This window comes from Bacillus sp. SRB_331 (assembly GCF_003264175.1).
GTDB classification, from domain to species: Bacteria; Bacillota; Bacilli; order Bacillales; family Bacillaceae_G; genus Bacillus_A; species Bacillus_A mycoides.
The window spans coordinates 1-57671 of record NZ_NADV01000006.1 but is presented as its reverse complement, the minus strand read 5'-3'; the positions used below and the strand labels follow the sequence as shown (position 1 = coordinate 57671).

Annotated in this window: 30 protein-coding genes and 4 pseudogenes (1 of these 34 running past the window's edge); 8 read left to right on the top strand and 26 right to left on the bottom strand. The window is 35.5% G+C overall.

The genetic code is table 11. The annotated features are described in order from the left end of the window. On the top strand, window positions 1–408 hold the 3' end of the coding sequence (locus B5P42_RS03695; protein ID WP_113733679.1) for a helix-turn-helix domain-containing protein. Its footprint begins 594 nt before the window's first position; 408 of the gene's 1002 nt are visible here — the last part of the coding sequence; its start codon lies off the left edge, out of view; the stop codon is at window positions 406–408. 80 nt (window positions 409–488) lie between these two features. On the opposite strand, the gene B5P42_RS03690 is transcribed toward B5P42_RS03695, so the two are convergent. Beyond that, on the bottom strand, window positions 489–1151 hold the full coding sequence (locus B5P42_RS03690; RefSeq protein ID WP_370445685.1) for an IS6 family transposase: 663 nt from the start codon (window positions 1149–1151) through the stop codon (window positions 489–491). Between B5P42_RS03690 and B5P42_RS32500 the strand changes: the two are divergent. Both B5P42_RS32500 and B5P42_RS03680 read left to right on the top strand, forming a co-directional pair. Continuing rightward, window positions 1105–1299 (top strand): annotated as a pseudogene (locus B5P42_RS32500) (hypothetical protein); the annotation flags it as partial. The gene B5P42_RS03690 and the pseudogene B5P42_RS32500 sit on opposite strands and share 47 nt — an antisense overlap. A gap of 267 nt (window positions 1300–1566) precedes the next feature. After that, on the top strand, window positions 1567–2064 hold the full coding sequence (locus B5P42_RS03680) for a DUF2690 domain-containing protein (protein ID WP_113733678.1): 498 nt from the start codon (window positions 1567–1569) through the stop codon (window positions 2062–2064). A 634-nt stretch (window positions 2065–2698) separates the two neighbouring features. On the opposite strand, the gene B5P42_RS03675 is transcribed toward B5P42_RS03680, so the two are convergent. Beyond that, complete coding sequence (locus B5P42_RS03675) at window positions 2699–3271, bottom strand: DJ-1/PfpI family protein (RefSeq protein WP_113733677.1); 573 nt, start codon at window positions 3269–3271, stop codon at window positions 2699–2701. 266 nt (window positions 3272–3537) lie between these two features. Between B5P42_RS03675 and B5P42_RS03670 the strand changes: the two genes are divergently transcribed. Further along, entirely contained in the window at window positions 3538–4458 is a 921-nt protein-coding gene (locus B5P42_RS03670) for a CPBP family intramembrane glutamic endopeptidase (RefSeq protein ID WP_113733676.1), read from the top strand. Window positions 4459–6188: 1730 nt separating this feature from the next. Next, window positions 6189–6518, top strand: coding sequence for an Lrp/AsnC family transcriptional regulator (locus tag B5P42_RS03665; protein ID WP_113733675.1), 330 nt, complete (start codon window positions 6189–6191; stop codon window positions 6516–6518). Window positions 6519–7324: 806 nt separating this feature from the next. On the opposite strand, the gene B5P42_RS03660 is transcribed toward B5P42_RS03665, so the two are convergent. The 9 genes from B5P42_RS03660 to B5P42_RS03620 all read right to left on the bottom strand — a co-directional run bounded on the left by B5P42_RS03660 (window position 7325) and on the right by B5P42_RS03620 (window position 17645). Next, complete coding sequence (locus B5P42_RS03660) at window positions 7325–8542, bottom strand: MFS transporter (RefSeq protein WP_002191540.1); 1218 nt, start codon at window positions 8540–8542, stop codon at window positions 7325–7327. A 144-nt stretch (window positions 8543–8686) separates the two neighbouring features. Beyond that, entirely contained in the window at window positions 8687–9142 is a 456-nt protein-coding gene (locus B5P42_RS03655; RefSeq protein ID WP_113733674.1) for a GNAT family N-acetyltransferase, read from the bottom strand. 14 nt (window positions 9143–9156) lie between these two features. After that, window positions 9157–10185 carry an NAD(P)/FAD-dependent oxidoreductase gene (locus tag B5P42_RS03650; protein ID WP_113733673.1) on the bottom strand — a complete coding sequence of 343 codons (1029 nt, stop codon included), beginning with the start codon at window positions 10183–10185 and terminating at the stop codon, window positions 9157–9159. 10 nt (window positions 10186–10195) lie between these two features. Beyond that, window positions 10196–11104, bottom strand: coding sequence for a branched-chain amino acid ABC transporter substrate-binding protein (locus tag B5P42_RS03645; RefSeq protein WP_085313157.1), 909 nt, complete (start codon window positions 11102–11104; stop codon window positions 10196–10198). A 66-nt stretch (window positions 11105–11170) separates the two neighbouring features. Next, entirely contained in the window at window positions 11171–13186 is a 2016-nt protein-coding gene (locus B5P42_RS03640) for a class I tRNA ligase family protein (protein WP_113733672.1), read from the bottom strand. Between the two features lie 16 nt (window positions 13187–13202). Beyond that, on the bottom strand, window positions 13203–14492 hold the full coding sequence (locus B5P42_RS03635; RefSeq protein ID WP_113733671.1) for a lysine N(6)-hydroxylase/L-ornithine N(5)-oxygenase family protein: 1290 nt from the start codon (window positions 14490–14492) through the stop codon (window positions 13203–13205). 83 nt (window positions 14493–14575) lie between these two features. Further along, window positions 14576–15484 carry an arginase gene (rocF, locus tag B5P42_RS03630; RefSeq protein WP_113733670.1) on the bottom strand — a complete coding sequence of 303 codons (909 nt, stop codon included), beginning with the start codon at window positions 15482–15484 and terminating at the stop codon, window positions 14576–14578. Between the two features lie 142 nt (window positions 15485–15626). Continuing rightward, complete coding sequence (locus tag B5P42_RS03625; protein ID WP_113733669.1) at window positions 15627–16901, bottom strand: ATP-grasp domain-containing protein; 1275 nt, start codon at window positions 16899–16901, stop codon at window positions 15627–15629. 396 nt (window positions 16902–17297) lie between these two features. Next, window positions 17298–17645, bottom strand: a complete 348-nt coding sequence (locus B5P42_RS03620) for a cupin domain-containing protein (RefSeq protein WP_097836468.1) — start codon at window positions 17643–17645, stop codon at window positions 17298–17300. A gap of 804 nt (window positions 17646–18449) precedes the next feature. Here B5P42_RS03620 and B5P42_RS03615 point away from each other — a divergent pair. After that, complete coding sequence (locus B5P42_RS03615; RefSeq protein WP_098155382.1) at window positions 18450–19034, top strand: SCO family protein; 585 nt, start codon at window positions 18450–18452, stop codon at window positions 19032–19034. Window positions 19035–19861: 827 nt separating this feature from the next. Here B5P42_RS03615 and B5P42_RS03605 read toward each other — a convergent pair. From B5P42_RS03605 to B5P42_RS33230, 9 genes and pseudogenes are all read right to left on the bottom strand, one after another. Next, window positions 19862–21646, bottom strand: a pseudogene (locus B5P42_RS03605) (M6 family metalloprotease domain-containing protein); the annotation flags it as partial. 78 nt (window positions 21647–21724) lie between these two features. Further along, a pseudogene (locus tag B5P42_RS32255) lies at window positions 21725–21867 on the bottom strand (SDR family NAD(P)-dependent oxidoreductase); the annotation flags it as partial. A gap of 533 nt (window positions 21868–22400) precedes the next feature. Further along, window positions 22401–23123 carry a thioesterase II family protein gene (locus B5P42_RS03595; protein ID WP_113733668.1) on the bottom strand — a complete coding sequence of 241 codons (723 nt, stop codon included), beginning with the start codon at window positions 23121–23123 and terminating at the stop codon, window positions 22401–22403. 16 nt (window positions 23124–23139) lie between these two features. Then, window positions 23140–23814: a 4'-phosphopantetheinyl transferase family protein gene (locus B5P42_RS03590; RefSeq protein WP_113733667.1), complete on the bottom strand. Its 675-nt coding sequence runs from the start codon at window positions 23812–23814 to the stop codon at window positions 23140–23142. A 422-nt stretch (window positions 23815–24236) separates the two neighbouring features. Continuing rightward, a complete protein-coding gene (locus B5P42_RS03585) occupies window positions 24237–39146 on the bottom strand; it encodes a non-ribosomal peptide synthetase (RefSeq protein ID WP_113733666.1) in 14910 nt (4969 codons plus the stop codon). Continuing rightward, entirely contained in the window at window positions 39143–45613 is a 6471-nt protein-coding gene (locus tag B5P42_RS03580; RefSeq protein WP_113733665.1) for a non-ribosomal peptide synthetase, read from the bottom strand. The genes B5P42_RS03585 and B5P42_RS03580 overlap by 4 nt, the downstream gene beginning before the upstream one ends. Before the next feature lie 2 nt (window positions 45614–45615). Then, on the bottom strand, window positions 45616–50172 hold the full coding sequence (locus B5P42_RS03575; RefSeq protein ID WP_113733664.1) for a non-ribosomal peptide synthetase: 4557 nt from the start codon (window positions 50170–50172) through the stop codon (window positions 45616–45618). A 14-nt stretch (window positions 50173–50186) separates the two neighbouring features. Then, on the bottom strand, window positions 50187–51449 hold the full coding sequence (locus B5P42_RS03570) for an MFS transporter (RefSeq protein ID WP_113733663.1): 1263 nt from the start codon (window positions 51447–51449) through the stop codon (window positions 50187–50189). Window positions 51450–51471: 22 nt separating this feature from the next. Then, entirely contained in the window at window positions 51472–51603 is a 132-nt protein-coding gene (locus tag B5P42_RS33230) for a DnaB-like helicase N-terminal domain-containing protein (protein WP_369008131.1), read from the bottom strand. A 550-nt stretch (window positions 51604–52153) separates the two neighbouring features. On the opposite strand from B5P42_RS33230, the gene B5P42_RS03560 reads away from it, so the two are divergent. After that, window positions 52154–53323 carry a serine hydrolase domain-containing protein gene (locus B5P42_RS03560; RefSeq protein WP_113733661.1) on the top strand — a complete coding sequence of 390 codons (1170 nt, stop codon included), beginning with the start codon at window positions 52154–52156 and terminating at the stop codon, window positions 53321–53323. Window positions 53324–53707: 384 nt separating this feature from the next. Here the strand turns inward: B5P42_RS03560 and B5P42_RS03555 are convergent, their stop codons facing one another. Together B5P42_RS03555 and B5P42_RS32495 are read right to left on the bottom strand one after the other, a co-directional pair. Then, window positions 53708–54394 (bottom strand): IS6 family transposase, encoded by a 687-nt coding sequence (locus B5P42_RS03555; protein WP_113733660.1) that lies wholly within the window; start codon window positions 54392–54394, stop codon window positions 53708–53710. A gap of 481 nt (window positions 54395–54875) precedes the next feature. Further along, window positions 54876–55145: a hypothetical protein gene (locus B5P42_RS32495; protein WP_258397404.1), complete on the bottom strand. Its 270-nt coding sequence runs from the start codon at window positions 55143–55145 to the stop codon at window positions 54876–54878. 419 nt (window positions 55146–55564) lie between these two features. On the opposite strand from B5P42_RS32495, the gene B5P42_RS03545 reads away from it, so the two are divergent. After that, complete coding sequence (locus B5P42_RS03545; RefSeq protein WP_001087720.1) at window positions 55565–55840, top strand: hypothetical protein; 276 nt, start codon at window positions 55565–55567, stop codon at window positions 55838–55840. Window positions 55841–55907: 67 nt separating this feature from the next. Here the strand turns inward: B5P42_RS03545 and B5P42_RS03540 are convergent, their stop codons facing one another. From B5P42_RS03540 to B5P42_RS03520, 4 genes and pseudogenes are all read right to left on the bottom strand, one after another. Continuing rightward, on the bottom strand, window positions 55908–56141 hold the full coding sequence (locus B5P42_RS03540; RefSeq protein ID WP_002068860.1) for a YuzF family protein: 234 nt from the start codon (window positions 56139–56141) through the stop codon (window positions 55908–55910). Window positions 56142–56379: 238 nt separating this feature from the next. Then, complete coding sequence (locus tag B5P42_RS03535; RefSeq protein ID WP_002144216.1) at window positions 56380–56613, bottom strand: hypothetical protein; 234 nt, start codon at window positions 56611–56613, stop codon at window positions 56380–56382. A 294-nt stretch (window positions 56614–56907) separates the two neighbouring features. Then, window positions 56908–57054 (bottom strand): BC1881 family protein, encoded by a 147-nt coding sequence (locus tag B5P42_RS03530; RefSeq protein ID WP_000738547.1) that lies wholly within the window; start codon window positions 57052–57054, stop codon window positions 56908–56910. Between the two features lie 546 nt (window positions 57055–57600). Beyond that, window positions 57601–57671: pseudogene (locus B5P42_RS03520) on the bottom strand (CarD family transcriptional regulator); the annotation flags it as partial.

Genomic DNA, 57671 nt, shown 5'->3' with positions numbered 1-57671 from the left:
ATTACGAAACGAGGGTATTTATCATTTTCATTTAAAAAACCTCAGCTATTTAATTCCATCACTTATAATCTAATAAATTTATTTTATAAAGAGCTAGGTGTCACAAATATGCGATTAAGTATTTCATCTGATTCTATCAAATTAGAAATTAAACCTTTTGTATTACAAGTTAATCCATTACAGTTTCAAGAGGAGATTAAATACTTACATTCTCAAATGAAATCCGGCACGATACTTCCACACGTAGAAGGTATTTACTTTAAAAGTAATGTAGAGACATTAACATTTCATGCAGATTATGAATTCAAGCAAAAAGTAGTGAAAATGGCAATGGATGCAGGTATGGGACAGGAAGAATTCTTATTGCAAGCTGTAAAATCTTATATAAATAATTTAGAACAGCAATAAATTTATTGTGGATTTGAAATAGAGGGTTCTGTTGCGAAGTTTCTTAACAGAGAAAAAGTTGGTATGATTGCAGATGGGTTTTATTCAATCGTTAGTAATTGTTGTAATTCATTATACGTCGAAAAAACGAAGTTTGGTTGTTGCAAACTTCGTTTTCGTTTATATAGAGCATGAACGGTTTCAATAGCTTTCAAGATACGTGAAGCATGACGAAGGCTTTGAAATCCTGTGGATTTGGCAAAACGCCCTTTTACATGTCTATGGTCTTGTTCAATGAGATTGTTCAAATGTTTGACTGTACAATGAGTTGTACGTCTATAAAAACCTTGTTCTTTTAATTTGTTAAACGCGCAGAGTAGCGCTGGGGCTTTGTCCGTTGTAAGAACCGTTGGTTCTCCAAAAGCCTTCACCAATCTTTTCATAAAGGCATATGCTGCCTGATGATCTCTTGTTTTTCGAAGTTGAATATCCAATGTATATCCATCCTTATCGATCGCACGATATAAATAACGCCATTTTCCTTTCATTTTTATATAAGTTTCATCTAATTTCCACGATGATTGTACCTTTTTGTTTTTCTTTTTCCAGATTTGATAGATCAAATTTCCATATTCATGGACCCAACGCATAATAGTTGTTGGATGAACCGATATGCCACGCTCTCTCAAAAGTTCAGATACATCGCGATAGCTTAAAGAAAATAATCCCCTTTTAATTGAAGATTTAATCAAGGTAACCACAATCCTTAAAGAAGAACTATATAATAAAAAATTTAAGATATATTTAAACAATAAGAATGGAACAAGATATACAGCCTGGTTATCATCAGAAGAAATTAAAAAAGCTATTAACATCGAAGATCTTGTAAAAGAGAGATATCCTGCGAATTAAATTTAAAGTGCTTTTTCTGTTTGTTACAGTAACAAGCAAATCACTAAAAATATCCAATAACTCATTAGCTGTAGAGAAAAAAATGAGAAAAAGAGTCCTCTTCATATAGGACTCTTTTTCTATATCAAACTTATATAAGTGTATACACATACACATCTTACATGCATTGTTGTTTCTACTTATTATTTCTCAATACACATAATGGCACAAAAATAATATAGTTAGAAATGTAATTAATTCAGAACATTAAGAAAGGTGTGTGCCGTTATGAAAAGTAAATTGCTATCTTCTCTCTTTGTTTTTTCTTTTATGGTTTCTTCATTTTTCATGTTTACAGGAGAATCAAAAGCGGCGTTTAATCCTGATACGTATTATACAGGTAAGAGCCCGTATACTGCGGTGTATGGCGGTTCAGGAACGTGTGCAGATAGTGGTGTTCAAAAAGGATATAAGCAAATCACTAATTTAGGGTATGTTGAGCTGAAATTTAGTACTGTATGTAAAACTGCATGGGCTAAGCTTACTAGATATTCTAAAGCACCTTTTAACGATTCAGGTTTTGCAGCAATTTATCGTAGTGATGGTGTTTGGTTTAATAGTTATGCAAGCGGCGGAGTAGGTTCAATTGATTCTGGCCAAACTGTAACTTATACACCAATGGTTTATGATTTAACTGCAGGTTATGGATATACAGCGAAAGCTGCAGGTTGGCTTCGAACAGTTTCTGGAGGACCGTACTCGTTTGGTGAGACTGAATCTTATTAATGACAAGAAGCATAAAAAAATAACAAATTTGTTTTTTCCCTACACATTGTGTGGGGATTTTTATTAATGAAAGGCAATTTTTGTAACCTTTGCTGTTTTTAATATATAAAGTGTAACTGCCATTTGATTTATAATTTATAAGGAATTTCCCACAAATATGTCAGTGATGATTATATGAACTTCTTTATTATCTCTTTTGTGATATTGATAATAGCAGGATGATCATTGGTTATTTGTTGTTTACAAAAAATCTAAATACGAATGTTCTTTGGCGTGATCGCTTTTTTTAGCACTCATATGATATTTCAATGGACTCCTCTTTTTCCCGTTCGTTGCTCCAAATGGATTGGTTACTTTATACCTTAAGAAGTAAAAGGAAAAACCCCTTAAAGAGGTAGCACCATATGCCCATAAACTTAAAAAATTGGCAGTTCCCAAAAATAGCGGAGTTCTATAATTAACTGTAAAAGAGTAAAATTATCATTTTGAGGCGATTCCAAATCCTTAGCTTGATAGCAATGTGACGCTAGCCCTACTTAATAGAATTACCTAGATCCACTGAAAAAGAAATTGACCAAAAACGTAATTTTATAATTAATTAAGTCAGTTCAACTATTTCTGACTTGATTTGAAATTAAAAATATAGACCTTTGCCCACTGGCTGAACAGTTTCTAGTACAGTCTCAACCATTTCTTCATTAATTAGAGTCCTAATAATCCAAGCTGATAGATCTTGTGCAGCAAAACAACCTGCGGCAGTCGAGATATTTCCTTCATTTACGAAACTTTGCTCAATAACGTCTACATCATATTCTTTAAGTCGTTCCACTGCGGATGGATATGTAGTTGCTTTTTTGCCAGTTAACAATTTTTTAGCTCCTAGTAGTAGTGAACCAGAACACATAGAGCCTATTAATTGCCTATGAGGATCTACATGAATGCTATTAAGATATTCTTGATTTTGATATAAATCCTGTACACCCTTACCACTTGCAAATATTACAGCGTCAGCGGAAGGAATATCATTTATGCTTCCTGTCATGGGAATGCGTAAACCAGACGAGGATATATGAGTTTTTTCCGTTCCTAATAGTTGGACATTCCAATCAGAAATACCGCCAACTAAACGTACACGATTTAATAAATCCCATGGTAAAAAAACATCTATATCAGTAAAGTTATCAAAACAGACTATTGCAATTTTCATTCTCTAGCCTCCATTATTAAAACATTAAAAACATTTTAATTATAACAATTTCAAGTGCGGGTATCGACATTTAAATTGTTTAATAATTAGATATCACTCAATTTAGAAAAAGAAATGAATAAAATGGTTATATAAATCCCTACTTTTCTTTGTAACGTATCGCTCCTTTCTTACAAAATCCTTAACTTTATTACATCAAAAAGGTTCATTATGAGATCATGTAGAATTAGCACATATCGTAGGATATTAAAATTGAAGAGGTGATTATGCTGAAGGATTTAACAAAATCGCAAAACTCATCGACAGGTTTGAGAAGGTATTTGAAATCCTATCCGTTAACTTCATTTTTTGTAATGGCATATGTATTCTCGTGGGTTGTATTAATTCCATTTATCTTGTCGCAATGGGGTATTTTCCCGAAAACAAAAGTGTTTGACCTTTTCTTTTATGCCAATGCATTTGTAGGTCCTATGTTAGCAGCGTATATTATGTTTCAAACTCTTGAAGGCAAAGAGTCATGGAAAAAAGTTAGAAAAAGCATCCTCTCTATTAAAGTTGGTTTGAAGTGGTACTTGTTTACTCTCATCGTTATCCCTGCTGTAATGTATCTGGGGATGGTGATAGTAAATGGAGGGATACCTACTTTTCATAGCTTAAATACTGAATTTTTTGTAACCTATCTCATCTCTTTTGTAGTTATTTTCTTTCTCGGTGGACCTTTCCCTGAGGAAATCGGTTGGCGTGGTTTTGCTCTGCCTCGTTTACAAACAAAATTTGGACCACTAAAAGCTACACTCCTCCTTAGTGTTTTATGGGCATTTTGGCATCTTCCACATTTCTTAACGGCTGCCCAAAGAGGTGGACCAAGTTCTGACCTTTCTATCCTATATGTTCATTTACCAATTTTTATTTTGATGTGTTTACCAATCTCAATCATTCTTACTTGGGTCTATAATTGTCATCACGGCAACTTATTTATTGTCATGCTAGTTCATACGAGTGTAAATACGTTTAGCTTGGTACAAACTCATTCCATCAACCCTGTTCTAAAGAATACAGATTTATTTGTAGTGATAGGATTGGGCCTTGTTGCTTTGCTTATTCTTATTTTCACACGAGGCAACCTTGGATATAGACAAACCGCTACTGAAGTAGCGTTCAATAAGAATGAAAATATAAGTAAATAGAAACGAAAAGGATAAATTCAATTAAATAAAAAAACAGGGTTTCCCTATATAAATTGTAATTAGATAATATATGTAATGGTGATAGTATTATTTGTTACAGGAAGCAAGTGCTCTTTTATTTACGATAAAATGGAATTATTATTATTTATTTCTCAATATTTAATATATTGAATTAAATTATCTTTATTGGTATTATAATGGTGACAGTTTGTTTCTAATGCTTTAGTTTAAGGACCTGTTTTAATACATCAGGTCCTTCTTAATTTTCTCACTAATAAGATAATGTTTTTTAACTTCTTATTTTTTAACTAGATAGCATATTTTATTGTATAAAGACTTTCCACCCATAGAAATCTACCTTTTTTAAGAGTATGCTTATATGCTTGTTCTTCCCACTTGCTATGAAATAATGGTTTTGTTTCATTTTTTTATACACCTAAATTTCCATAAACATCCCCATTTATTTCAAACTCATTCAAGTCTTTAATAAGCTAGCAAATCCCTCAGTCTTAAATACCCAACATGGATATAACCAATCATAGTACCTTCAATTATTTATGTATTTTCACTTTCTACTTGAATACTACCCGAATCAACTCTTTATAGATCCAATTTATTTTTTGCATAGGTTTGCATACCAAATGAACTCTATCTGGTTTCAATTTTTAAAATTATGCTATACGATTGTGAAACATAGAAAAATTTTACACAACACCTAAGATATCAAGGCTATCTCTTTCTCATTTCTTTAGAATTTCTGTCCGTTTTTCTATAGGAAATTAAACAGCTGTGTAAATAGCCTTATTAATTCTTTATTTTCTTTTATCAGAGATACACTTGATTAAGATACACACTAGCTAAATGTTTTAATACTTGAAAATGGATATTGGAGAATTTGAAATAACTGGGGTTTTATAAACTTTTTTTAAAAGTAATAAATGATTATAATAATCATTTTGACTAGTAATCTAAATTATAAATAAAAAGAGANNTCTCTTTTTATTTATAATTTAGGGTTTTCATATCCACCGATATGAATAGAAGTAAATTAATGGATGAATAATTTACTAATAGAATTATAACATAATAAGCAAAAGCTATTATATGCAATATTACATATAAAAATTCAATTTTCAAACACCCGCATTTTATAAAATATTTAAATTAAATATCTTAAATACGAATTATTGGTATTTGGGATATTATAAACTAACATAACAATTCACTTAGTTGCTTTTTGATAATTAAACAGATAATAAAAAAGCAACTCGGATTGGGGTTCGAGTTGCTTTTTTAAATAATGCTTATATATGTATTATAACATTTCGCATAATAAATCCAATATTAATAGACCTAATCTTCGTATTTCTCAATATTTTTAGTTTTATATTACTGCTCTTTAGCGTTGGGAAAACTATTGTATTTACCAAAAATCCATTAAAATTTCTTCAATAATATGCCTCTTAATGAATGATAGAATGTTATACTATTTCATAAGTATAATTGCTTTTACAATTTGTTGAAAATATATACTCAATAACTTTTGATCATCCGATGCTCTTTTCATAATATAAATTCCTCCTTTAAAAGTTTTTTATCACACAATATTTTATATCTATATCTGAATACCTTTATAATACTAAACCCTAATTCAACTTTCCATTTCATCTGTAATGGAAAAAGATTATATTTTTTCTATTCGAAACTAATTTGAAAGGATTTTTTATCAAATGAAAAATACCGTTATTCAAACTAAATCCGCTCACATGATTGGAACGGAAAATAGCGTTAAGGAAACAAATACAAATTCTTTACAAGCAATATTAGAAATAAAAGTTAAAGAAGGACAATATCAGGAATTTATGGATTGTATTCAACTTGAAACAAATATTGAATTTTGTTATAGAGTTACAGGAAAGACTGACTTTATTGCTAAAATAATAATAGCTGATTTGAAAGAATTAGAAGAATTTGTTAATAATTATAGTTCTGTAGCTCAAATAGTGTCTAATCTTATAATTTTCAAAACAAATACTAATTATGATTTAGCAGAGAATTAAAGTTATAAGCGACTTTTCATAATAATAAATACCACAACTAAAAACTACACTCCTAACAATTGGGGTGTAGTTTTTTGATAATATAAATTAAGTTTAAGTCACCACTCTAAAACATAATATAAATACATTACTCCAAAAAATGCATAGCAATATTTAAATATAATGGAGTGATAACAATTTTTGGAAAAATGAACAAGAACAAGTTTCGACAATTTAATTTTGTTTCCCACAACGGCACTGTTTTATTTTTTTGAAAAAGCGTGTATAAGCTTCGGCAAGGTTGCCAAAACGGGTACAGCCAATCGTTTTTTGATCAAGGGTTGCTTGTATTTAATTTGGATATATACGAAATTTATATTCTTTATTAATCATCATTCATTTCACCCTTCTTTAAATATGCCCCCCTAAAGCGAGCGGACGCTCTATATGTAGTGAAATAATAAACTAGCTAGTAACACTTTATGTATGTCAAACAATTTAAATGGCTTCCTACCATCCCTTGTTCGAAGCCAATTCATCTTCCACCTACTTACCCTTGTGGAAGGAATCTTCTTAGCAAAAACAATATTTATAACGACGTAAAATGAGCTAATACTCTCATGTTTATATAAAGAATTATCGCGGATATTGTTTCATTTGAATTGGAAACAGGAAAATATATTGACTATTTTAATTATAATTACAGCCGAATTAAAAGAAATGAGTACTGTATAATACAGTACTCATTTCTACATAGTTATTTATACATTGTTTCTACATTATAAAATTCACTTCATTAGCTGTTCTTTTCATTTAATACGCTGCTATTAAAATGATTTTGGAGCAACTTCTTGTTGTAAAACTTCTATTTTTTTTCTATGATTTAGTTCGTTTAGATAAATTACCATCATAGTAGCAGCAACAATCGTACCTATTACTCCAAACAGATGGCCTGCATTCATAATCCCAATCCATTGAATAGGTAATGCTAACGTTAAAGGTAAAGCAGCTTTGGTAAACTGGAATGCTAGTGTAGATCGACTAGACCAAATAACCGTTTCTTCTTTTGTTTTAATAAAGTCAAACATCACAGTTCTTTGGTTGATACGTGAACGATTAAAAACAAAACCAAGCATAAATGAAACGGCAATTGCTAAATACCAGGAATGCACTAATCCTAAAGTAATATCAAAAACAGCAATTAATATAAAAATTGACCTTGGAATAAATTTTTCAAATTTCCCAACAAGTGTAGCTAATAAAGCCCCTAAACCTGCTGCAGCACTAACAAATCCATACTGCATAGGATCCCAACGATATACATCGTGAAATAAAATTGGTACTAAAAAATTAAATGAAGCAAGTTGTATTGTTAAAACAGCAATACCAGTAATTGTAATCCACAATATTTTTGAATTATCTATTGGATTTATTTTTTCAATATGATTTGATACAGGTTTTTTATTTTGCTGAACCTCTTTACTTTTTAATAGAGGCATCAGAAGAGGTAAAAATACCCCAATACCTAATGAGAATGCTAAACCATAAAGTACATTATTAAATCCACCTACATTCATCATAAATCCTGCTATTGCGTTCCCACCAAATGCTCCAATTTGTATTGCAGTTTGTAACATATTTGAAGCCTTTCCTGCTGGAATTTCTCCTGATAATACCATTTGAGACATATATGTTTCCAAACTTTGCGTAGATAAAAATAAAATAATAGAAAAAACACCTGCAAAAATATATAAAGTAAAAACATTAATGTGCTCACTATTTAAAAGACTTATTATAATCAGAATAATGCCGATGCAACGGACACCAGAGAAAATTAACAATGGACTTTTTGTTAACCACATCTTAAGACTTTTCGAATATTTTTGCATAAAGAATGGTAACAAACTCATTAATGTTAATATAATTCCTAAATGAGTAACTGATCCCCCTTTATCCAAAATTGTCCAGGTTAGAGTTACTGTTAACATACCTTCCCCACAAAGAGTCAGCGCCAATAGTACTATAAATATAAATTGAATTGGCATTATACATTCCTTCTTTCTTATATCGGTTGTTTGACCTTAAATTTGTTTTAACTTGTTTAAAGAAAGGGATTTGGAAAATACATAACAAAATTGCACATTGAAAATATTCTGTTATATCCGCCCTAAATACTATTAGATTGTTATTTAAATACTGTAAACAATCCAATCACTCTTATTTGCCTTTTGTTTTTTATAGAAGTTTTGAGCAACCATATTATCATTTGCGGTAACCCATTCCATATATGCATAATTATTGTCTTGGACGTACTTTTTACAAGTATTAAATAACATATCCCCAACACCCAATTTTCTATAATCAGGGATAACAAATAAATCATTCAAGATCATTGCTCTTCCCATACTTAACGTACTGAAAGTGGTATATAAAGTAGCAAATCCTATTGGCTCTTTATTAACCGTACAAACGTAGAATAATCCCAAATCTCTATTTTTTATTATAGTATTAACTAATTCATCTAAAGAACTGTTTTCATGCACCGGTTTTTCATAGAATTCCATATACATTCTAATTAAATTGATAACAGTCTCTCTATCATCATAAGTCGCTTCAAAAACTTCAATATTCTCGAGATTGTTCATAGTCTTTTCTCCCCCTATACTCCAGTAATCATTTTTGCTATTCTCTTACCAATACCAGGAGCCAACTTTACTCCACCACCACTCCAGCCAGTTGCAACGATTAAACCTTCTGCTTGTGGAAATTGTTCTATAATTCCTCGATTATCTGCTGTATATGCATCAAAGCTTCTTCTTCCACCTATAAATAAGTTTTTATTTAGATATGGCAATCTACTTTTTGAATTTTGAAGCATTTTTTGTAAGTCATTTGGGTCAATTGACATTTTTTTGTCCGGGTCAATATCATACTTATCTACTGGATATCCTACTAGAGAAGTACCTAGACTATCAGGTCTGCCATATAATCCAGTACTATCATCTATAAAAATTGGATGGTCTTTTTGCCCTATTCCATCAAAGAAATGAATTTGAATAATTTTACTTCTTACTGGAATTTTAATACCTATAGTATCTAATATATTTCCACTCCAGGCTCCAGCTGCCACAACAATATGTTTACAATATATAGTCCCATAGGAGGTTTTAACTCCTACAACACAGTTATTATCCATTAAAATTTCTTTCACTTCGATTCCTTCACAAGCTAATGCACCTTTAGTTTTAGATGTTTCAATCCATGTATTCGTGGCTAACGATGGGCTAATGTACCCTGCTTGTTCCTCGTAAGCCACACAGGTGTTTTTAGGCAAATTTATAAATTCAAATTCTTTCTTTAATACTTCAGATGAAAGGATAGTAATTTTATGTCCAGAATTTTTAAGTTCTCCAATTTGCTTTTCCATTTTTATATGTTGTGTTTCACTTTCAACATATAACATTCCAGTCTGCTTAAATTTAACCTTTTCACTAATACTAAAAAAATCATTTATTCCTTCTTTCGCTATTTCAGTTAGATAGGGATCATTATGATAGACCCTTATAAAACCTCCTGATTGGCCTGTTGATCCACTACTAAAGTAATTTTTCTCTAATAAAATTGTATTTGTAATATTTTGCTTGGTTAAATAATACTGTATAGCTGCACCAATAATGCCGCCCCCAATAATAACTACATCAGCTGAATGTTTTATGATAATTCACCTCAACAAAAGATTTATCAATAACTTGTGCAATTATCCATGAAGCTCCTAAACGATCTCCATTGTTTGAAAATTTAATTGTAGAATTACCTCTCGCTAATTCATTAATTAAATTTTCTACATTAGATTCAATACAATCTAATAGATACGAAGCTGCAAGAAATGATGTTTCTACATAATCTTCTTTTGCCTTTATGGTAAAAGCATCATTGGAATAATCTTTAGCTAATTCTATAAATTCATCTACATAAGAATCATCTGAAGCTATAAAAATCCCTTTATACCCTCTCATCCTTAGTTCCTTTAGGTAAGTTGCAGAGTTAAAATGTGTCCCAGCAAAGAATATTGCATCGCTATACTTATTATTTTCACTATTAAAATCTTCAATTCTAGTAACTTCTTTAAATAAAGAATTTGCATTTTGATACAGCAAATCTGCTAGGCTTTTTCCGTAAAATGTTTCATCAGAAACCGCCGCAATCGTTTGAATATCTTTAGTTTTCAAAAAATTAATAACAGTTTCAGCTTGTACCAAATCATTAGAACAAAACCTAAATACTAATTCTTCGTTATTAAGCGTAACGTCTAAATTAGTTGATGCAGGAACTAAGAATGGGATTTTCGCCTTGGAATAAAACGGTATTGCTTTTAAAGCACATGCACTATTAAAGTGTCCAATTACAGCAACAACGCCTGATTCAATCATTTTTTTAGAGATATCTTTGATGGTATTTGGATCTCCTTTATCATCTTGATAAATCCATTCGATGTTACCAGCATAATTTAGCTTCGCACGATTTACACCCTCAATTAACATTTGACCGTATACAGACCTAGGACCTGAAAAAGGGCCTACTACTCCAATTTTTAGTTTCTCTTTCATAATTTGAGCTCCCTATATATTTTTTATTAGGAAATATAAGGAGGTAAGTACTACCTCCTTATATTATCAAATATTCTGAAGATAAAAACTGTTGTTTGTTTTTGAAAAATAATTCTTTTGAAGATTTACTTTCTGACCGGCAGGCAAAAAGTTTACTTCTTCATCCAACTGCATGTCAATATTAAATCCCAAATCCCCCCATAGCATTTTACCAAATGTAGGCATGATTGGGCTAGAAAATAATGCTAAAATTTTTGCAGTATATAATTCTAGTGCAATAGCAGTATTTCTTCTTTGTTGATTATTCTTTAATACCGTTAAAAACTCTTCTCCTGCCGAGAATTTTTTAACAATTCTAACTAATTCATTTAATAATCTAACTACCTTTTGGGGTGAAAATGTATTTGGTTCATATGCATTCATAATTTCATTCATAATTCGATTTACATGTTGATAATACATTAAATAGTTACCTGATAATGTCTCTAATTCTGGAGCAGCATTTGAAAACTCTGCTTCTAACTTGCATTTTAAATCATGTAACCAAGATTCCCATTCTTGGTTTAAGTTCGTATCTACAATATGATTAAATTCTTCCATAGTGAAGTTTGTTTCAACTGTTTCCGGCCTACTATAAGATAAATAATACCTTACAACATCATGTGAAGCATTTTCTAATAATTCTTTGCCCCATACAGCATGTCCCCTGCTTGTTGAAAACTTAAGACCCTCTAGTTGATAAAATTCATTCGTTATCATTGTTTTAGGAAGAGTTATATCTTCACTATATGCTAGCCAAATAGCTGGGAAAAGCACTGAATGGAAATAACCATTATCATATCCAAAGAAATTAATGATAGTTGTATCTTGATTATTCCAAAAATCTCTTAACGTATACGAAAGATTTTTATCCTGAATTAATTCGTTTGTTGCAGATAAATATCCAGGTGCCATTTCAAACCATACATATATAGTTTGATTTTCATATCCTTCTACCGGAACTGGAATTCCCCAATCAGATACATGTGAAATAGGAATATCAGGCAAATCCTCATCTAGCATTCTCTCACATAATGCCGTTAAATGTGGCCCTATTTTTAATTCTTTGTAGTACTGTTTTAATTGTGTTTTATAATTACTTAATGGGAAAAATAGTTGTTTAATTTTAGATTTCCCTGGTTCGCTGCCACAACATTTACAGGTTGGGTTTAATAAATCAATACACAAATTAGGTCTACCACATTTTTCACAAGCGTTGCCATCTGATAATTCATCACAATGTGGACAATTACCTCTCACATAAGCTTCATAAAGGTGCTTATCGCATTGCTTACAGAATAGAATGTCGACTTCTTTTTCTACTAATTTACCTTCATTCCAAAGTTTTTCAAAAAACTCTTTGACAAACTCAATATGGAATGTTGAAAAATGAGGTTTTACAAAAATATCCGGATTAATTTCTGCTAGTCTTAATGTTTTTTCAATTTCATTAGCAAAATGATCTGCCGTTTCTCTAGGAGATTTTTCTAATTGTCCCGCCTTAAACGGCACATAGCTTTGATGATCATCTGCCCCACTCATATAAAAGACTTCATTTCCTTTAAGTTTTAAATATCTAGTTAAAATGTCAGCTCCTGTATATGGACCAGATAGGTGCCCCACATGTAAATCACCATTAGGTGTTGGTGGTGTGGCCGTTATTAAATATTTCTTTTTACCTGAATCTAACTTCTTGCTATTTTTTTTACTAAAAGCATTTTCCCACCATATGGTGAAGAATATCAAATTTTCATCTGATGTATTTTTCAAACTATGTTCTTCAAATGGTGGAATAAAGATGGCGTCCCCTTGCGTAACAGGTTCTTCTTTTTTGCCCACTTTAACTATTCCTTCACCCTTAAAGATAATAAAAGTTTCAACTTCATGATGTCCATGAATTTTAGAAATTTCTCCAGGTTCTATGATTCCCCACATTGCACCAAATGGTGAATCATACAATTTATTAGAATGCGGAAATAATCGTTGACACATAATATCATATTCATTTGTGAAAATCTGTGGATTTATCTTTTCAATATGCATCTTTAGACCCCCTATATTATGAAACCACGTTTTTAGTTTTTTCTTCTGTTAATGAATTATTTTCTTGTACAGTTTTTAAAATTTCATTTGATCGAATAGATAAATTAGATAATAAAGTGTCACTCAGTCCATGAGTGCTTTCATTTACACCCTGCAAATAAATACCAGGTTTAAATTTATCCGTTGTTTCTAAACGATAATTTCGGGAAACTTCAATATTATCTGAAATGTACGAGTTAAGATTTTTTAATAAAGGATGGTTCTTTTTACTTTCGTACCCAGTAGCAAGAATTACAGCATCAGCTTCAATAACAATTTCTGTATGTTTAACTATGTCTCTGTAATAAACAACAGCTTTATCAGACAGTGTTTTTATCTCAGTTAATTCTAAAAATGGCTTTATTCTAAAACGATCTTCTCCATGGAATTTTTGGTTATATAAAGCTTTATTAATTTGACTAATTAAACTTCCATCCGCAGCTGCATAATTTGTATCACTGTGGTGTTTTAATAAAGCATCTCGATTTTTTTCTGGTAAAGAATAAATAAAATCAATCATATTAGCATCAAATATACGATTAACAAGCTTACTTTCATTTACAGCTTTATATGAGAAAGGTCTCATTGTTGCAGTGATATCTGATTTCGGATAATTATTGATTAGATGGAAAAATAATTCAGCTGAACTTTGTCCTGATCCTACAACTAAAAACTTATGAGCATCATCTTGTTTGAAATTATTAATTTTATTCTTAAATTGACTAGAATGAAATACTCTACTATTATTCATTTCAATATTTACTGGAGTTCTTGGTGTTCCACCCGTAGCCAAAACAATATTTTTAGTAATATAGCTCTCTAATTGATTAGTTTCTGTATTTTGCACAATAACTTCTAATAATTCAACAGAATTTTCAGACATAACAGGGTCTACTGAAACTACCGATCTACTATAATAAACGTGTTCTTCTAATTGAGAGGCAACCCAAGACATATAATCATTGTATTCAAGTCTTGACGGATAAAACTCTGAGAGATTAATAAAATCGCTTAGTCTCTCATTTTCATGTAAATAATTTAAAAATGAGAATTTACTTTTAGGATTTTTTAGAGTTACAAGGTCTTTCAAAAATGAAATTTGAATATTTGTATTATCTAAAAGCATTCCAGGATGCCATTGATAGTGCGTTTTTTCTTCCAGAAAGATTCTTTCCATTGAACTATTTTCTTCTTCTATAGCAGTTGCTAAAGCTAGGTTAGCTGGCCCAAATCCAATTCCAATAACGTCATAGATTTTATTATTCATTTGACTCGTCCTTTTCGTTTTTTTAAAATTCTCGTATATAATTTTAGTTTTTTATATTTTTAAAATTAATTTCAGAAAACATTTTATTTAGACATAGTAACCTTCTTACTTAAAAGTCCAGTAATAAGTTCAATTGTTGTGTTGACAGTAATATTATCTTTATCTAATATAGGGTTTATTTCCGTGAACTCTGCCGCTATTAGGTTTGTATTATTTTTTAACATATCAATTGCCTCTTTTGTATCATCTAAACTTAAACCATGTGGAACAGCTAATCCTCCTCCAGGAGCAAATTCAGGATCTAAAGCATCTAAATCAAATGTTAGATGAACTGCATCTGTATTATTATTGAGAATCTTAATCGCCTTTTCCATAATGTTTTTTATTCCATGCTTTCTCACATCGTCTGCTGTAAAAATTGTTACTCCTAAATTTTTGAGAAACTCTTCTTCCCCCGGGTCTAAATCACGAATTCCTATTTGTACGATATTCTTTGGATCAATTTTAGTTTCTTTCTCTAGAAAATCTTTAAATTTTTCGTTACCGTATCCTAAGAGAATTGCTAAAGACATCCCATGAATATTACCAGAAATCGATGTTTCAAATGTATTTGCATCCCCATGAGCATCAAACCAGATTACTCCCAATCGTGGTATTTTTCTAAGAATTCCAGTAACAGTACCAATTGCAATACTATGATCTCCGCCTAAAACTAATGGGAACTGCCCTTTTTCTAATTCGTTCTCAACTGTTGAAGCAATATTTTCACATATATTAATGACTTCATTTGTAAAGTCTTGTTTGATAATCCCATAATTTTCATTATTGGTTGAAGGAAGAGAAATATCTCCTAAATCAACAAAATCAATTCCGATTTCAGTTAATTGTTTGGATATACCACCATATCTTACAACAAATGGTCCAAGGTCAACCCCTCCTATACTAGCTCCGAAGTAGGTAGGTGCTCCCAAAATTGATACCCTTTTATTCATATTGTTTCCACTCCATTTCTATAATTATACAAATCGGATTACTCGGTTATAAGGTGATACTATTAAATAATCTATCGATAAATCTAGGGGTTATATTCCTCATTTAAAACAAGGAATATAACAACCAGATTTAGCCAAGTTTTTATGCATGAACTGGAATTTCTAATTCTATATCTAATTGATTATCTAATTCTCTAGCTCTTTCGCGCAATTTTTCTACATCAGATTTATCTTTATATGGTGCTCTTAATGAAAGTAAGCCCGTTATATCAAATCCTTTTGGAGCATGATATACTTCAGATCCTACTTTAGCTACAGGATAGTAAGCCTTATATTCTGGCTGTTCAGCAACAATTCCCAATTCATTTTTCTTTATTATTCCAGATCTATATACAAATTTAATACAAGTACAAGATTTTGGTGTTGTAGATCTATTTAAGAAGAATTCCACAATATCCCCTTTACAATCTAATAAACCAAGAATATTAACGGCTACTAAATCAATACCATGTACATCACGTATATTACGATAAACATGCCCGCCACTGATTCTAGTACTAAATTCTACAACTTTAAAATTCCCTTGCGTATCTCGGCGTAGTTCTACATTAAATAAACTGTTTTCAATAGCTAATTTTCCACATATTTCTTTAGCAATATTAACAACTATGTCTTCATCTACACCAACATACGGTAAAGTGTATTCATCTTCCTCGAAATATGGACCCATCATTTTATTTTTATTGTGAATTCCACCAAGGTAAAATTCACCATTTAAGACGACTCCATCAACTGTAATTTCTTCCCCAGTCAGAAATTCTTCAACTAATGCCACACATTGTTGTGTTTGGTTAAAATAGAATCCTTTATTTGTTTTAGAAAGATTAATAATTTTTTCTAATGAATTATTCAATTCTTCTAAACTGTTAACTAAATATACAGATTCACTACTAGCGGCCATAGTAGGCTTAATGATTACAGGGAAAGGAATATTTTCTATTTCTTTCTCTGCATCCTCTATAGAATTAATTTTTGCAAATTTAGGACTAGCAATAGAATTCTTTAACATAAACTCTCTCTGCTTTGATTTATCTCGAGATGTCGTAGCAGCTTCAACAGATAACGCCTTATTTTCAAAGTGTTCATTAATTTTAGCAGTTAAGACAATATCAGTTTCTTGCCAAGTCACAAAAAAACTAATTCCTATATCTTTTCCTTTTGTAAAAATATAATTTTCAGCATCTATTTCAGAAGCCTCTTCAAGTACAATTACTTCTTTAAAGCGCGCATCCTTTGTTTTACTTGGTACACTCGTAAACAAGTAAAGTTCATCAGATATTCTTCCAGCAGTTTCAATATGATCACCATGAATGCTATAACCTTTTCTCATGATGATTCCAATTTTTTTATTTTTCATATGTAATCTCCTTTTCTTCTCTGTATATTTTGATAACACGTTGTAATCGTATACTAAAACTTTTGATTGTTCAATAGATTAGAAATATTTAGAAATATTTTTCCGCAAATATATTTTTATGTAAAAAAATACCAAAAACTATCAAGTTGAAAGGCATGCAACTAGATATTTTTACTTGAAAAAACAAACAAGAATTCATAAAAAACGCCGTAAAGTTTACCTTTTTTAAACATAAATTTACTAATTTTAACATTTTTGTTTTTTTCTATTGATTACTATTTATTGAAAAAGTTTATTTTTCTTTAATGGAATAATATACCTGCCTATAATTAGTTGTTGTCTAATTTAAACAAACTTGATAAAAAGACTTTCATTTTCACCTTTATTATTATGCAATTATCGTTGTAATTTAAAATCTTTTTCGCAAGAGTATTCAGCAGGTGCAAAGAAAACAAGTACCGTGAGATCTTCTTCAATAGTATGAAATCTATGTTCCATGTTAGCCTTTACATAAATAATAGAACCAGATTCAACAAAAATATTTTCACTCTCTACTTCAAGTTGTGCTCTGCCATTGATAATATAATATACTTCATCTTCTGTATGTGGTTGTTGCATATCTAAAGATCCTGCTTTCAATTCATAAATTCCCATACTTAAATCCGTTTCATGCAAAAATTCGTAATAATTTTTGTCTATATTTCTTTTTTCTCTTAAAATCTGTGTAAGTTGATAATTTTTCATTTGCTATCCTCCTAATGTTATAAAATTCTAGAATCAATTAACTAAGTTAACTTAATAAAAGGAATATATCAGGTATAATCTAAATTCCTTTACATGTGTATAAAGAATTAATTAAAGATATATAAACTGCCAGCATAACAAAAAGAGATAGAAATAGTCCTATCTCTTTTCTACATAAGGGCCATGCTTACAGATTATCCTTTCATTTCAAATTTAATTTTAATAGGGGAAATCTTAATATTCAATCTCTAAAATATTTTCTCAATATGTATAATTTAATCTTTAATTTATACTATAGTTAACTCTATTTTTAACACATTAGCCAAATATATGGTGTTTTTTCACTCTTATGAAGGATATTAATTCAAGGATCATACAGAGATGAATTTATTACCAGTATTATCAATATGTTCTTGAATGAACTATCTATTTTTCCTTACATAAAATACTTCTTATCAGATATCGCGCTTTGTATAACAAAGTACTAGATAATATCTTCTTGTTTTACTTTACCTTTAACCTTTTATTATGATCCGTAAAATAAAGAAGCTATGTATGTAATAATGACATACCTAACAATCTTAATTATAAGCAGTCTTGTGAACTATAAACATCAAAGAGGAAGCTATATGCATAGTAGTATTATTATAAATACCCTGGAACAAGGGGATTCATTCGGTTTTGTTAAGATTAATTCGATGGCTATTAAAAATAAAAATTAACCAAAGTAAATACTACCGATTGTTGGGTAGTTCATATAACCATTCCGTAAAATCTATAAAAAATGAAAGGAGATAAATACATATGAAAAAAATGAATTTCATTAGATCACTTATACTTATAATCACAGTTATAGCTCTAGGAGCATGCAAAGATGCAAAACTCAACAATTCACTAGATTGGGATGTACAAAAGTTCTCATTTACCGATCAAAATGGGAAGCAATTTGGATCAGCTGAGTTACAAGATAAAATTTGGGTAGCTGATTTCTTCTTTACAAGTTGCCAAACAGTTTGTCCACCTATGACAGCCAATATGGCAAAACTCCAGAGAATGTTGAATACGGACGGGATTAAAGATGTAGAGTTTGTATCATTTAGTGTTGATCCTGAAGTAGACACACCAGAAAAAATAACAGAATTTATGAAGACCTATGCAATGGATGGAAGTAGGACTCATTTCCTCACGGGATATAAAAGAGCAGATATTGAAAAGTTTGCTAAAGAAAACTTCCAATCACTTGTAACTAAGCCAGAAAATGATACACAAGTTATACATGGCACAAGTTTTTATCTGATTAACAAAAATGGAAAAGTTCTAAAAAAATATTCAGGTGTCGAAAATACTCCTTATGACGAAATTATTCAAGACATTAAAAAAATTAGATAATAAAATTCTATTAAGTCATTAGTTTGAGGAAAGTGAAAGTTTACTTTCATTTTTTAAAAATATTTACAACAAAATTTGTAATTACTTTCTCAATATATATACTATTGTTGATTATGGTTTTAATATTAAGAATCAGCAAAAATCTAAGCAAAATAAAAATATAATGGTTATCCTTTTTGTTTACTCCTTGTGCTAAAGATAAGATTGTGTTCGCCGATCTTATCTTTTTACTTTGTATACTTTTGATACAAAAAAGAATTCTTATATAATAAGAATTCTTTAACTGGAACTAAAAATTTTTAATAATTTAGGAGATTATTTGTTTGTAGACCACTTGCTTCCTACCATGAACCATCGACAGTAAATTTATCTGTTGAAACAATCTGCCCACTTTAAGGAACCCTACTTTTTAAAAATATAGTGATGTCCTCTCTTTTAATTGTTCATACATATCTTCTTGTAAGTTACATAGGAAATGCGTCCCCTATTTTTATTTATTTTCCTTCTAATACTTGCTGCCACTCATTGCTGGATATTTGCATCTCAAATTCACTTTCTATTTTGCTAAATTTTTCCCTATTTTACTTACATAGTATTTTTTCACTTCATCTGAAATTTTCATTTGCCATTAATATGAGATGTCTTTAAATATGTTTACGAAAAGAATTAAACTAAGCTAAGAAAGTGAATTTTATCAATCCGAGTTTTTCTTTTACATATTGGCTAATATAGGATAAAAAGGTTATCAAATGCCGAACGAAACTCTCAGCAGATGATAACCCTTTGGAGTAGCGTATCAATGATTTAAATAGCTACTCACAAATATATTATTGAGCCACTCCAAATACATTAATTTCAGCCGCACTTGTCCATGGATTATTATTTACCTCGCTTAATGCACGTAGTCTAATATAACGACCTGTTTTGTTTGCAAAGCTGACTTCTTTCAAATTAGTATTATTTGCAAAAGCACCTATGGACACAGCTGTTCCCCAATTCACTCCATCACCACTGACGTAAAACTCATAGTCCTTAATCGTCCCATTTATTTGGCCGTCTTGCCTTGGCAGGTAGCTGAATTTGGAAAGGTTATAGGTCGTACCCAAATCAATTTGAATCTCGTGTGGCATTGGAGCAACAGGGCTCCAGTTTGTATGCCAAAATGTGTCTTTGTTTCCGTCAAAGGCATACGTACCTAAATTGTACCAATTATAGCTATCTACATATTTTAGTGCCCAGTTTGTCTGCAGAATTAAACTAGCTTCTTTTGTTGTGACTGCTACATTCATAGCAGAATTACTTGTACTTGTCGTTGTAATCGTTACTCCTGACTTTTCTCCCGTGTAGGTATTACTATTCGGATTAGTGTCTGGACCAAAGGTAGCAGCATGATTTTGATTCGTGTAATAGAACGGATCTTGGTATTCACTGATGGATTGCTCTATATCAATGAAAGGATGAGGATCACTGGAATTATTATTCATGGATTCATCAATATGCCAAACCGCAATACCACCAGAATTTGTTGGTAAGCTCGCATCATACCCAACCTTTGCGCGATTCTCAACTAAAAAATACGTATTATCCTTTAAAGGAATCTTTAACACATTATAGTTATTTGGGATCGCATTTAGAATAAAGTTATTAGTGGTATTTACTACATTTGGTGTTACAAATCCTAATTTTACTTTTGACCAAGCATCCATATGACCGGGTGTAGCTCCATAATCTTCTCCTTGAAGACTATTCCAAGATCCATTACCCATTATACTTAGGCTACCCACACGATTATTATCACCATATAGATCTGGCAGGCCAAAGGAATGACCTAACTCGTGAGCAGGGATACCAATCGTTGCCATATGACCATATTGTTTTTCACCCTGCGCCGTATACATGCCTGATACAGTAACACCATCGTGATTTGTATTGGGAGCATACGACTGATGTGCCCAAATATAAGGAAGTGGAGCACCAGGAGCAGCCTGTTCATTACCAGCAAGAAAACTTACAATGTAGAAGCCATCTTTAGAGTCAATGACTTGATCATTATTAGTATCCAAACTAGCAAAATTCACTTGAGAATCAGCTTTAGCCAATGCATCTGTTATAACCGTACTCATGCTTTTTCCCGATGTACTCGGATGAGCGTAGTCTAATTTTATTTTAACTACCCCATCATTTTGCGTACCATATGCTTCGGAAGCTGGAGTGATCTGTACTTTTCCATTACTTACTTCATTATAGTAATTCTTTACTGACTTTTGATTTGTAGAAAAGAATTTGTTACTCCAATCGTTATCGTTATATGCAATATCAACATCTGTAAACCCAATCAACAAAACAAGTAATTTTTTGGTTCCTAAAACGGGAGTGACAGTTCCATCAATATTTTTTGGTGATTCTTTTTGTAATTTATCCATGTGCTCCTGTTTTTTCTTTGCTTGAGGGTTGTATTTCTTTATCCATTTGTTCAAATTGTTCTCATTTACCGCCATTGAAGGCTTCTTATCAATTTTATATTTTTTCCCCGTCGATTTCAGTTCATCTGATGTAAGCTCAGCGTAATTCCAATACCCCTTCTGATCTTGTAAAAGTACGTCGCCATCCTTTATAAATTAGAGTTCAATAGAACTCTTTACTTAGGAATCCCCCACTTCTAAACGAAGTGAAAGTGGGGGTAGTTCAAGCACTACTCTTTCTGCTTCTTCTTTTCTTTTACTATAGTGAACTACGACTAACGCACCAGCTTGAGCCAAATGTAAGGCAATACTTCGCCTATTCCCCTACTAGCCCCTGTTACTAATGCAACTTTCCCCTTCAATTTATTCATCTCATCATCCCCTTGTTTAAAATTCTACTTAGTTATATCATAAGATACCCTTTGAAATGTTGCTCTCTAATTTGATATCCATAAAACAAAAAGGCAGACTCATAAGTATAAGAGCCGGCCTTTTCACTTCACATATACAGTAGCTTTACATACAGGTTCCCTAACTGTTATGTACCTTGTATCAAGTATAATGGTGTATTACCCAAATAATTAGCAATTCTTTCTTCCAGCCACGTAAGTCGATTACTGTCAATATGAGAAAGCACGACATGTTTAAATTCAAAAATGCTTGAATTTAATTTAGAAGATCATTTTTCTGGTGATAAAATAAAATGAGATAAGAAAACTTCACCTACAGGTAAAGCCTAAATAAACTAAAGTTAATTCATATATTTTACTTAGAATTCCATCATTACCTACCTTTGAACATTTCGTTGAGGCTTCTATGACTCCATTCAATGATATTCCAGCAGTACCTGTATTTTTCACCTTTAATTTTTGGTTTCTCAGCCATGATTGTACTTAGAAAAACTCTAAAAACTAGTTGAAAATCTTTTAGAATCTAACTTTCTTATAATTCTATTTGCTATTTCTTCAATATTTTCATTTAGAAAGAAATGATTACCTTTAAAAGAGTGAAGAGTACACGTTTTACTTGTGTATTGCCCCCATTTTATTACTTGATTATATGTAGTAAATTCATCATTTTCCCCATTAAATATAAGAAAATCAATATCACATGCTTGCATATTATTGTCATGAATATATGTCTCAACAATTTTAAAATCTGCTCTTAGAATTGGGAGGAAAATTCCCTTTAATTCTTCTGATTGAAGTACCCCGGACGGTGTACCTCCCATTGCAATAACTTCTCTTTTAAATTGTTCGTTAGAAAGATTATGTCGGATATTTTTCATTTTACTATTTGGGTGGTTTCTACCGGACAAAACAAGAAATTCAGGCAATACGTTTTTAGAATTTTGTATTTTTCTGGCTACTTCATAGGCAATCAAACTTCCCATGCTATGCCCATATAGAATATAGGGCGAATGCTCTATCTGCTTAACTATACTAGTGTAGACATCATTTACGGCCTCTTCCATACTTTGGTACAAGCTTTCTTCAATTCTATATCCTCTACCAGCTAACTCTATTGGGACTACTTCAATATATGGATTAAAGTAATTTTTCCATTTTGCGTAACTAAACGCAGATCCCCCAGCATGTGGAAAGCAAAAAAGTTTAGTCTTCTGCATTGATTTTCTCCTTACTTTAAAATTTTTTTATATTTTGGCAAATTGTATAAATATCTTTAATTATTATATCCTGCGGAAATTCTTCCCTTGTTGCACAAGCAGATATCTTATAATTCGGCTCAATGCTATATTGTCTAAAGTAAAAGTCTTTAGGTAGATTCTTATATGAGATTAAAGTTCGTGACTCTTTTTTTATAGAAAATGAATTTAACGGGATATAAAGCCCTTTTCCAATCGTTTTTATATAGCTTTCTTTTAATGTCCATATATCATAAAAATAATTAATCTGTTCATCAGAATTCATACTAGATATATCATAAAATTCTTCCTCTGAAAAAAATTCATTTGCTAATTTAAGAGCCTCTATGTCTGAAACTCTTTCAATATCAATACCTACATTAGAATTAGCAGTGGCACAGACCACCCATTCTCCTGAATGCGAAATATTAAAGTGAAAGTCAGAAAAATTTTGAACAAAAGGTTTTCCGTACTCATTATATATAAATTTAATTTCTTCATTATTCATTTTATATTTTTGGCAAACTAGGGAACGGATTAATAAATCTCCTATCAAAGTCCTATTAATATCACATAAATTTAATAAACGCTTCATTCGTTCTCTCTTCTCATTTGAAATCAAGTTACTAAATTGATAAAACAAATGATTTCCAATATTCTTTGGTATTTTCACAGCATGAATTTGTATGATAAATCACTTCCTTTTTAAAAGGATGGCTTCCTATGTATACGTTATAGAAATTCAATTTCATTTTCTAACTTGCATCTATTCAAGTGCAAATATAATAGAAAAGGTGCATATTAACATATCAATGAAAATATACACCTTTCCTCAGCAATATCATCAAAGCATTCGCTTCTGGTACAAAAGCTTCAGATAATTTACAGCATACTATGAACAACTCATATATGTTTCTATGTCCCTATCAAGCAATTTTTCATTAGCCCCTTAAAAAGTAATGCTCTTGATATATACATAATCTCCTACACTTGATGTGCAGTTATTGGACTGCTCTCTTTATTTACACTACTACTCACAAATAACGACTTTAATAATAACAATGTTCGTTTATAAAGTTGCCTATTTTGTGCTCTCTACTTTTCCGTTAGTGAAAGGGACGTCTCTTTTATTCCTTCTAATTCATTTAGTAGATACTTAGCTAACTTTTCAACTGCGGGAGAAGCTACTATTTCTTCGTGTGATCCAGGGACCGAATACATATTCACTCTTCCTTTTAATAAAGGCTTCCAATCCGTAAACAATTCTTTACCTTCCTCAGCACTAAAGTAAATGACTTCCCCAAAATATGGTGTTAAATCATGATCTGCCATTAAATTCAGACATTTCCTGTGAGCATTGATAATTTGCTTCAAATTCGTAAGATTTGCATCAGGCGGGAGCACTCCTTCCATAATTAATTGCTCAACAAGCATGTCCTGTTGATGAACAAGCTCTTCTTCCTGATCCACTAGCTCTATATGGATGAAATGCTCCAATATATAAGATAGCATTTCATCCTCTGTCTTGTAATCCCGTTCTGAAGGCACCTTGGTATCCAATAGTACCAACACCTCAACTTCTTCTCCCTGGTTCCGTAGCATAGTTGCGATTTCATAGGCGATGGCACCGCCCAGAGACCATCCTCCCAGACGATACGGCCCCTCTGGCTGAGCCCGCTTTATTTCCTCGATGTAGAGTTGAACTACTTCCGATAAAATCAACCCGTCCATTCCTTCTTTCTCTACGAGAGGATTCTGTAGACCATAAAATGAGCAGTGATCCTTGAGTAAACTTGCTAGCTGAATGTAACAGAGTACATTACCCATAAACGGATGAACACAGAAGAAAGGTCTTTTCTCTGATTCTTGTAATGGAACCAGAACCGATAACGATTCTTCCATACGATGATTCTCACGGATGAGACAAGCGATCCCTTCCACTGTCGGGTTCTTAATCAGTGCGGGCACCTTAATCTCTTTTCCAAATTTCTCTCTGACCTTTGAAATCAATTTGATTACAAGGAGAGAGTGACCTCCTATATTGAAGAAATCATCGTTTACATGGATATCTTCTAACTGTAGCAAATCCTGCCAGATTGTAATCAGCTGATACTCGATTTCATCCCGTGGGATGATTGGTGTAGAAAAGGTACTTTCTCTTTGAATCGTTAAGCTGTTCAGTGCCTTTCGATCAACCTTCCCATTTGTTGTAAGCGGAATCGCATCTACCTCAATAAAGTGTGCAGGAATCATATAATTCGGTACTTGTCTCTTGAGATGCTCACGCCATTCATGCATACTTCCTTTACCCACCACATAGGCAACCAATCTCTGATCTCCTGGTTGTTCCTCTCTTATCAAGACTACCGCCTCTTTCACCGATGGATGACTTTCTAAATTCGCTTCAATCTCTCCAAGCTCAATCCGGAATCCTCGAATTTTCACTTGATTATCGATTCTTCCCAAATAATCCAAATGGCCATCAGCTAAATAGCGGACTAGATCTCCCGTCCGGTATAACCGTTCCCCTTCAATAAATGGATGAGGAATAAAACGTTCTGACGTTAACTCTGGACGATTCAAGTATCCTCTCGCTAGGCCTGCTCCACCGATATAAAGTTCACCCGTTACACCAACTGGAACAGGTAACAAATTCTCATCCAATACATAGGCTTGAACGTTTGGCAACGGACGCCCAATGGTTACTCTCTTACTATCTTTTTTGATACGATAGCATGTCGCATCAACCGTACATTCCGTAGGACCATATACATTATAAAAATGGATATGGTCATTCTCTACTAGTTGTTCCCACAGTGACGGCATAATCGCTTCTCCACCGACCAGTACCTTGCTTGGAACATGAACACTATCGTTTGTTTCTAACAACCCCTCATCTATGAGTAATTGGAGTAGTGAAGGTGTTATATCGAACATTTCCAACTTATTCTCCCGAATATAAGATACAAACTGTTGAGGATCACTGCGAACTTCTGTTGAGATAATATACAAACTAGAACCATACAAAAGCATTTGTAATTGTTTAACGGATGAATCAAAGGCGATTGAGGCATTTAGACCGACGCGCATGTTATCATGTGCCCGATGTGAAAAAACCTCTTTCTGTAAACCATAGGATAGATTTAATACCGAATGATGCTGCACCATAACCCCTTTTGGATTCCCGGTCGAACCTGAAGTGTAGATAACATACGCCAAGTTTTCTCCTGTCACTTTACATATTGGTGAAAGGGTGTTTTCTTGCGAAATCATTGCTTGATCTCGGTCCAAACAAACTGTTTCAACTTCTTCAGGTATCCAACCTTGTGATACTTCGTTCGTAACCAATATTTGAATTCCTGTGTCCTCCAAGATATATCGTAGGTGACTTTCTGGATACGATGGATCCAACGGAACATAGGCTGATCCAGCTTTCAAGATTCCCATGAGACCGACAATCATCTCAACTGAACGCTGAAAACAAAGTCCGACCAATGACTCCGTCCCAATTCCACATTTCTGAAGATAATGGGCCAATTGGTTTGCTTTCTCATTCAGCTCTCGATACGTCAACTGCTGATTTTCATCTACCACTGCCACCGCATCAGGTGTACGATCCACTTGATCTTCAAACAGTTTGTGGATCACACTCTTACTTGGATACGCTGCTGCATTATCATTCCATTCTTCCAGTAGTTGTTTCTGTTCTATTTCCGTAACATACACCAGCTCCGACAGAGTTTGATCAACGTTCTCGATCATTTGCTTTAACACCTGGCTTAAATGCCCCAGCATCCGTTCAATAGTGAGACCATTAAACTTGCTACGATCATATTTCAACTTTAACAACAACTGGCTTTCTGGGACAACTGTCAATCCTAATGGATAATGAGTTTGCTCTACTCCTTCCAACTCACCAATTTCTAGATTTCCTGAGGACTCCTCTTTCACTGGGTAGTTTTCAAACACATACAAGCTATGGAACAGCGGGGTTCCTCTAGGAACTTCACTCCATCCTTGAATCTCTGTCAAAGAAGCATATTCATATTGTCTTCTTTCTATCTCTTCCTCTTGTATCTTCTGCAACCAATCCATTATTTTTATATTATCTATCAACTGAATTCGCGTCGGTGATGTGGTAATAAAAGGACCTACAATGTTTTCAACATCAATAATCTCCGTAGGGCGTCCTGAGCTAGTTACACCATAGACAATGTCATCTTCTCCACTATACCGGCCCATGAGATACGCCCACGCACCTTGAATTACCGTATTCAAAGTGAGCCTATTGCGCTTCGCCCAGTTTTGTAACGCTTGGGTTTGCTCTTCTGATAAATAAGTTACCTTCTCTGTGTAACCTTTTTCTTGCTCTTTACTTTCTAAGCCTAGCAGGGTTGGAGCTGTAAAACCTTTAAGTTTCTCTCTCCAGAATTGCTCCGCCTGCTCCTGATTCTGTTCTCTTAGCCATTGAATATATTTCTTGTATGGCGATGAATTAGGTAAATGCACGGCTTCTCCATTTATTCTCTTCTGGTACACTGTAAGCAATTCGTTAAAGACCAGTGGTAGGCTCCATCCATCCAACAGAATATGGTGATGTGTCCAAACAATCTGATATTCTTCCTCACCTTCTTGAATGACAGTCACCCGCATCAATGGCGCTTTATCAAAAAGAAAGGCTTGTTTTCGATCCAATGCCAAAAAGGCTTTTCTTTTCTCTTCTTTTTCTTCAGCAGTCAGCGTACGCCAATCTTCTACATTCACCTTAAATGGAACACTCTCATACACCACTTGTAAAGGCTCTTCAACTTCATCCCAAAGGAAAGCTGAGCGAAAAATTTCATGCCGCTGAATTACCGATTTCCACGCCTGTTCGAAAGTAGCAATATCCAATTCTCCTCTAATCATGAAACTTAATTGCACTATATAAGGCGCTACATGCTCCTCCCCTTGGTCATGCAATGTATGGAAAATCATACCTTCTTGCAAAGGCGATAGTGGATATAAATCGGTAATCGGATAATTATTTCCACGATTCATCTTGGTTAATACTTTTGTCAAACTGGCTTGGTCAAGGTTAGCCATCACAAAATCTGAAACGGTCAGTGCAGATTCTCCACCCGCAGATTGAATCAATTTACTTAGTTGATGGAGCATATTCTCTGCAATACTTTGAATCGTTGATTTCGCATATTGTCCTACATTGTATACCCAAGTGAACTGAAGTTTCCCATCCGTTACCATTCCAATTACATCAATTAAATGCGATCGCTTGGAACCAGAAGCATGATCTAAGCGCTTAAATCCGTTCTCTGGAATAAGTATTGCATCGTCAGAAAACATTTGGTCAAATTGTCCAAGATAGTTAAAACTAATAGACGGTGTATGTTGAGACCCCCATTTCTCACATATTGTTGTGTTCAGATACCGCAAAATTCCATGGTCAACACCCTTATTAGGAATTTTACGCACTTGTTCTTTAACTGCTTTTAATGCTGCAATTGGCGTGTCAGCACCGGTAATATTTAAGTGAACAGGATAAATACTTGTAAACCACCCTACGGTTCTAGATAGGTCAACGTCTTCGATAATCTCTTCCCGACCATGCCCCTCCAAATCCACGGTCAGCGCCGGATGACCTGTCCATGCTGCCGTAGCCTGTACCAATGCTGTCAATAGTACTTCATTGATTTGGACACGATGAGTGCTTGAAATCTCTTTCAATAACGTACGGGTCTCTTTCTCATCCAGCACCACGGTAATCTCCTCGGTTCCTGTGTTTGCTGGAACTTCGAGGGTGGTATCCACTGGTAGCATAGCCACTTCTTGTTTGGATTGCTGCTCCCAGTAATCACGCACTTCTTGCACAATCCCAGCTTCAGCGTAATGATGCAATTTCTCCGACCACGCTTTAAAGGATGTACTCTTTGTAGGTAATTGGATCATCTGATCCTGGCTCGCTTGATTATACGCCGTTTGCAGATCCTCCAGTAAAATCCGCCAAGAAACACCATCCACTGCTAAGTGATGAATCACCCAGAATAATCGGCCGGCTCTTTTCTCACCTTCATCAAAATACACCATTCTCATTAGCGGTCCTGCGTGTAAGTGCAAGCTTGCTTGTGCAGTGTCAATCTCCGCTTGAATCACTTGATGCCATTCTGCTTGCGGCACTTCGTCTAATGAAATAACGGTCAGCGTCGATTGTTCTTCGATCCCTTCGTTCCACTGTTTCCAAGCTCCATTCGGTAACCGTTCATATCTTAAACGCAAGGCATCATGATGGATTAGAAGGGTACGCACAGCTTTCTCCAGTAATACTATATCCAGTCGCTCTTTTGTTCTAAAAAACATGGATTGATTCCAATGGTGTGGGTTTGGATGATCTTGTGCAAAAAACCATTGCTGGATTGGTGTAAGGATCAGTTCTCCAGTTATAACTCCCTGCTCTGCTTGTACACCCCGTTCTTCATTGACTACTTGCGCCAACTCAGCAATCGTTTGGTGTTCAAACATTTGCTTTGGCGTCAATTGTAAACCTGCTTGCTTCGCACGAGAGACAATCTGAATGCTGAGAATCGAGTCTCCACCAATTTCAAAGAAGTTATCATGGATTCCCACCTTTTTAATCCCTAATACTTGCTTCCAAATGGTGGCCAGTGTTTCTTCGTTACCATTCCGCGTGGCAACACATTCACTTTCGATTTTCCTCCCCTCTGGTACTGGTAAGGCCTTACGATCAACTTTTCCGTTAGCAGTTAGTGGAATGGCTTCCATCATCACAAATCCTGAAGGAACCATATGGCTTGGTAGTTCCGCCTTGAGATAATCTCTCCACTCGCCTACATTCCCATTACCCACGACATATGCCACCAACCGTTTATCACCCGGCTGATCTTCTCGAACAATTACAACAGCCTCTTTTATGGAGACATGTGCGTTTAAAGCAGATTCAATTTCTCCGAGCTCAATTCGGAAACCACGGATTTTCACCTGGTGATCAATCCGCCCAAGATAATCCAGATTTCCATCAGGTAAGTATCTCGCTAAGTCTCCTGTCCGATATAATCGCGCTCCTGGGTCACTACTGAATGGATGAGGAATGAAACGCTCTGCAGTCAATTCGGGTCTGTTTAAATATCCACGTGCAAGTCCTGCTCCACCAATATATAGTTCGCCAGCTACGCCAATAGGCACAGGTTGTTGACAAGCGTCTAGTACATACACTTCTAAATCTGGAATCTGTTTTCCTATATTACTTCTTGAAGCATGCTGCACATCATCTTGAGTAATTGGATAATACGTAACATGAACGGTAGTTTCTGTAATTCCATACATATTAATTAACTGTGGTTCCTGCCCTCCATACCTTTGAAACCATGGTACCAAGCTGGTAGGATCGAGTGCTTCCCCACCAAATATGACATAGCGCAGATGCAAGTCTTTCTTCTCATCTTCTTGTTCACACACTTGTATCAATTGTCGAAATGCGGATGGTGTCTGATTAAGAACCGTAACCTTTTCCTTTACTAACAGTTGATAGAAATCCTTGGGCGATCGACTAATCCAGTAAGGAACAACAATCAATCTTCCGCCATGGAGTAATGCCCCCCAAATCTCCCATACCGAGAAGTCAAACGCATAAGAATGGAAAAGCGTCCAAGTATCTTTTTCATCAAACTGATACCAACATTCCGTCGATTTAAATAAACGAATCACATTGTGATGCTCTACCATAACTCCCTTCGGATTCCCTGTTGATCCCGAAGTATAGATTACATACGCCAAGTTTTCTCCTGTCACTTCACATATTGGTGAAAGGGTGCTTTCTCGCGAAATCATCGCTTTATCCCGATCCAAACAAACTGTTTTGATTTCTTCAGTTATCCAACCTTCTAATGCTTCGTTCGTGACCAATACTTGAATCCCTGTGTCCTCCAGAATATATCGTAGGCGACTTTCTGGATACGATGGATCCAATGGAACATACGCTGCCCCAGCTTTCAAGATCCCCATGAGACCGACAATCATCTCAACTGAACGCTGGAAGCAGAGACCAACCAATGACTCGCTCCCAATCCCACATTTTTGGAGATAATGTGCCAATTGGTTTGCTTTTTCATTCAGCTCTCGATAGGTTAACTGCTGTTTTTCATCTACCACTGCCACCGCGTCAGGTGTACGATTTACTTGCTCTTCATACAGCTGATGAATCCCAAATTCCTGTGGATATGCTACAGCATTATTATTCCACTCTTCTAACTGTTTTTGCTGTAATCCTGACAGTATCGGCAACTTAGCTAATGATTTATCAGGATGTTCCACGATTAAATTCAACCAGTTCCCAAAATTTTCTGCTATGGATTCAATAGTTAAACTGTCAAATAAATCAGTCCTATAAACAAAAGTAAGCAATAAGCCCTCTTCCACTTCTGCGGCAGTTAAACTTAAATCAAATTTGGCGATTGAAGCGTTGCTGTCCATTACTTCTATACTTCGTCCATGTAGCTTTGGTAGCTCTTGTCCCGTATTTTGCAAAGTAAACATGGTTTGGAAAATCGGAGAATGACTGGTACTTCGTTCAGGTTGGATAACCTCCACAATTTTCTCAAACGGAACATCTTGGTACTCATATGCCTTCAATGCTTTTATCCGCACTTGAGACAACAACTCTTGAAATGCCGGTGCGCCACTTAAATCAGCTCGATAAACCAACGTGTTGACAAAGAAACCAATCAACCCTTCAATTTCTCTATAATTTCGATTTGCAATTGGGCTGCCAACAATAATATCCGATTGTCCTGTATAACGGGCAAGGAAACTTTGATACGATGCCAATAAGGTCATGAAAAGCGTGGCCCCTTCTTGACGACTTAGTTCATTTAATTTATCCAGTAATGAGCGTGACAACAACACATTATGAGTTAATCCATGGTGGGTTTGTACTGGAGGACGCGGACGATCCATCGGCAACATTAAGACTGGTAACTCACCAGATAATTCTTCCTTCCAATATGCAAGCTGTTGGTTTAGTACTTCATCTATCAACCATTCTCTTTGCCACTGAGCAAAATCGGCATATTGAACTGGTAATGGTGCGAGCTCTGCTGGTTTTTCGCCAATCGCCTCCTCATAAAATACCATCCATTCTTGGAGCAAGATTTCCATCGACCATCCATCCGAGATAATATGATGCATATTACACAGAAGAACCCATTCTTCTTCTGAAATTTTCACGATTTGTCCACGGAACAATGGCCCTTGCTCTAAGTCAAATGGGGATTCGACTTCAGTTTGAATCCATTGCTCCACTTCTCTTTCTCTCTCTTCTGGAGAAATCTTAGTTAAATCAATTTGTGGAAGGGAACGGAAAGTATACGGTTGAATCTTCTGCACAGGATGACCGTCCACTTCATGAAATACTGTCCGCAATGATTCATGACGCTCTATCAACTGATTCCATCCCAATTCCAATGCTTGTAGTAACCAATTTCCTGTAAGACGGCATACCATCGGCATATTATAAAGTGCACTATTAGGTGTAAATTGATCGATAAACCATAAGCGCTGTTGGGCATAAGAAAGTGGAATTTTATCTCCTCGTTCCATCGGCATCAATGGTGGAATTTCTTCTCGTTTTTTGCTTCCCTTACGTAATTGATCCATTCGTTTTGATAATGCTTCGACCGTTGAATATTCGAACAGTTCACGTACCGGTAATTTGATTTGAAAGACTTCTTGCAAGCGTGAGACCACTTGTGTAGCAAGTAGAGAATGACCACCAAGTTCAAAGAAAGAATCCTGAACACCTATATTTTCTATTCCTAGCACTTGACTCCACACTGAAGCGATAAGTTCTTCTAGCGGAGTTCGTGCATGAACGGTATTTTCAGTAGATAATTTGCTAGGTATTGGCAATGCCTTTAAATCAAGTTTTCCATTCGGTGTAAGTGGTAAAAATTTCATCTCAATAAAGTTTGTTGGGACCATATAATTCGGTAAATGTGTTTGTAGATGCTCTCGCCATTCTTGGACACTTCCTTCACCAACTACATAAGCTACTAATCTCTTGTCGCCTGGATCATCCTCTCGTACCAATACAACCGCTTCTTTCACAGAAGAATGTGCCTGCAAAACTGCTTCTATTTCTCCCAATTCAATCCGGAAACCACGAATTTTCACTTGGTCATCTATACGACCATGGAACTGGAGAGCACCATCAGAAAGATAACTTGCTTTGTCTCCGGTGTAATAGAGACGTTCTCCTGACTTGAATGGATGCGAAATAAATTTTTCCTTTGTAAGGTCCGGACGATTAGCATATCCACGAGCAAGACTCTTCCCTCCAATATAGAGATCTCCAATCACACCACTTGGTACTAGCTGAAGATGAGAATCTAACACATAAACTTCTGTATTCGCAATCGGTCGACCAATCGATGGCGTACCTGTTGTCACTCCTACAGGTACATAACAATCCGTGGTAACAACTGTATTTTCCGATGGACCATACTGATTGATTACCGCAAAAGGAATATCGTTAGATGGGTACTGCGTTAATTGATCCCCGCCGGTAATGATAAAACGAAGATCCGTTTTATCTGGCCAAGATAATTTCAAGAGTCTTTCCAGAATAGGCGTAGGTGCAAAACTAGCAGTTATTCGCGAATCAATGAGCCAGTCTCTTAGTGCTTCTGGATTAATTCTCAGTTCCTCTGTTGACAAGTAGAGTGCTGCACCAGCAGTTAGATACGGCCAAATCTCCTGGACAGCCGAATCAAAAGCAATCCCTGCAATCTGAGTCGCACGATCCTCTGCTGTAATACGATAAACTCCTTGATGCCAAGAAACCATATTCATTAATGAGCGATATTCAATCATGACACCCTTTGGCTTTCCTGTAGAACCAGAGGTATAGACAATGTAAGCTAAGTTCTCTGGATTTATCTGCCGTGTAGGTGCGATTACGCTTTCCACTGTTAATTCTTCTAACCTCACCATTTCGACCTGTTCGAAAAGGCCTTCTTGTCCTTCCGCCGTCACTACAAATTGAATTCCTGCATCTTCAATCATGTATTCTAACCTTGATTTTGGATACAACGGATCTAAAACGACATAAGCTCCACCAGCTTTTAATATGCCTAGTAAACTTACCATGAGCTCAGCCGACCTCGGAAGATAAACTCCCACGACTGACTCTGGAGCGACTCCTTTTCGCTGTAAAACATTTGCCAACTGATTTGCTTGTGCATCCAGTTCACCGTAAGTCCAATCTTTTGTTTGATCAACTACCGCAATCGCTTCAGGACGCTTTGCTACTTGTTCCTCAAATCTGTCGCAAATAAGACCCTGTGGGGGCATTTCCATTACAGTGTCATTCCATGTTTCTAATAACAAAGTACGCTCAGGTTCCGATAGCATGCTCAGACTATGCAACGGATTTTTCGGGTGATGAGAAACTTCGTGTAGCCATTTCTCAAAGTGCCCTGCCATCCTTTCAATAGTTGTAGCATTGAATAAATCCTTATTGTATTCAAAAGTAAAAAGTAATCCCTCTTCCGTCTCAGCTACCATTATACTTAAATCAAACTTTGCGATTGGACTATGGCTTTCTATCATTTCAATACTTCTACCAGATAACACCGGGAACTCTTGTTTCATATTTTGCAAGATGAACATAGTCTGGAAGATTGGCGAATGACTTGTACTCCGCTCTGGTTGTACAACTTCCACAATTTTTTCAAAAGGGATATCTTGATACTCATACGCCTTCAATGCTGTTTGACGAACCTGAGACAGAACATCCTGAAATGTCGGTCTACCACTTAGATTAGCCCGATATACCAAGGTGTTGACGAAGAAACCAATAAGTCCTTCAATTTCTCTATAATTTCGATTAGCAATTGGACTTCCGACCAGAATATCTTCTTGTCCCGTATAGCGGGATAGAAAACTTTGATATGCAGCTAACAGGGTCATGAAGAGTGTAGCCCCTTCTTGACGACTAAATTCATTTAATTTGTCATGTAGCGTGCTTGGCAGAACCAGGGTGTATGTCGACCCGTGATGAGTTTGTATTGCGGGACGCGGGCGATCCATAGGAAGTTGGAGTAAAGGAAGCTCCCCAGACAATTCTTCCCTCCAATATTGGAGTTGTTGATCAAGCACTTCCGCCTTCAGCCATCCTTTTTGCCACTGAGCGAAGTCGGCATATTGAACCGGTAATGGTTCAAGTTCTGCTACCTTTCCATCCGTAGCTTTCTCATAGAATGCCATCCATTCTTCAAGTAGGACTCCCATTGACCATCCATCTGAAATGATATGATGTAGAGTACAAAGGAGAATCCATTCTTCCTCTCCCACTTGCAAAATACTTGTCCTGATTAGTGGACCCTCGCCTAAATCAAATGGCACTTCGGTTTCTTGTTGAATCAAACGTTTAACTTCTTCTTCTCGGTCTTCTGGAGAAAGCATAGTTAAATCCGTTTTCGGAATTAATCGAAAAGCATACGGTTCAATTTGCTGTACGGGTTGACCGTTCACTTCATGAAAGACCGTCCGCAATGATTCATGACGCTCTATTAGCTGATTCCATCCCGTTTCCAATGCCTCAGGTAGCCAACTCCCTGTAAGGCGGCATACTATTGGCATATTGTAAAGTGCACTATTAGGTGTAAATTGATCGATAAACCATAAGCGCTGTTGGGCATAAGATAGTGGAATAGTTTCCCCTCGTTCCATCGGCATTAGTGGCGGAATATCTCGTTTTCTATCTCCTTTACGTAACTGATCTAATCGCTTTGCCAGTGACTCCACCGTTGCATACTCAAATAGTTCGCGTACCGGTAATTCGATTTGAAAGATTTCTTGTAAGCGTGACACTACTTGAGTAGCTAGTAGCGAGTGACCACCGATTTCAAAAAAAGAATCCTGAACACTAATATTTCTTATACCTAATACTTGACTCCATACAGAAACGATGAGCTCCTCCACTGGTGTTCTTGATGAAGTAATATCTTCACTTATGAACTGTGCCTCCAATTCCAGTAAAGCTTTCCGATCCACCTTACCATTTGGAGTGAGTGGCATCGATTCAACTTGGAAAAAGTATGCCGGAACCATATAATTTGGCAATTGCTTCTTCAGATATTCACGCCACTCTCCAGTATCCCCTTCACCCACTATATAAGCTACTAACTGCTTATCTCCTGGTCGATCTTCCTTCACCAACACGACAGCCTCTTTTACAGATGAGTGATCATGTAAAGCTGCTTCGATTTCTCCCAGTTCAATTCGGAATCCTCTGATTTTGACTTGGTTATCTATTCTTCCAATATACTCCAAGTTACGATCATTCATATATCTCACCAGGTCACCCGTTCGATATAATCGTTCCCCTTCCTTAAAGGGATGCGGAATAAAACGTTCAGTAGTTAACTCTGGTCGATTGAAGTAGCCACGTGCCAAGCCTACTCCTCCAAGGTAAAGTTCCCCCGCCACCCCAATCGGTACCACCTGTTGATGTTGATCCAACACATACAACTCTGTATTATCAATTGGACGACCAATTGGAATAAGCATAGGTTCTTTTTCTAAATCGCAATCATAATAAGTCACATCCACAGTCGCTTCGGTAGGGCCATACAAGTTAATTAACTTTGTTCGCTGAACATCGTAAAATACCCCCTTAAACCGGCGAACCTGTTCAGTATTTAATGCTTCTCCACTAGTAATAACCTGATTTAAAGACGATACATCCCTTTTCGAATTATATTGTTCCATATAATCCAAGAAAGTAGATAACATCGACGGAACAAAGTGCATGGTGGTCACACGATATCGTTCAATATACTCCTCAATCACCGCAGGATCTTTCTCTCCTCCTGGTTGAAGCAAACAAACATGCGCTCCTACAAATGACCACCAAAATAATTCCCAGACAGAAACATCAAATGAAAACGGTGTCTTTTGTAGGATTGTATCCTCCTCAGATAATGGATACTTTTTCTGCATCCACTGTAGGCGGTTGATAACAGAATGATGTTCAATCATTACTCCCTTCGGATTTCCTGTCGAACCCGAAGTGTATATGATATAGGCTAAGTTATTTGCTGTTACTCCACTCACCGGAGCCAAATTACTCTCTTTAGAAATCATTACTTGATCCCGGTCTAAACAAATTGCTTGAATATCTTTAGGTAACCAGTCCTGTAGTGCCTCTTTTGTTAACAGCACTTGAATTTGTGAATTCTCTAAAATGTATCTCAGGCGGTTTTCGGGATAACTTGGGTCCAGTGGGACATAAGCCCCACCTGCTTTCAAAATCCCAAAGAGACCAATAATCATTTCAGGAGAACGTTCAACACATATACCGACCAATGATTCAGGTCCTATACCTCGTTTTTGTAGATAATGTGCCAATTGGTTCGATTTTTCATTGAGTTCTTGATACGTTAGCTTTCCACCCTCATAAACTACCGCCACTGCATCAGGTGTACGTGCAACTTGCTGCTCAAATAGCTCATGAATCATACACTCATGACCATAGACCACGTCAGTATCATTCCATTCTTCTAGGAGTTGTTTCTGCTCTGTGTCCGATAACATTGACAGCTTTGTATATGATTCATCTGGATGATACGCGATTTCATTTAACCAGTTCTCAAAATGTCCTGCCATACGTACAACGGTACTACTATCAAATAAATCCGTGTTGTATTCAAAAGAGACAAATAGACCTTCTTCCACTTCGTAGGCAGTTAAACTCAGATCAAATTTTGCAATAGACATATTACTTTCTACCATTTCGATACTTCTACCAGGCAGATCTAGTCGTTCTTGTTTTATATTCTGTAGTGTAAACATGGTCTGAAAGATAGGAGAATGACTCATACTTCGTTCAGGTTGCACAGCTTCTACCACTTTTTCAAATGGTATATCTTGGTATCCGTAAGCTTTTAACGCCTTTTTCTTTGTTTGATTCAAAATCTCTCGAAAAGTAGGAGTGCCACTCAAATCTGATCGGTAAACCAACGTATTAACAAAGAAACCGATTAATCCTTCTACTCCCTTATGATTCCGATTTGCAATTGGACTTCCGACTAGAATATCTTTTTGCCCCGTATAACGAGCAAGAAAGCTCTGGTATGCAGCCATTAAAGTCATAAATAGGGTAGATCCTTCTTGTCGACTTATCTCCTTCAATTGACTGAGTAATTTATAAGGAAAAATCACGTGATGCGTATCCCCAGCATAAGTTTGCGTAACCGGTCGAGGTCGGTCCACTGGCAGTTGTAATATAGGAAGCTCTCCAGACAATTCTTCCTGCCAATACGTAAGTTGACGATTTAACACATCACCTTGCAACCACTCTTTTTGCCACTTCGCAAAGTCTGCATATTGAATGGATAGTGAACTTAATTTAGCAAGATTCCCACCAGTTTCTTCTTCATAGAAAGCAAGTAATTCATTCATGAATATACCGATGGACCAAGCATCAGAAATAATATGATGCGTCGTACACAGTAATAACCATTCATCCTTTCCTAATTGAACAAGCTGGTAACGAATTAAAGGGCCATTCATTAAATCAAATGGTTCTTGCGCTTCTCTCGCAATTAAACTATCTACCTCTTTTTCTTTTACTTCTAGAGGAAGTTGAGAGTAATCCCTTACAGGTAAGGCTCTAGGAAGGAATTCGACAATTTGTTGTACAGGTTGCTCTCCTACTTCTTTAAAAACAGTTCGTAATGATTCATGACGTTCAATGAGTCGATTGAATCCCTTTTCTAATGCTTCAAGAATCCAATTTCCTTTTAGATGCCATACCGTTGGAATATTATATAAAGAACTGTTTGGGTTAAATCTTTCCATAAACCACAAACGTTGTTGTGCATAAGACAACGGAAGTGCTTCTTTATTCTCCTTTTTTTGCATTTGCTTCTGAAGCCAAGCTCTCTTCTCAGGAGAAAGTGAACTCAGCTTTGCAAGTAAATCACTTCTCATTTTTTTACCCCTTCCTCAACTAAATTACTCTCGAATATTCCTTGTGCTTCTTCCTCTGATAGCTCTTCTAATTGCTTAAGCAGTTCAAGTAATTCTTCATCATTACTCACTTCTGCTTCTTTTTGAATATAGTCTTGAAGACTTACATTCTCCTTACTATCATTCTGCATTTCTTGATTTTTGTTATAGAGCAATTGATCAATCTGTTCAGCCAATTGCTGCACCGTATGAAACGTAAATAAATCATGCAATGGTAACTCGATTCCAAAATCCTCTTTAAGATTGGAAACAGCTTGCGTAGCAAGTAATGAATGCCCACCTATTTCAAAAAACGAATCCTGAATTCCGATGTTTTCCATACCTAAGACTTGATGCCATATCGAAACGATTGTTTTTTCCGTAGATGTACGGGGAGCAACATAACAATTCTCTATCTCCTGTCTCTCTGGTGCTGGTAAGGCCTTTCTATCAATTTTTCCATTAGGAGTAAGTGGAAATGCGTTCAATCCGACAAAATAGGCTGGAATCATGTAATTTGGTAGATGGGCCTTGAGATAATCACGCCACTTATGAGCATCCCCATCTCCCACAACATAGGCAACCAAACGCGGATCACCAGGATAATCTTCCCGCACCATCACAATAACTTCGTTAACTAATTTATGTTTTTGTAATGTTGCTTCAATTTCTCCCAGTTCAATTCGGAACCCACGAATTTTTACCTGCTGGTCGATTCGGCCAAGATACTCCAAATTTCCATCCGGCAGATACCTTACTAAATCTCCAGTCCGGTATACTCGCTCTCCTTCTTTAAACGGATGCGGTATAAAACGATCTTGCGTTAAGTCAGGGCAGTTTAAATATCCACGTGCTAATCCTGATCCACCAATGTAAAGCTCACCAACTACACCAATTGGAACCATTTTTTGTTCAGCACTCAGTACATATACTTCTGTATTGAAGACTGGTTTACCAATTGGTGGTACCCTATGCATGACACCCTTTTCTAATTCCATATATGTGGAATACGTAGTATCTTCGGACGGTCCATATAGGTTGTACACCTTCTCAATCGTACTTCTCTCGTATAAATCTTGAACAAGTGAATATGGCAATGGTTCTCCAGCCAAATTCATCACCTTTACTGAAGATGGGATTGTTTTTGCTCGAACCAGTTCCTTCGCTGCCGATGGCACAGTATTGACCAAAGTCACACCCTTGGTAGACAACTTGTCTAGATGTAAAGCATTTTCAGCGACAATCACCTTACCACCCATCGTTAAGGGAACAAACACTTCAAAAACGGATAGATCAAAGGATAGCGAAGTTGAAGCCAACACTCCCGCTAAATCCCTTCGGGAATATGTGTGATGCGCCCAATGAATCATTGTTACTGTATTCCTATGCTCAATCATTACTCCCTTTGGATTTCCAGTTGAACCTGAAGTATAGATAATATAGGCTAAGTTATCTCCCGTCACTTCACTCGTACACACCGTAGTTGCTTCTTGTTCTATTTCTGCTCGATCACGATCAATACAAATCACGTCAACGGATTTAGGTATAACCATTTTTTGTTGTAACTTTTCCTGTGTCACCAGTACCTTTATTTGAGCATCCTCTAAAATGTATTGCAGTCGACTTTCCGGATACGCTGGATCAATTGGGACATATGCTCCTCCTGCCTTCATAATTCCTAAAAGGCCGACAATCATCTCGGATGAACGTGTAACACAAATTCCAACCAATGATTCGCATACTACACCATTTTTCTGTAGATAATGTGCTAGCTGATTCGAGCGTTCGTCCAATTCTCGATATGTTAGTTCTTCATCTTCGCACACTACTGCAATTGCTTCTGGTGTTTTTTCCACTTGTTCTTCAAACAATGTATGAATCGTGCTTTCTCGTATATCTACAACACCTTTTTCATTCCATCCCTCTAGCAGTTGCTTATATTCTACTTTCGATAACATGTTCATTTCCGATAATAAATATTTTGGATGAGATACAATTTGATATAACCAATGTTCAAAATGACTTGCCATACGTTCAATGGTTGTATCATTAAACAAATCAGTATTATATTCAAAGGTTAGCGATAATCCTGCTTCCGTCTCAGAAGCAAATAAACTCAAATCAAATTTCGCAACAGAAGTATGACTTTCCATGAGTTCCATTTGTCTTTCAGATAGCTGAGGAAACTCTTGTTTCGTATTCTGTAAAGTAAACATGGTTTGAAATATCGGTGAATGACTTGTATTCCGTTCCGGTTTTACGGATTCTACCACTTTCTCAAATGGAATGTCCTGATACTCGTATGCTTTTAGTGCTTTTTTTCGTATCTGCGACAAAAGTTCTTGGAACGTCGGATTTTCACTGAAATCAGCTCGATAAACCAACGTATTTGCAAAGAAACCTATTAATCCTTCAATCTCTTTAACATTTCGATTTGCAATTGGGCTTCCAACCAAAATGTCGTCTTGTCCTGTATAACGAGAAAGGAAGCTTTGATACGCTGCCATCAAGGTCATAAATAAAGTGCATCCTTCTTGCAGACTTAAATCTTTGAGCTTTTCCTGTAGGGAATTCGCCAACATTAAGGACTGACTTGCACCACGGTGGGTTTGAACCACAGGTCGAGAACGATCCATCGGTAATTGTAAAACCGGTAGCTCCCCAGACAATTCTTCTTTCCAATATTGGAGGTGCTGATCCAAATTCTCTTCTTTTTGCCATTCCTTCTGCCACATGACAAAGTCTGCATATTGGACAGATAACTCCTTCAGTTCCACTGGCTTTCCGCTTAGTGCTCCTTCATAAAAAGCCATCCATTCTTCAAGTAAGATTCCCATTGACCACCCATCCGAAATAATATGATGCATCGTACAAAGGAGAACCCATTCTTCCCTGTCCACTTTCAATATTCGTGTTCGAATTAGAGGACCTTGTCCAAAATAAAATGGTTCCTCCGCTTCGTTTTGAATGAGCCGTTTCATCTCTCTTTCCCTATCTTCCAAAGAGAGATCTGTTAGATCCGTTTGAGGGATTTGTCTGAATACATGAGATTGAACCTGTTGAAAAGGTTCATCCTCTTGTTCTAGAATTATCATCCGTAATGATTCATGACGCTCCAACAAGTGATTCCATCCTGCCTCCAATGCTTCAATTGACCATTTCCCTGTTAAGCGACACGCTGCATGAATATTGTACATCGCACTATTTGGCATTAATTGATCAATAAACCATAGACGTTTCTGCGCATAGGAAAGTGGAATAGATTCTTCCCATGTCATAGGTACAAGGGGTGGAATCTCTCGTTTTTTATCTTCTTTGCGCAATTGATCTACTCGTTTCGCTAATGCTTCCACTGTATGGTGCTTAAAAAGTTCACGTAGCGGGATTTTAATCTGGAACAATTCTTGTAATCGAGAGACGATTTGAGTAGCGAGTAGTGAGTGTCCACCCCGTTCAAAGAAGGAATCCTGAATACCGATATTTTCTGTTCCTAACACTTGACTCCAAACCGAGGCAATAAGCTCTTCCGAAGGCGTCCGGGGTAGAACATTTAAATCTCCTATAGGTTGCTCATCAGGTGCTGGTAAGGCCTTTCGATCGATTTTCCCATTCGGAGTAAGCGGGAACTGTTCTAACTCTACAAGGTGTGCTGGAATCATGTGATTCGGCAATTGTTTTTGTAGATGCTCTCGCCACTTTCGGGTATTTCCACCGCTTATTACATATGCAACCAATCGCTGATCACCTGGACGATCTTCTCTAACTAATACGACAGCCTCTTTAATAAACGAACATTTTTCTAAAGTCGCTTCAATTTCTCCAAGTTCAATCCGAAAACCACGCATTTTTACTTGATGGTCCATTCTCCCTATAAATTCTAAATTACCATCAGTTAGATATCTTACTGAATCTCCTGTTCGATATAGTCGTTCTCCCAATCGAAATGGATGCGAAACGAATTTTTCGGCAGTGAGATTCGGACGATTTAAGTATCCACGAGCTAAACCGGCACCACCAATATATAACTCACCCTCTATCCCTATTGATTGCAAGCGTTGATTTTGGTCTAATACATATAATTGCGTGTTCTGTATCGCTTGCCCAATAGAAACAAATTCTTGATTAGGTTGAATGTCAAATGCATTTACGTAAATAGTTGCTTCAGTTGGTCCATAAAAGTTGGTTAATTTTACTTGCCCGCTCTGATTCCATTGCTGTTGAAATCGTCTAACCAGCCCAGAACTTAGTTCTTCTCCACCAGAAAATACATGACGCACGGACGAACAATTCATGTTCAACTCAATATGATTGAAGTGATCTAAGAAAACAGATAACATCGAAGGAACAAATTGAACAATAGTAACCTGATGTTTTTCAATCACTTCAGCTATTATGGAAGGATCTTTTTCTCCACCTGGAGGCAAGAAAGATACACTTGCTCCAACGTGAATACCCCAAAACAACTCCCAAACAGATACATCAAATGAGAATGGGGTTTTCTGCAAGACCACATCTTTTTCAGAAAGTGGATATTTATGTTGCATCCATTCTAGGTAATTGATTACTGAATGATGCTCGATCATCACTCCCTTTGGATTCCCTGTAGATCCTGAAGTATACATAACATACGCTAAACTTCTCCCTGTTACACCACTTATACATGGGATTGATTCTTCTTTTTCAACTGCAGTATAATCTTTATTCATACAAATCGTTTCAACATCTTCAGATATATATAAATTTTTCGAATTTTCTTCCGTCACTAGTACCTCGATTCCAGCATCCTCTAATATATAACGAAGCCGACTCTCTGGATAAGTAGGATCAAGTGGAACATACGCCCCTCCTGATTTTAGAATACCTAATAACGCTATCATCATTTGTAATGAACGTTCCATATATACCCCGACTAGAGACTCTGGACCTACACCACGCTTTTGTAAATAATGTGCTAGCTGATTCGCACGCTCATCCAACTCTCTATAAGTAATTTGTTCATTTTCGTAAATAGCTGCGATTGCTTCTGGCTTTTTCTTAACTTGCTCCTCAAACACCGTATGAATCATGCCTTCAGCTGAATATTTTACTTGAGTATTATTCCATTCCTCTAGTAACTGTGTCTGCTCTTCCACTGTTAAATGAGTAATTTCAAATAGTTTTGAATCTAGGCTCTTTGTCATCTGAATTAATATTTGCAATAAGTGACCCTGAATCCGATTTATTGTTTCTTCATTAAAATAGCTTTGACCATACATCAACTTTAAAGTAATTTTCTTACCAGGCATTACAATGAGTGTTAAAGGATAATTTGTTTGTTCCGCGCTTTTAACATCTAGTAATCTTAAATCATCATTTCTCTCACCTTGAATTGGATAATTTTCAAACACATACAAGGTATGAAATAAGGAGCTATTCCGCGGAACCTCACTCCACCCTTGAATATCAACCAATGAATTATGCTCATATTGTCTTCGTTCCATTTCTTTCATCTGTATTTTACGAAGCCAATCTACTACTGATGTATCATCCGTTAATCGAATTCTAGTAGGTAATGTGTTAATAAATAGACCTACCATATTCTCTGCTCCTATCAAATCAGTAGGACGTCCAGAGCTAGTTACGCCAAATACGATATCACTTTCACCGCTATACCTACTCATCAAATAGGCCCATGCACCTTGTATTAACGTATTCAATGTTAAACGACTATTTCGTACCCACTCTTGTAAATTCTCAGTGAGTTCCTCACACACCTGATAAACACACTCTCCATAGCCCTTCTCCTGTTCTTGATCCTTTCTTTCCATCGCTAATGGCGTAGGTGCATAAAACCCCTTTAATTCTTCTGTCCAAAATTCCTCTGCTTCGCTTTGATCTTGTTTATTTATCCACTGTATATATTTTTTATAAGGAAGAGATTTAGGTAGATTCAACAATTCTCCCTTTATCATCTTGAGATAAACTTCCATCACTTCACTAAAGACCAATGACACACTCCACCCATCTAGCAAAATATGATGATGTGTCCAAATGATTCTCGTTTCCTCTTCTGCTTCTTTAATCGCAGTGACTCTCATCAATGGTACTTCATCCAATAAAAATCCTTTTCTACGATCTGCAGTCAAAAACTGGTGTAATTTCTTCTCCCTCTCCTCATATGAATGGGCACTCCAATCCTCTTGATGAATAGTAAAAGGAAGACGTTGGTAAACTGCTTGCAGAGGTTTTTCTACTTCCTCCCACACAAATACTGAACGTAGAACCTCATGTCGATGAATAACATGTTCCCAAGCCTTTTCAAAAGTAGCAACATCCAATTGCCCCCCGAGCAAGAAGCCTACTTGTACAATGTAGGAAAAAGAATGTTCATCATCTTGATCGTATAAAGTATGAAAAAGTATTCCTTTTTGCAAAGGTGATAATCCATATATATCTATAACGTCTCCCATCTTTACACCCTCTTCTTTGTTAATTTAAGTAATACTTTGCTCAAGCTTTCTTCCGTAAGATCCTCAGCATCAGCAAAATCTGATACTGTAAAAGCTGACTCTGTTGTTGGTTTATTTATAAGTTGACGAAGATGCCTCAACATACTATCTGCTATCGCTTGAATTTTTAATCTAGAAAACTGTTCTCTACTATATATCCAAACAAAATGTAACTTCTCATCTTTTACCATACCGATAATCTCAATTAGGTGAGATGGCTTGGAATCTGGAGCATGATCTAAAAATGTAAACCCTGTCTCTTGCATAAACAAAGATTCCTTTGAAAACACTTGATCAAATTGGCCCAAATAGTTAAAGCTTATTGAAGGCTTTTGCTGATAAAACGGAAGTAATTCTTTTTTCAAGTAACGTAAAATACCATAATCAACTCCACGATTCGGAATTTGACGCAATTGATCTTTTACAGCCTTTAATCCTTCAATAGGTGTTTTAGTTCCTTGAAAATTCAGATGAACAGGATAAATACTCGTGAACCAGCCCACTGTCCGTGATAGATCAATACCTTCAACCATCTCTTCTCTCCCGTGTCCTTCTAGATGAATAGAAACCGTTTGCTGATTCGTACAATCGACGATAGCTTGTCCTAATGCCGCCAATAGTACCTCATTAATCCTTGTCTTATGAGTCACTGGAACTTCTTGTAACAATGCATGTGTTTCTTCTACTCCTAAAGTCCTCGTCACTTGATCAATCGATTCTTCTGTTGTTTCTTGCATTGGATAGTCCATTGGAATTTTCATCGTTTCTTTTTCTACCCGTTCATTCCAATAATCTTGTACTTCTTTTGAAATACCCGAATCACTGTATGCCTGCAGTCGTTCCGACCACTCTTTAAAAGATGTACTTTTCGCAGGTAGGCGAACTCCTTGACCTTGTTTCATCTGATTATATACCGCCTGTAAATCTTCCAATAGAATTCTCCACGATACTCCATCTACTACTAAATGATGAATCACCCAGAATATTCGATCATTTCCAGACAAGGTGTCCTCAAAGTAAACTACTCTCATTAACGGACCTGTAACTAAATTGAAACTAGTTTGAGTAATGTTCATCTCTTCTTGTATTACTTTATTCCACGCTTGTTCATTAGCTTTGTTCCGTTTTACCACATGAAGTACAGAATGCTCATCAGTCCCTTCATTTCTCTGCCTCCACGTTCCATTTGGTAACTGTTCGTACCGGAAACGTAAAGCATCATGATGTTTTAGTAAGTTTAAGATCGCTCCTTCTAGTAACTTCACGTCCAATCTCTCTTTTACTCTTAAAAGCATCGATTGATTCCAATGCTCCGGACGTGAATGTTCTTGCTCGAAGAACCAGTACTGAATTGGAGTAAGGGGTACTTCACCTGTCACAATTCCCTGCTCCGCTTGTACTCCCTGAGTTTCTATAGCCACTTGTGCCAACTCGGCAATGGTTGGGCATTCAAACATTTGCTTTGGAGTAAGTTTTAATCCTACTTGACTTGCTTGAGATATGATTTGAATACTGAGAATCGAATCGCCACCAATTTCAAAGAAATTATCATAGATTCCCACATTTTTAACACCTAATACTTGCTTCCAGATGGTAGCCAGTATCTTTTCGTTACTATTCCGAGGGGCAACAGATTCACTGTTAATCTGCTTTTCCTCCGGCATAGGTAAGGCCTCACGATCAACTTTACCGTTAGCTGTTAGTGGAATGGCCTCCATCGTCACAAATCCCGAAGGGATCATATAACTCGGTAGTTTTGCTTTAAGATACTCTCTCCACGCACCTACATTTCCATCTCCTACAACATATGCTACTAATCGTTTATCACCCGGTTGATCTTCTCTAACAATTACAACAGCCTCTTTTATAGATGCATATGCATTTAAAGTAGACTCAACCTCCCCAATCTCAATTCGGAAACCACGTATTTTAACCTGATGATCAATTCTTCCACGATAATCCAGATTCCCATCCGGCAAATATCTCGCCAAGTCTCCTGTCTGATATAATCTTGCTTTCGGATCACTACTAAATGGATGAGGTATAAAGCGCTCTGCAGTTAATTCAGGTCTATTTAAATACCCACGTGCAAGCCCTGCCCCGCCAATATAAAGCTCACCATCTACACCTATAGGTACAGGTTGTTGATAAGCATCTAGTATATACACTTCTAAATCTGGAATCCGCTTTCCGATATTACTTCTTGAAGCATGCTGCACATCATCTTGAGTAATTGGATAATATGTAACATGAACGGTAGTTTCTGTAATTCCATACATATTAATTAGCTGCGGTTCTTTCTCCCCATACCTTTGAAACCACGGTAACAAGCTAATAGGTTCTAACGCTTCTCCACCAAATATCACATAACGCAGCTGCAAGTTTTTATTCTCATCTTCTTGTTCACACACCTGTATTAACTGTCGAAATGCGGAAGGTGTTTGATTTAGAACTGTGACTTCTTCCTCCACCAATAATTGATAAAAATCTTTGGGCGATCGACTAATCCAGTACGGGACAACAACTAATTTCCCACCATATAATAATGCTCCCCAAATTTCCCATACTGAGAAATCAAATGCATAAGAATGAAAAAGCGTCCAAGTGTCTTTTTCATTAAACTGATACCAACAATCCGTCGATTTAAATAAACGAATGACATTGTGATGCTCTATCATAACGCCCTTTGGATTCCCTGTTGATCCCGAAGTATAGATTACGTAAGCTAGGTTTTGAGAACTTACATCAGAAAACGGCAAGGTCTTACTTTCTTGCCCAATCTCATCTCTAGCACGAGCCAGGCAAATCGATTTAATATTTTCTGGTAACCATTTCAATTCTTTTAAACTTTCTTGCGTTACGAATAACTGAATGCCAGCATCCTCTAAAATATATTGAAGTCGCTGCTCTGGATATGTTGGGTCAAGTGGAACATAGGCTCCACCAGCCTTCAAAATCCCTAAAATACCTACAATCATTTCTAGAGAACGTTCAACGCACAGCCCAACTAAAGTATCAGGTCCTACTCCTTTTTTCTGCAGATAATGAGCTAACTGATTTGCACGTTCATTTAGCTCCCTATAAGTAACTTTTCCTTTTTCATACGTAACTGCAATAGAATTTGGATAAATCATCGCTTGCTGTTCGAACAATTCATGAATAGTTACTTGAGGTGGAAAATCAAGCTTAGGATTGTTGAACTCTACTAAACTTTTTCTTTTATCTTCTTCTGAAATAATTTCAATCTCAGAAACCTTTTGCTTTGGGTTTTTAAATGTATTTTCTATTATTGCTAACATGGTTTTAAAAAAGCGGTTTATCTCTTCTTTAGAAAATAGCTCTTTACGATAGTCAATATGTACTTGTAAAGAGTCTATATCAGTCAAATTCTCAATATGTACTGCAAAATCTTGCATTTCTTCACCATTTGGAATCCAAAGTGAGTCACCACTTTCATCACGATCTCTATAATCAATCGTAGTTCCGAAAAGTCTAACATTGCTGTTATTCTCTTTATTAATCTGCTTTAATAACAAATCAAATGGGTATTTCTGATGTCGTAATGATTTACTTTGTTTTCTGGACACCCTACCAATAAATGAAAGTACCTCTTCTTCTGGATCGATATCCATTCTTAGAGGCACCGTACTCACCATCATTCCAATTAATTCCCGTTCCATTTTAGTCATACGATTGCCATAAGCCATTCCTAATGCAATATCAAGCGATGAGGTCCACCGATACATAGACAATGAGAAAGCAGCAACAAAAAGGGTATATAAACTAAATTTGTAATCTTCAGAAAATTTTTCTATCTTTTTCTTCAAATACTCCGATAATATAAACGTTTCACGTGATGCTTTGGTACTAACTTGGTACGTATTATAGGGCTTCAATCCCGTCACAGAGGGAAGTGTTTTAAATTCCTCTAACCAGAATTTTTGATCTTTTTGAAAGCGACTACCATTCAAGTATGTTTGTTCATTGGCCAGAAATTGAACATATGAATTTCTAATTTCGCCTACCTCAGTCTCGTTATGCATCTCATCATAATATTTTGCAATCTGACTGATAAATATTTGGATTGATAAACCATCCATGATAACATGATGAACATTCCCAAAGACTGCACATTCATTATCGTTTAATTTTATTAAAGCGAAATAGTATAAATTTGAATTAAATAATGTAAACGTTTCTTTTGTTTTCTGCTCGACCCATTTCTCAAGCAAATCTGGATCCTCCACAGAACTGAAATCGAAAAACTCAAATTCTTGTTCTTCATGTTTAATAAAAGATTGTTCAGGTTCCTGATGCCCATTTTCTTTTAATCTGATGCACAGACCGTCATTTTCACTGATAACACGATTCACAACTCGGTTTAATTTTGAATAGTTCATTTTTCGATGAAGCTTAAATAAGAACCTTAAATTACATATCCCCTTATCAGAATGAATAACTTCTGTATACCATATTCTTCTCTGCGGGTGACTTAATGGATAACATTCCTCATTGGTCATAAAAACTCTTCCCTTCAAAAATTATTTACTCTTATAGGTTCTTGTTTATGTGTAACCCATAAATATTTCTGTAGTGAAACCCCAATTACTGCAATGATGATGAGCCCAATACCCACATAAAAATAGAGTTCAATTACTCCGAAAAAGTGAACCAGTGGACCGCTCATAGCAGGAGAAATAATGAGGGCTGCATTTGCTAAACTGCTTTGAATCCCAAATACTCTTCCGACCTGTTCTTGATGAGATTCTATTTGTAGAATGACTTGATTGGATACAAACATAAGTCCACTTCCAATACCAGCTATAAAACTGATCAGATAGGCAAAAATGAGGGATGTATCAGGACTTACCAGAGTTATCAGACTAATTCCCCCAAAGCCAATTCCCATTAAAGCAATACCTCCACATATTACCCAACCATATTGAAAATGTTTTAATTTCTGAGTTAAGAATGCGCCAATTATTCCTCCAAGACCAATAATAGAAATGATGTATCCCATTTTACTCTTATCATTTGGGAACAAGCTCTTAAATAAAGTAGGGAACTGTGAGTCTACTAATTGTAATACTGCCATAGCTATTGTAAAGAAAATCATGGTTGATAATATCATCCGATTGGATAATACATAACCCCAACCTTGTAACCAAGCAGTCCAAGTACTTTGCTGTTTCTTTTCTATATGTTCTCTTGACAGAGATTCCTGTAACCTTATTGTGGGCAACAGAACCAAAGCAGCTAGTAAACAGCATATTGCCCTTATAATCAAACAAAACTCTGGCTGAAACCAGCTCAGTAACATTCCTCCTATAAGTGGGCCCAGTATCTTGGTTCCTTGCTCAACTATCCCATTGATACTTACCGCTTTGGTAAGCAAATCAGGAGAAACAATCTGTCGTGTTAGTGTTTGCTGTGCAGGATAGTAAAAAACGGTGAAAATGGAACGAACCATTAATGCTAATAAAAGCCAATGAATATTTTGGACAAATAAAAGAACAATTGTTAATAAACCAACCATTAGATTACAAAACATCATAATTGGAATTTTTCTAAAGCGATCAGCAATCACGCCTGCCCATGAACTAAATATAATCCCAGGAAGTGCATACGCAACGGGAATTAATCCAATCATGGTGGGGTCTACTTCCCATTCAAAACTAACAATGGTCATAATGGCTAACATGTCAATAAATACTCCGAGCATAAGCAGTGAATACGCAGAGAAAACTTGTAAATAAATTGTATTTCCCCATAGACTTTTTGATTCGGTAGTTTTCATAAAAACGAGCTCCTTAAGTTTACTAAATAGGGGCGATAGAAACTAATTGAGTGGGATAAGAGACTTCTCCCGCCTCTTCAATCCTATTCTTTTTTTGCAGTTCGTTTGTGATGGTAATGAAATCAATAGCTTGCTTAGACTTTCTCAAAGACACTAACGCTCTAAAAGTGAGATATTGACTAACAATTAAATCATAACACTCCTATTAATGGGATTATTTTCTAAAAATAATATAGAAAATAATGAATATTCCGATTATTTCTTTCTAAAAACCAGAAATATTTCTATAAAACAACTAAATTAAGATTAAATCGTATCGCAGATTTTAAATAATATTAATAAATAGAATCTATTTTGAACGTAAGAAATTTGTAAGGAATGGGTAAGGAAAAAGAGAGTTTCATTGTATAGGATAAAAATATTACGAGGCGTGAAAGGCGGAACAGATATGACTTATATATGAAAAACAAACTAGTAACAAAAGTGTTTCAAGGAAAAGAAGTAATTTCTGTGGTTTACAAACATGTGAAAAAAGAGAGATTTACCGTTTGTTAGGGCAGAATGGCGTTGATAAAATAATACTTATGAAGATGATTACAAATTCAATGTTGACCTTTTGTAATCGGTGAAGATGATAGCTGTGTGGTTAGAATGAAACAGCAAGCAACCACCTATACAATATGAATATAGGAGAGGAATGCCTTATGAAAACACGTATTCAAATTACATTTGCAAGTCTGGCCCTTTTAATAGCTGGAAGTTCCCTGTTATATACAACACCAACCTCAATTGTAAAAGCAGAGCCCACTCAAAATGTATCTAGTTCGTTACAAACAAATCCTCAACGAGATCGTACTTCCGTCAAGCAGGCAATGCGGGATACATTGCAACTTGGATACCCGGGGATACTTGCTAAAACTTCGGAGGGTGGAAAAACGTGGGGGTATGCCGCTGGGATAGCGAATCTAAGCACCAAGCAATCAATGAAAACAGATTTCCGCTTTCGCATTGGCAGCGTGACGAAGACGTTCACCGCAACGGTTGTACTTCAATTAGCTGGAGAGAACCGCTTGAATCTAGACGACTTTATCGAAAAATGGTTGCCTGGTGTCATTCAAGGAAACGGATATGATGGTAACCAGATTACTATCCGGCAGATATTGAACCATACAAGTGGTATCGCTGAATACTCAAGGTCAAAAGATGCTGATTTTATGGATACAAAAAAATCGTATATGGCTGAAGAGTTAGTGAAAATGGGGATTTCTCTGCCTCCAGACTTTGCCCCAGGAAAGGGTTGGTCTTATTCAAACACAGGATACGTATTACTGGGTATTCTTATTGAAAAAGTAACCGGAAACAGCTACGCGGAAGAGATTGAAAATCGGATTATTGAACCGCTTGAATTATCGAATACATTCCTACCTGGCAATTCAAGCGTTATTCCAGGCACTAACCATGCCCGTGGATATGTCCAACCAGACGGAACAAGTGAGCTAAAAGACGTTACTTATTATAACCCAAGTGTAGCTAGCTCAGCTGGAGATATGATTTCTACTGCTGACGACTTAAATAAATTCTTCTCTTACTTGCTCGGTGGCAAATTACTGAAAGAACAGCAACTAAAACAAATGCTTACTACAGTTCCTACAGGAAAAGAAGGAATCGATGGATATGGTCTTGGAATCTATGAAACTAAGCTTCCAAGCGGTGTCTCGATATGGGGACACACAGGTGGCATTCTAGGGTTTACTACTCTTGTTGGAGGTAAACTTGGAGGCAAGCATACGTTGGTCGTCAATTGGAATAGTTTGGGTAGAACTGACAGTCCTAATCCTTTTAAAAATATTTTACTTGCTGAATTTAACAAGTAGACAAAAAGGAAAACAGGATAAATTTTGTCATAGTTTTTATAGTTAAAAATATATCTTTCTGGTTTAAAAACCCACAACTTACTCTAAAAAATAAATTTTGTTTTTTTGGAATTTTGTTGGAAACCCAATGTTATTAAGCTAATAAAACAAAACCCTCTCTAAAATGAAAAAATACGCTATTCTTTCTGTAGAATCATAGGAAAGGGTGGCGTTTTTGTATGTCTCTTTCTGTATCTAATGAATTACAACGTGAATCAATCTAATATGATTTCAGTATTTCATTTTATCAATAGGTTATATTAGGTTCTGTTGCAAAGGTTCTGTTGCAAAGGTTCTGTTGCAGAGCTGAAAAAAGATAAAGAGGGCTATCGATTGGGATATAATTTAAGCAATTGCTACTAATTTTTGTAATTCTTTATACACAGAAAAGACGGAGTCTGATTTAAGACTTCGTCTCTGTTTATATATGGCTTGCATCGTTTCGATTCCTTTTATGGTACGTGAAGCATGACGAATAGTTTGAAATCCAGAAGATTTGGCAAAGCGCAGCTTTACATGTCGATGATCCTGTTCAATGAGGTTATTTAGATGTTTGACGGTGCAATATTTAGTATGTGTACAAAAATCATCTTTCTGTAATTTTTTGAACGCACAAAGCAAGGCAGGAGCCTTGTCTGTAGTAAGAACCGCTGGTTCTCCAAAAGCTTTGATGAGTCGCTTCATAAACATATAAGCCGCTTGATGATCACGTGTTTTACGAAGGTGAATATCCAAAGTATGCCCGTCTCCATCAATTGCACGATAAAGATAGCACCACTTTCCTCTAACTTTGATGTAAGTTTCATCTAAATGCCAAACATGGTATGATGACTTGTTTTTCTTCTTCCAAATTTGATAGATCAGATTGTCGTATTCATGGACCCAACGCATAATTGTTGTTGGATGAACGAAAATAACACGTTCTTTTAGGATTTCAGATACATCGCGATAACTTAAAGAAAAACGACAATAATAGCCAACGGCTACCAAAATAATATCTTTTTTGAATTGTTTTCCTTTAAAGTATCCCATGTATCATTCTCCTCATCTCAAATCCCCTACAGTTTAGCTCAATTTGAAAAACTTTGCAACAGAACCGTTGTATCCATAAAACGAAAAACACGCTATTCTTTTTGTAGAAATATACAGAAAGGATAACGTCTTTTTTACTTTATGGATAGTGTGAAACCTTAGCTTGATCGCGATGAGGTAGGACACCTTTTTCAACTAACGTACCTCTAGTCTAATAAAGATAGCCTAATAAATCTAACTCTCCATCCTGCCATTTTACATTTCCCAGTTCCTTAATCATAAGTTCGTTTATAACTTCATTTCCTATGCTGAAAGTAGTCTGATTTTGTTCATCTATTTTAAGCCACTTGCATTTATTCTCTACCGATTTGTATCCTTTTTTTTAATACAAGCTTTTGTTATCGGCAAATAAGAGTAGAAAGTCAATAGACTTACCCTTGCAGAAATTTTCTATTTCTACAAGCAATAAGTTTCCTATTCCTTAGGAACGAGCTTCTCTTGATACGCATAAATCAATAATTCCAAGAACTCTTATAGGCATACCATTTAAGTTCATCACTCTATAATCCAAACCTACCTGACCAATAAGTTGATTTTTCTCAGTTAAAGCCAATAATCTAAAATGAGGGAGTTGTTTAAAATAGATTCTTTCCCGAGGGTAACTTTCTTCAAAACACTCTACTAATAATCTTTGAATAGCCAGCCTTAACTCTTGATCCACTTCATACTCAAAAATCTTTTCTATGTTCAAGTTATCTTCTCCTCACGACTAAGTTTTCTACAAAAATTTCGTCGGCATTAAACAGTAATCCTTCTAGCGGTACTTTTTATATTTAGTTTAATAGGTATAGGGACTGCTGCATAGCCATTAAGTTGATATCTTAGATCCCCGCGGAACAAATATTTTTACCTTTTATAATAATTAAGCTTATTTCTATCGTTTTGGGTTACTTCAAAATATTAGGTTGATGGGCATGGGGTCACCAGGCCCATAAAGAAAATTGTACGTTTAGACATAAAATCGACACATTTTGATTAGTTCTCTGTACGTTAAGGAGTTAGTTTGTATATTTGAGGAGATGTGCGAGACAGGTGTAAATTTAGAGGAATCCAATATTTTCTATTCAAATATGATAGAATGGAAATATATCCAAAACGGAGGAACAACAAATGAACTCAAACACAAAACAGTTTATTTATGATATCCAGCAAAGAAAGAACAATTATATAGAAAATGTATTAATAGCAATACAACACCCTAAAAAAGAGCAATCTGAACAGGTCATTCAAAATATAGTAGAGAAGATGGATATGATGATCAGTTTAGTTACTACTTACATGGCTATTGAGTCAGAATCTATGAAAGAATTAAAAGAGCTTCAGGAAGAAATTATTCATGCTCAAGCATATATTCAAAAACGAAAATTTGAAGAAACACAGAGATAATACCCTGTGTTTTTATTTGGTCGTCTATGACACCAATCTGTTATAAATTAAATTAGATGTAATTTGATCATTGTTTTGGCATAATCCATACAATTTGTTGAATACGTACAATATACGGTACTGTATCTTCAATGAGCAAATGATCTGGTTTCACATCCTTTAACTTTCCTCTTACATTACCTCTTACAGTTTCAATAACCACATGTTTACCAATTACCGATTGTAATGTCTGATATACGTAGGGATTAGGTACACTTACCATATTTTGTTCACTAAAGTCATTTCCCTCCAAATAACTCATTCTATAAGACTCCTTTCTAACTTACATTCTTTCTCTTAATATATGATATAAATCTTATAAATATGCTAGAAGGATAAATCATTATGTGAACGAAAATAACATTTTAATAAGGTACGTTTTCTATTTCTAAATTGCTAAAAAATTATTTATATAAGGTCACTTTTTCTAGTTAATAGGTGATGATATCGGGATACTTTGCATGTACATCCAGGTTGTTCCTTTCAAGATATGTATCATTTTAAATACGCCCTTTATTAGAATACTGCTCATACTTTTTTTGAGATTCTTTAGTAATACGTGCGTTAAGTAAAATTGCTAACAACAAAAACACTCCATATTCCCCCCCTGTAGCTCCTATGATAATCACACTACTACAAACAAGTACAATTAATAGGAGTAACGAAACTAAAGAAATACGTTCATAGTTCTTTGACATCTTCTCGTATTTTATGCGTTGTTTCCTTGCATCCATCTAAATTCCTCCTTAAAATTATCAATTTTCCTATAAAATAAATCTCGCCCTTAAAAAGAAAACAATCTATCGGTTCAAATAATTAGTTTTTTTAAGCAACTAATTTATATAACATAAAAAGAAATCCTACCAATATTAAGCTTACCACTATGATAATCCCGACCCTCTCCTTCCTTTTAACCCCAATACATTAGATAAAAGTTATGTATATCCCATATTAGCTGCAGCAAACAAAAAGGATCTTCCCTTCTCGTAAAGGCTGATCCTTTTCTTCGTTCATACAACTATTTTTAGCTATTCTTGATTAATTAGAATAACAGCTGGTCCATCTACACGAATTCCACCAACTTCGATTTTTTCATAAGGCTCAACTGTAATAGAAATGATTCCTTCTCGCTTCTTTAATTCATTACTTAATTCTTTTGTTAACATTTTTTTCATGTGTGCACTCCTTCTTACTGCTTAATTTACTATTGTTATGTAAATAAAATTAAAAATGGTTTCCTGGTCTGGAAACCATTTTTTGTAGTTGACCATATGGTGTTACCAGTTCGTTTATCAATTTTACGTAAAGAAGATAAACAATTACTATTCACTGTCTCAGTAGATGTAAGGAACTCTGAAAGATAGCGGTGAGATTGATTGTATTTTCTTCTAGAAATAATGACTTAGATAGTATATTACCTAAAACAATGAAAGCCCTACCTCTCTTTCATCCTTACGGCTCCTTGTCCGTGCCAGTGTGAATCAGGATTGCAAAAATCAAGTGACTATTTAATCGAGTTATTTGATGAAACTTCGAACGTTCGTAAAAGAAATTTAAAAATAAAAATGGATTAGATTGAAGTAATAACAAAAGAGGTTCCTACTCTAAAAGTGAGTTGAAGAAGTTGAATGTCTTTGAAATGATTTACTTTTAATAATAATCATATTCCCGAAAAATTCAGGATATTTTCGGGGGATGTAATACATTATCTATAATGAACCTTAACAGAAACTTTTTAATTGATTTTCAGTGATCCCTTTAATTAAACCCAGTTCACTAATCAAAAATTCAT

What these genes read in the sequence shown, in the direction of transcription:
- B5P42_RS03680 (WP_113733678.1), top strand. Translation starts at nt 1,567, where the DNA reads ATGAAAAGTAAATTGCTATCTTCTCTCTTTGTTTTTTCTTTTATGGTT.
- B5P42_RS03675 (WP_113733677.1), bottom strand. Translation starts at nt 3,271, where the DNA reads ATGAAAATTGCAATAGTCTGTTTTGATAACTTTACTGATATAGATGTT.
- B5P42_RS03670 (WP_113733676.1), top strand. Translation starts at nt 3,538, where the DNA reads ATGCTGAAGGATTTAACAAAATCGCAAAACTCATCGACAGGTTTGAGA.
- B5P42_RS03665 (WP_113733675.1), top strand. Translation starts at nt 6,189, where the DNA reads ATGAAAAATACCGTTATTCAAACTAAATCCGCTCACATGATTGGAACG.
- B5P42_RS03660 (WP_002191540.1), bottom strand. Translation starts at nt 8,542, where the DNA reads ATGCCAATTCAATTTATATTTATAGTACTATTGGCGCTGACTCTTTGT.
- B5P42_RS03655 (WP_113733674.1), bottom strand. Translation starts at nt 9,142, where the DNA reads ATGAACAATCTCGAGAATATTGAAGTTTTTGAAGCGACTTATGATGAT.
- B5P42_RS03645 (WP_085313157.1), bottom strand. Translation starts at nt 11,104, where the DNA reads ATGAAAGAGAAACTAAAAATTGGAGTAGTAGGCCCTTTTTCAGGTCCT.
- B5P42_RS03640 (WP_113733672.1), bottom strand. Translation starts at nt 13,186, where the DNA reads ATGCATATTGAAAAGATAAATCCACAGATTTTCACAAATGAATATGAT.
- B5P42_RS03635 (WP_113733671.1), bottom strand. Translation starts at nt 14,492, where the DNA reads ATGAATAATAAAATCTATGACGTTATTGGAATTGGATTTGGGCCAGCT.
- rocF (WP_113733670.1), bottom strand. Translation starts at nt 15,484, where the DNA reads ATGAATAAAAGGGTATCAATTTTGGGAGCACCTACCTACTTCGGAGCT.
- B5P42_RS03625 (WP_113733669.1), bottom strand. Translation starts at nt 16,901, where the DNA reads ATGAAAAATAAAAAAATTGGAATCATCATGAGAAAAGGTTATAGCATT.
- B5P42_RS03620 (WP_097836468.1), bottom strand. Translation starts at nt 17,645, where the DNA reads ATGAAAAATTATCAACTTACACAGATTTTAAGAGAAAAAAGAAATATA.
- B5P42_RS03615 (WP_098155382.1), top strand. Translation starts at nt 18,450, where the DNA reads ATGAAAAAAATGAATTTCATTAGATCACTTATACTTATAATCACAGTT.
- B5P42_RS03595 (WP_113733668.1), bottom strand. Translation starts at nt 23,123, where the DNA reads ATGCAGAAGACTAAACTTTTTTGCTTTCCACATGCTGGGGGATCTGCG.
- B5P42_RS03585 (WP_113733666.1), bottom strand. Translation starts at nt 39,146, where the DNA reads ATGAGAAGTGATTTACTTGCAAAGCTGAGTTCACTTTCTCCTGAGAAG.
- B5P42_RS03580 (WP_113733665.1), bottom strand. Translation starts at nt 45,613, where the DNA reads ATGGGAGACGTTATAGATATATATGGATTATCACCTTTGCAAAAAGGA.
- B5P42_RS03575 (WP_113733664.1), bottom strand. Translation starts at nt 50,172, where the DNA reads ATGACCAATGAGGAATGTTATCCATTAAGTCACCCGCAGAGAAGAATA.
- B5P42_RS03570 (WP_113733663.1), bottom strand. Translation starts at nt 51,449, where the DNA reads ATGAAAACTACCGAATCAAAAAGTCTATGGGGAAATACAATTTATTTA.
- B5P42_RS03560 (WP_113733661.1), top strand. Translation starts at nt 52,154, where the DNA reads ATGAAAACACGTATTCAAATTACATTTGCAAGTCTGGCCCTTTTAATA.
- B5P42_RS03555 (WP_113733660.1), bottom strand. Translation starts at nt 54,394, where the DNA reads ATGGGATACTTTAAAGGAAAACAATTCAAAAAAGATATTATTTTGGTA.
- B5P42_RS03545 (WP_001087720.1), top strand. Translation starts at nt 55,565, where the DNA reads ATGAACTCAAACACAAAACAGTTTATTTATGATATCCAGCAAAGAAAG.
- B5P42_RS03540 (WP_002068860.1), bottom strand. Translation starts at nt 56,141, where the DNA reads ATGAGTTATTTGGAGGGAAATGACTTTAGTGAACAAAATATGGTAAGT.
- B5P42_RS03535 (WP_002144216.1), bottom strand. Translation starts at nt 56,613, where the DNA reads ATGGATGCAAGGAAACAACGCATAAAATACGAGAAGATGTCAAAGAAC.
- B5P42_RS03530 (WP_000738547.1), bottom strand. Translation starts at nt 57,054, where the DNA reads ATGAAAAAAATGTTAACAAAAGAATTAAGTAATGAATTAAAGAAGCGA.